The sequence below is a fragment of the Gordonia sp. 'Campus' genome, from assembly GCF_022206305.1.
Lineage (GTDB): Bacteria > Actinomycetota > Actinomycetes > Mycobacteriales > Mycobacteriaceae > Gordonia.
This window is the reverse complement of the sequence record NZ_JAKOIW010000013.1, coordinates 1-57,671: the sequence shown is the minus strand read 5'-3', so window position 1 is coordinate 57,671 and position 57,671 is coordinate 1. Positions and strand designations below refer to the sequence as shown.

Genomic DNA, 57,671 nt, shown 5'->3' with positions numbered 1-57,671 from the left:
CGGAGTCGGTGTGGCCGGCGAGATGATGCGACGACGGCGGGACCGACGACCGCACGGGTTCTGCTTGCGGCGGCTCAGGAGTCGCGGACCGGACGTCTGTGGGATAGGCCTCGTCGTCGATCCCGTCGAGCGATCGGTTCAGGAGGTCGAGAATCCCGGCGATGCCGCGGGCGGTGGCGTCGGCGGCGGTGGTGAACAGTTCCACCCTCGATCGGATGTCCTCGATCGCCACCGCTGCGGGAACGCGCCCGGTCAGCACGGCCTGGGGTAGCTCGGCGGGGGGCACACCCGCGACCGACGGAACCGAGAGCCGGGCCACCGTGAGATAGAACGTGCGGAGCAACCTGTCGATCCCGGACGCCGCCGCCGAGGCCGCGTCGGTGAGCGTCCGCAACATGTGCAGGTCGGACTCCGCGCGGCGCTGGTGGTCGATGACCGCACCGATCGCCACGACCGCGGCATCGCTGTTCCATCCGTCGTCGAGGCGGACCTGCTGTTCAGGGAGATGGTGAAGCTGCTCGGACACCGTACGATGCGCCGCCACCAGGGCCCGGCTGTCGGCGGACAGTGCGGCGACGTCGAACCGATCGATGGCGCCCAGACCGTGCCGGAGAGCGTCGGCGGTGGGCGCCGCGACACCCATGAGACGGCCGGCGGCGACCAGGTCGATCAGCGACTCCACACCTGTGCCCGCGTCCTGGCGCAGCACTGTCAGGGAGTCCTCGCCGCGCCTCATCCGAAGTCCGTTCGGGCAGCGGGTAGCGCCCGCGTGATCTCGCCTGCGACGTGGTCGTCACCGTCGGACATCAGGATCGCGCTGTTGCGAAGAGTGTCGGCGAGTTCTCCCGCTGCGCCGGCCTGCTCCCGAAGTCGTTGCGCCAGAGTCGCACTCAGCTTCCGGTACGTCGTAGCCAGTTCGTCGAACGTCGTCGCGGCTCCGATCGACGCGCCACCGGATGACTCGGGACGCGTCCGCGCCCACCCACCGAAGTCGTGCGCCGCCAGGTCGTCGGCGACCGCGCTCAGGACGAGAGACGATCTCCGGTAGAAACCCGCGACCGCGGACACCTGCGCGGTGTCCATGGCGATCGGGCGCCGATCGATGTCGTCCACGCCACCCCTCCCCGCCGCTCCGACTCGTGGGTCCACCCGGTTGTCCTCCGGAACCGACCCTGCTCTGCAGTCTTGGACCCTGCTCTGCATTCTTTGACGCAGCGTAGTGCGGTCGGGTTCCCTACGGGGCGAGAAGACCGTGCGCGGTGACCGCGTCGAGGAGCGCGGTGGGGCGATCGCCGGCCGGGACGTCGTGCACCAGCGCGAACGAGCAGCCCAGGTCGCGGGCGCCGCCGTCGGCGGTCTCGCTGTCGCCGACCATGAGCACCTCGGTCGGCGGCACGCCGAGCGGATCGAGCGCGGCACGGAAGATCTGGGGATCCGGCTTGATCGCGCCGACCTCGTACGACAGCGCGCATGCGCCGACCAGGTCCTCCACCCCGTGCAGGGCGAGGACCTTACGCAGATCGAAGGCGATGTTGCTGACGATGCCGATCGGGACGTCGGAGGCGGCCAGCTTCTGGAGCACGGCGACGGTGTCGTGGAACGGTACCCACGACGACGGGTCGAGCACCCGGTTGTAGAGCGACGAGGCGTGGGCGGTGTTGCCCATCCCCGCCTCGCGCAGCAGTGCCAGGTAGCCGGCCCGGTGGAGTTCGGGATCGAGGTCGCGCCGTTCCCAGGCGATGCGATCGTCGCCGAAGATCCCGTCGGGGATGCCCACGGGCGCAACCATTCGTCGGATGATCTCGGATTGGCGGGCCGCGTCGAACGGCGCGCCGGAATCGTCGCGCAGCTCCGCGAACCACTCGTCACGAGCCTCGAAGCGGAACAGCGTGCCGGAGAAGTCGAACAGGACGCCCCGCGGGGGCGTCGGGCCGGTCATCCGCCGGCGCTCTCGACGACGCCGGCCAGGCGGCCCGCGACCTCCAGTGCGACCTCGGGTGTCGCGGCCTCCACCATGACGCGTACGAGCTGCTCGGTTCCGGAGGGTCGCAGCAGGACGCGGCCGGTCTCCCCCAGTTCGGCTTCGGCGGCGGTAACCGCCTGTTTGACCGAGTCCGAGTGCGCGACAGCATGTTTGTCACCGACCCGCACGTTGATCAGTTCCTGCGGCAGCACCGTGACGATGCCGGCGAGGTCGGCCAGTCGCGAGGAGGTGGCCGCCATGCGGGCCATGATCATGAGGCCGGTGAGGATGCCGTCGCCGGTCGTCCCCGACCCCGGGACGACGATGTGCCCGGATTGCTCGCCACCCAGCGAGTAACCACCGCGGCGGAGTTCCTCGACCACGTAACGATCGCCGACCGCGGTGGTGTGGACGGTGATACCCGCCTCGCGCATGGCGATGTGGAGTCCGAGATTGCTCATGACCGTGGCGACGAGCACGTTCTCACGGAGCTTGCCCTGATCACGCAACGAGGTCGCAAGGACCGCCATGATGGCGTCGCCGTCGACGATCTGACCGGTGGAATCGACTGCGAGACAACGGTCCGCGTCACCGTCGTGCGCCAGTCCCAGGTCGGCTCCGTGTTCGAGCACAGCCGCCTGCAGCTTGTCCATGTGCGTGGAGCCGCAGTCGGCGTTGATGTTCAGGCCGTCGGGCTCGGCGTGGATGGCGATGACCGTCGCGCCTGCGTCGGCGTAGGCCTGCGGTCCAAGCTGCGATGCCGAGCCGTGCGCGCAATCGACGACGACGGTCAGCCCGTCGAGCCGCGTGTCGATCGCCTGCGCGAGGTGCTTGCGATAGCGCTCGCCCGCGTCGGGGGCGTCGAGGACACGTCCCACCGCGGCACCGATGGGGCGCACGATGTCGTCCTCCATGGCCGCCTCGATGCGGTCCTCGACCTCGTCCTCGAGTTTGTGGCCCCCGGCCGAGAAGAACTTGATCCCGTTGTCGGGCATGGGGTTGTGGGATGCGGAGATCATCACCCCGAAGTCGGCGTGGTAGTCCGCGGTCAGGAACGCCACCGCCGGGGTCGGCACGACGCCGATGCAGATCGCGTCGACACCGGTCGCCGCGAGACCGGCGCACACCGCGGCCTCGAGCATCTCGCCCGAGGCGCGTGGATCGCGGCCCACGACGGCACGCGGCCGACGCGTGCTCGCGCCGGGATCCGAGGCTGGCAGTTCCTGGAAAACGACCGCGGCGGCCGAGGCCAGGCGCAACGCGAGCTCTGGGGTGAGCTCGGCGTTGGCCAGGCCTCGGACGCCGTCGGTTCCGAAAAGGCGTGCCAAGATCAGCGCTTGGAGTACTGCGACGCCTTGCGGGCCTTCTTGAGGCCGTACTTCTTGCGCTCGACCGCACGCGGGTCACGGGTGAGGAAGCCGGCCTTCTTCAGGGCAGGACGATCCTCAGGGGTGACATCGATGAGTGCGCGGGCGATGGCGAGGCGCAGCGCGCCGGCCTGGCCGGAGGGGCCGCCGCCGACGAGCTTGGCGAAGATGTCGAACGACTCGGTGCGCTCGACGAGCACCAGCGGCGCCTTGATGAGCTGCTGGTGCACCTTGTTGGGGAAGTACTCCTCCAGCGAGCGGCCGTTGAGGGTGAACCCACCGGTGCCCGGCATCATGCGGACGCGGACGATGGCTTCCTTGCGGCGACCGACGGTCTGGATCGGACGGTCGATGACGATCGGCTCCCGAACGTCTTCGGCAGCGGCGACGGCCTCGTAGTCGTCGGCGGCGTCTTCAACGGCCTCCACGACCTCGACCGGGTCCACGGCTTCCACGTCTTCGATGACCTCGACGACCTCTTCGACGGCGTCGTTGATGTTCTCGTTGCTCACTGGGCCACCTGCTTGATCTCGAAGGGGACGGGGCGCTGGGCCGCGTGCGGATGATTCGGGCCTGCGTAGACCTTCAGCTTCGAGGCCATGGCGTTGCCGAGCTTGGTCGACGGGAGCATGCCCTTGACGGCCTTCTCGATGACGCGCTCAGGGTAGGTCGCGAGCAGTTCGGTGGTGGTGCGGGACTTGAGCCCACCGGGGTGCCCCGAGTGGGTGTAGTTCAGCTTGCGGTCGGCCTTGTTGCTGGTCAGCGCAACCTTCTCCGCGTTGATGATGACGACGAAGTCGCCGCCGTCCATGTGCGGGGCGTAGGTCGGCTTGTGCTTGCCGCGGAGCAGGTTCGCGACCTGCACGGCCAGCCGGCCGAGCACCACGTTCTCGGCGTCGATGACATGCCACGTACGCGTGATGTCACCGGCCTTCGGGGTGTAGGTAGGCACAGTTGTCCTCAACTCTTGTCTTGTGGGTGCTGGTCGGATGCGCGGCAGAGGTTGTTCCCGGCGACCAGTGGGGACCCGGGCCTCCGGCTGCCTGGACGCACGAACGTGCACCAGGCGCCGAGCACCAGCGACCCAGGTTACGCGACCGCGCAGGTCAGGGTCAAAACGCTCATCGGGGCGCCACGCGCGCGGTGCGGACCGCCTGTTCGCACTCCGGGTCGACGGTTTCGGCGGCGCCTCCCGCCTGACAGCCGATGGAGACCTGCAGTCCGTCGTCGACGATGACATACCACCGGATCGCACTCCCGGAGGCGGGCGCCTCCCGGTAACCGATGACGTCGCGGCCGGCGAACCTGGTGTCGGCCGAGAACTCGGTCACCACATCGTCACCCCGCTGGTCGATGCGGTTGCGCAGGCTGGTCGCCACCGAGTCGCGGGTCGACCCCGCCCGCACCTCGGTCAGCACGACGATGATGCGTCGTCCGTCGGATTCGTCGACGAACACCGCGCGCGACGTGCTGGGGTCGTCGACCGTACCGCTCGGGGTGTCCTGACCGGAGTGTCGCCACCCGCCCGGCACCGACAGCTGCGCGCGTCCCACCTGGACATCGGCCACCGAGGAGGGCGGTGCGCCGTCGCGCTGCCACCACCCCACCGCGAACGCCCCGGCGACGACGAGTACCGCGATGACTGCCGCCCCGGCCAGGAGCGGGCGCGACCGCCACCCGGGGCCGTCGCGGGGTTCGGGGTCCACCACCGGCTGCTTGACCCCGGGCCCGGCATCGGCTGCGCCGGTTCGATGCCCCAGACGCACCACGAGAGCCCGATCCACCGCGACGACGCGTCCGGCGACCGCATGCGCGGCGACGAGATCGATCGCCGAGGCCACCTCCCCCGCATCGTCGCCGTCGACGAACACCGCCTCCACCGAATCGTCGATGAGTGCGAGGCCCGCCTCGGGAGCGGATGCGGGGATCACACCGCAACGTTCGATGACCCAGCCGTCCGGACGCCGGCTCACGATCTGCACATCCCACATCGCCGGACGCGGATGGGCGGGATCGACGGGACGCGCCGGCAGGTGGGTGGTCTCGACGACGGCGCAGCGTCGGACGGTGAGGTCGGCGTGGCTGCGTGCGATCAGCACGGCCCGCGGCACGAGCATCACCGTCGACCCGGGACCCGCGGCATCGGCCAGCGCGGACGCCCGACGCGGACCCCACGTGCTGGGATGCCCGACGAGAACCGTCCGGCCCGTGAACCCCGATCCGCCGATCCCCATCGCGCCGAAGGCTTGCTGCCAGGCCTGACGTAGATGGTGGCGACGACCGTCGAGCACGATGCTCATCTCGTCGACGCCCTGTAGCAGAGCACGCACATCGCAGCCGGTGTCGCGCAGGCCGGCTCCGGGCTCCCAGATCCGCGGCGTCCCGAAGGCGAGGTCCACGACCGTGGGCCGGTCCGACCCCGTCACGCGCGCCGAACGGCGTGGGCCACCACCGGCATCCCGTGGCGAGGTCATGCGGGCTAGTCGCCGAGCGGGAGGTGGGCGACCTGGATCATCTCCTGGGGCCGGGTCCGCGACACCAGCTCGCCACGGCCGGGGACCAGACTCTGCATCCGCGACCGGCCGGTGATGAAGCCCTCGTCGCGGTCTCCGCTCATGAGCAGGATGTCCGACGACAGGTCCTTCAACCGGGCTATCAGTGGATCGAACATCGCGCGTCCGAGCCCGCCAGAGCGGCGGGCCAGCACGATGTGCAGGCCGATGTCCCGTGCGTGCGAGGCGAGTTCGACGATCGGGGCCATCGGATTGCCGGTGGACGTGGCGACCATGTCGTAGTCGTCGACCACGACGTAGACCTCGGGCTGACCGGCCAGCCACGTGCGGTCCCGTAGCTGCTGCACCGTCACGTCCTCCGGGGGCATCCGACTCTTCAGGTACGCCGCGAGCTCGGTCATCATCGACGCGGCGCGATCGGGTGAGCTCGCGTACCCGGCCAAATGGTCGCCGTCGATGATGCCCAGCATGGTGCGGCGGTAGTCGATGAACACGATCCGCACCTCGTCCGGCGTCGCGTTCGCGACCAACCCGGTCACGATCGTCCGGAGGAGGTTCGTCTTGCCGTGTTCGACGTCGGCGAAGGCCATGACATGCGGCTGGGTGGTGAAGTCGAGGATCACCGGGGCGAGTTCGAGTTCCCCGACCCCGATGGCGACCTGGTTGGGAGCGAGCGTGAGTCCGGCCTCGGTGACCGCGCGCTGAACGGACGTGAAGTCGATCTCGGTGCTCAGCTTGCGGACCGCCATCGCCGACCGGCCCGGATAGGCGCTCGCGATCTGCTCGACCGACTGCGCGACTCCCGCGGGCAGCGACTCGGCGCTGCTGACCGGGTCGAGCCGCGGCAGTGCGATGAGCATGTGCAGTTCCTGACCGGTGAGACCGCGGCCCGGACGGTTCTGCGGGACCAGTGCGGCCGCACGGCGTCCCATGTCGGAATCCATCGGGTCGCCGAGGCGGAGCTCGATGCGGGTACCCATCAGGTCGCGGACGGCCGGACGGACCTCGGCCCAGCGGGACGCGCTGACCACGACGTGGACGCCGAAGCTCAGGCCCTGCGACACGATCGAGGTGATCTGTTCCTCGAGGGACTCCAGCTCGGAGCGCAGCACAGTGATGCCGTCGAGGACGAGAAACACATCTCCGAAGCGGTCGGCCGCCAGTGGGTCGGCCGGGGCGAGCGGGTCCTCGGGTCCGACGTCGCCGGTGGCGAACCATGTCGCACGCCGGGCCCGGTAGTCGCGCATCGACTCGATGCCGAGCCGGGCGAACAGCGATTCGCGGGCCCGGACGACGGCCGCGACCTCGGCGACGGTGCGGCGCACGGCGTCCATGTCGCCACGTGAAGCGACCGAACCCACGTGGGGCAGCCCGGCGAGGCCCGCCAGGCTGCCACCGCCGAAGTCCAGGCAGTAGAACTGGACCTGCTCCGGGGTGTGCGATGCCGCGGCCGCCATGATGAACGTGCGCAGCGTCGTGGACTTTCCCGATTGGGGTCCGCCCACCACCGCCACGTTGCCTGCCGCGCCGGACAGGTCGATCACGAGCGGATCGCGCCGCTGATCATAGGGACGGTCGACGACCCCGATCGGTATCGCGAGATTGCCGGGGACCGCCGGCTGCGTCCAATCCCGTTGCCCGAGTAAATGTTCCACCGTGGGGGATTCGTCGAGGGGCGGCAACCACACCCGGTGCGCGGGCGGTCCGGCGTTCTCCATGCGTTCGACGATCGTCTGCATGAGCGTCGGCACAGGCGCCGAGATCGGCTCGAAGTCGGGCGTCGACTCGGGTGCGGGCGGCTCCTCGTCGAGGAGGCTCTCGGCCTGGTCGAGCAGCGACCGCGGGGCCCCCTCGTCGAGCGGCACCGGCAAGGCGGTGAACACCTTGAGGTTTCCGCGCCGCATCGACGACGCGGTGGTCTGGTCCGACACCTCGGGGACCGTCGGTGAGTGGTATGGACCGGACACGTAGGAGGTGTTGAACCGGATCGGGTCGGCCGAATCGCACTTCAGATAGGCCGATCCCGGGACACTCGGCAGATGGTAGGCGTCGGGCACACCGAGGACCGAACGGGACTCGTTGGCGGAGAACGTCTTCAGGCCGATGCGGTAGGACAGGTGGGAGTCCAGTCCGCGGAGCTTGCCCTCCTCGAGTCGTTGCGAGGCCAGCAGCAGGTGGATGTGCAACGACCTGCCCAGTCGACCGATCGCGACGAACAGCTCGGCGAAATCCGGCTTCTGCGAGAGCAGTTCGGAGAACTCGTCGACGACGATGAAGAGCGCCGGGAGAGGATCGAGGCGCACGCCCGACGCGCGTGCCCGTTCGTAGTCGGCGACGTTGGCGTAGTTGCCCGCCGCCCGCAGGACCTCCTGGCGGCGGTTCATCTCCCCCGACAACGCATCCTTCATACGGTCGACCATCGACAGCTCTTGCTCGAGGTTGGTGATGATCGCCGCGACGTGAGGTGCCGATTCCAGACCGAGGAAGGTGGCACCGCCCTTGAAGTCCACCAGGACGAGATTCAGCTCGGACGGCGAATGCGTGGCGAGCATCGCCAGGACCAGCGTCCGCAGGAACTCGGATTTTCCCGAACCCGTTGCGCCGATGCAGAGTCCGTGTGGCCCCATGCCGCCGTGCGCGCTCTCCTTGATGTCGAGCTCGACCGGCGCGCCGGACGGCGTGTACCCGATCGGCACGCGGAGCCGTTCACGTCCGGTGCGCCCCCGCCATGCGGTCGAGGGGTCGAACCGGGCGGCGTCCTCGATGCCCAGGAGCGCGGGCAGACCGGGATCGGCCGAGGTCGCCTCGGATTCGAGATTGGCCAAGGTGGCCGCGGTGGCCAGCCGATAGCGGGCCATCCGGCGCGCTATCGCCTCGGCCTCGGCGATCGTCAGGGAGTCCATGTCGGCGAACTCCTCGACGCCGGCGGCGCTGCGCGCGGACACCTTGCCGCCGCGGACGACGAGTTGCAGACCGCGCCGGACCGCGAGCCCGTCCGGCGGGGCGGTGAGGTCGAGGACGGTGACGCCCTCCATTCCGGCGTCGTTGATGATGCGCTCGTCGCCGGCGACGTACCCGTCGTCGATGATGACCACCAGGTGCGCGCGGTTGCCGCTCGGGGGCGCCGACCTGCTGAACCGGCCGCGCTCGAGAAGGTCTGCGGCCATGGAGTTCTCGAGATCGGCCAGCGTCGGGTAGATCATCCGCATCGCGCCCACGCCGTCGCGCAGCGTCGGATGGCCCACGTGCGGCAGCCATTTGGCCCAGTCCCAGGCCTCCCCCGCCGGGTCGCCGGTGACGATGCCGATGTGGAGGTGGTCGGGACCGTGGAACGCGCACAGCTCCACGATCATCGACCGGATGAGTTCACGGGTCTCCTGCCGTGCGCCCTCGATGTTGATGGCGGGGAACCCGCGCAGCGAGATCGACGTCGGAAGCCGGTAGACGGCCGAATGTGTGCGGACGAAGCGGCGCAGGGCGACCATCGACACCGGTTCGATGTCCTCGAGCGGCCCGGTCTCGGGCGGCATCAGGCGCGTCGCCAGCCGCTGGACGCCGACGCCCACACGCACATGCGCGAAGTCGGTGTCGCTGGGACGTCGTTCCCACATACGTCTGCTGCCCACGACGTCGAGCAGGGCGTGGGGGTCGGGATGACTCCATGTGCGCGCGGCGCGCTGGTTGGCGACGGTCTCGACCACCTGCCCGCGGAGCTGACCGAGATAGCGGAAGTAGTCCTTGCGCTCCTCGTTGAGTTCGCCCGCGCGCTTGCCGCCCCCGCGGCCGCCGGCCGCGAACATGCCGAACATCGACATCAGCATCATCAGCGGGAACATCATGAACAGCGGGTTGGTCAGGATGTTGCGGCCCCCGGTGACCACCATCAGCGAGACCATGCCGATGACGGCCACGACCATGACCACCGGCAGCAGCTTCATCAGTAGATTTCCGGGTACGACCCGGGGGACGTCGGGCGGGGCCTGGATGTTGACCTCACCGCCGGGAGTGCGCGGCGGCGTGATGCGCGGTCGGCGCACAAACCCCTCGGTCGTCGTGACCACGCGTCCCCCCTGACGTGTCGCGCTGTGTATCCCCGGGCGGTCGAACCCGCCGCGGTTGGCTATGTTAGCCGGTGAAACCAGGGGGAGGATTGACGTGATGTCGTCTGTGGACGGATTCGCACCGGGGTACCCGATCGGCGCTGCGGACGGGAACGGCGGGCCGCGCCGGGGCGCCGAGGCGACGATCGAGCCGCAACTCGTCCGGGTGTCGGTACTCGGCGGCAACACCCAACTCGACGTCGGACTGCCGGCCGGCGTCCCGATCGCGGCCCTCATCGGTGACCTTGTCGCACAGATCGAATCGCGCAATCCGACGCGTCACGACCCCGACGATCCCGATGCCGACGCCCGCAACCCGGGACGCCCCCACGACCGGCAGAACAAATGGACCCTCGCCCTCGTCGGGCAAGAACCTCTCCCCTTGCACCGGTCGCTGTCGGAATCCGGGATCCGTGACGGCGACCTGCTCCTGCTCACGTCCACGCGGACCGGGGAGTCGCCGGTCCTGTTCGACGACGTGGTCGACGCTGTCGCCCGATTGAACGAATCCCAGTTCGTCGGCTGGACGGCGACCGCCGCCCGGCGCGTGGGTTATGCACTCGCCCCCGTGGCGGCGGTCGCGGCCGCCGCGTCGCTGGCCGCCGTCCGGTCCGACACCGGCGCCCTCTGGTACGCCGGACTCTCCGGCCTGGCGGTCCTGGGTCTGGTGACGGCCTCGACGATCGTCTCCCGCTACTACCGGGACGAGTCGACCTCCACGTTCCTGTCGCTGTGCGCCGCGCCGATGGCCTTCGTGACCGGGATGATCCTCACCCCCGGGTCGTTCGGTGCTGCCCACCTCACTCTCGGTTTCGCACTCACGCTCGTCGCCGCCGTCCTCACCTATCGGATGACCGCCGTCGGCGCGACCGCGCACAGTGCGGTGACCAGCGCCGCTCTGCTGGGCGCACTCGGGTGCGGAGCCCGCTTGCTCGTCGACGCCCCCGTCCCCGACGTCGCGGCCGTCGTCGCCGCGGTCGGACTCCTGATGATCGGCCTCGCGCCCCGCGCGACGATTTTGCTCGCGAAGTTGCCGCTGCCCCCCGTCCCGACCGCAGGTGCGGCCATCGACGTCAAGGACATCGAACCGCGTCCGGCCATCGAGGGAATCGGCGCGATCGGGGCCACGGCTCTGCCCAAAGCCGATGCGCTGGAACGCCGCTCGTACATCGCCAATGCCTACCTCACCGGCATCGTCGGCGGACTCACGGCGGTCACCGCGGTCGCCGCCGTACTCACCGCGGCCCCGCTCGCCGGTTTCGAGTGGCGCAACGCGGTGTTCGCGGCGATCATCGGCATCGTGCTGTGCCTGCGCGGGCGCTCGCACAGCGACCTGTTCCAGGCGGGCACCCTCATCACGGGCGGGTCCCTCGTGGTCATCGCGTTGCTCGTCGGGCTCGCGTTCGGCGACGACCGCTGGCCGGTCATCGGTTTCGCGCTCGGCATCCTGTTCGCCATCGCCGCCTTCGTGTTCGGTGTCCTCGCGCCGGAGCAGGATTTCTCCCCCGTCATGCGGCGGTGGGCCGAGATCGGCGAGTACATCCTCGTCGCGTTGATCGTCCCCCTGCTCCTGTGGTTGCTGGATCTGTACCGAATCGTTCGTGAGATCTGATGCGCGGCAAGCGCACCGGAGGCATCGGGGTGCTCGCGATGGCACTCGTCTCGACGCTGATCGGCGTCTGTGCGGCCCCGGCGGCCGCCGTCGGCCCCCCGCGCGTGGACCCCGGTGCGCTCATCCGCTCGGCACCGGTCGCGCCGCCGGAACCCACCGAGCAGAGCCATCTGTGCAACACCACCGAACTCACCCGTAGTGTCGCGAAACCCACCGCCGCACAGTCGATGATGAACCTCCCCGAGGCGTGGCGCTTCAGTCGCGGCCAGGGGCAACGGGTCGCCGTCATCGACACCGGCGTGACCCCCCATCCCCGGCTCGGTCGTGTCATCGCAGGTGGCGACTACGTCTCGAACGGCACCGGACTCGACGACTGTGACGCGCACGGCACCCTCGTGGCGGGGATCATCGCGGCACGGCCAAGTGCCACCGACGCGTTCGCCGGCGTGGCCCCCGCGGCGTCGATCATCGCGATCCGGCAGTCCAGCAGCGCATTCGGCAAGAAGGACGACAGACGTCGCGACGACCCGGCACCCGTGGTGGGTTCCGGTTACGGTTCGGTGCGGACGCTGGCACATGCGATCGTCCGTGCGGTCGACCTGGGCGCGACCGTCATCAACGTCTCGGAGGTCGCATGTGCGTCGGCGTCGGACTCCGTCGACGACCGGGCGCTCGGAGCCGCCATCCGCTACGCCTACGACCGCAACGTCGTGGTGGTCGTCGCCGCGGGCAACCTGACACGGGACGGCGCCTGTCAGAACCAGAATCCCGCGCCAGCACCGGACGACCCCGACGGTTGGCGTTCGGTCTCGACCGTTGCCAGCCCCGCCTGGTACTCGCCCTACGTGTTGACCGTGGGCTCGGTCGATTCCGACACCGGTGTCCCGAGCGATTTCAGCCTGCACGGCCCATGGGTGGGCGTCGCCGCACCGGGTACCGGGATCGTGAGCCTCGACAGCAAGCGCGGGTCCACACGTCTGGCCTCGGCACAAGAGAGTGACGAGGGGCCGGTGCCGTTGATCGGCACCAGCTTCGCCGCACCCTACGTCGCCGGGACCGCCGCACTGATCCGCGCCAGATTTCCCCACCTGTCGGCACGAGAGGTGATGGATCGCATCATCGCGACCGCACACTCACCCGGTACGGGACGCGATCAGCGAATCGGGCACGGTGTCGTCGACCCGGTGGCCGCACTCACCGCGAAGGTGCCCGCCGAGCAGTCACAGCGGGTGCAGTCCGCGCCCATCGCCGCGCCGCCGGAGCCACCGACGCCCGACAACTCCGCCCGCAACGTCGCGATCGCCGGCACCGGGATCGCCGTGGCGGTCATCGCCGCGGTGCTCGCGATCGCGCTACCTCATCGGCGAGTGCGCACACTCGATCCCGAGGAGTTCTGACCCCCGACGAGACGCGGACGATCGGAGTTCGATCGGGGGCGTCAGCTCGTTCGCGCGGGACGCAGCTCGCGCGGCAGGGCGAACGTGAGGGTCTCGTTGGCGGTGTTGACCGTCTCGACGGTGCCGTACCCGCGCTCGGCGAGATAGTCGAGCACCCCGCGGACGAGGACCTCCGGCACCGAGGCACCGGAGGTGACACCGACGGTGCTGACACCCTCCAGCCAGGTCTCGTCGATCTCGCGGGCGTAATCCACCAGGTGGCCCGCCTTGGCGCCCGCCTGCAGGGCGACCTCGACGAGACGGACCGAGTTCGACGAGTTCTGCGAACCGACGACGATCACCAGATCGCACTCGGGCGCCATCGCCTTGACCGCCACCTGACGGTTCTGGGTGGCGTAGCAGATGTCGTCGCTCGGCGGATCGTTGAGCAGCGGGAACTTCTCCCGCAGGCGTCGGACGGTCTCCATGGTCTCGTCGACCGACAGCGTCGTCTGCGACAGCCAGACCAGCTTCGACTCGTCGCGGACGGTCACCGCGTCGACGCTGTCGGGGCCGTCTACGAGCTGGATGTGCTCGGGGGCCTCGCCTGCGGTGCCCTCGACCTCCTCGTGGCCCTCGTGGCCGATCAGCAGGATGTCGTAGTCGTCGCGGGCGAACCGCTTGGCCTCCTGGTGGACCTTCGTGACCAGCGGACACGTCGCGTCGATGGTCTTGAGGTTGCGCTGCGCGGCGGTCTGGTGCACCAGTGGGGACACCCCGTGCGCGGAGAACACGACGATCGCACCCTCGGGCACCTCGTCGGTCTCACCGACGAAGATCGCCCCGCGCTCGGCGAGGGTCTCCACCACATGGCGGTTGTGCACGATCTCCTTGCGGACGTAGACGGGAGCGCCGTGCTTGTCGAGGGCACGCTCGACCGTCTCCACCGCGCGGTCGACCCCGGCGCAGTAGCCGCGCGGTTCGGCGAGCAGGACACGCTTGGTCTCAGACATGCTTCCCAGGGTACGGGTTACGCGGCGTTGCCCGTGATGGCAGAGTATTGGCATGGATCGCGCACCCTACCCGGCCCGGATCGCCGCAGGTCTGATCGTCACCGCCCTCGAGGAGACGCGCAAACTCCCCGCGCTGCTCATCACCCTTCCGATGACCGCGGTCAGCCAGACGCTGCAGGCGGGGATGCGGGCGCAGCAGAACATCGCCGAACTGGCGATCAAGGGCGACGCCGCACTGGAGATGCTGTTCGACCGGCCCGACGAGCAACCGGAATGGGCCCGCTTCGACGACGACGAACCGCTCGATCCCACGACCGATGATCACCCGGCCGAGGACGTCCCGGTCGAGAACGCCTCACGCGTCCCCACGTCCATCGACGACGAGGTCGGCGAGGCGGCGTCCGAGACCGCCGACGACGAGCGCCCGTCCCCCACCCCCGCGACAGCGACTCCGAAAGCCGCCGCCGCCAGAGCAGCTGCGGACAAGGCCGCCTCCGACGCGGCGCTCGCGGCCCCGCCGAGGTCAGACGCGGGCCGTTTCGCCCTGTACAGCTCCGCACCCGACGAGGTCGTGGCCGCGGAGGTGCCGGGCAGCGGTCCCGCCGCCAAGGCCGGGTCGGGCCCGGAGATCGTCGAACTCATCGAGTACGACACCCTGACCCTCGCGCAGCTGCGTGCCCGCCTCCGTTCGGTGAGCACCGACGACCTGTCGGCCCTCGTGACCTACGAGAAGGCCGGCCGCAACCGCGCGCCGTTCGTGACGATGCTCGAGAACCGGATCGCCTCCCAGAACAAGCGGTCCGCCGAATCGTGACCGAGAGCGTGACGGGCGCGTGAGCGGTCCCGACACGAGCGATCCATCCCGCCGTTCCACCTCGCCGAATTCGGCCGAACACCCGTGGCCGGTGCGGACGGTCAACACCAAGATCGCCGACTGGATACATCGGCTCGGTCAGATCTGGGTCGAGGGGCAGGTCACCCAGATCAGCCGTCGGCCGGGTACCCGGACGGCGTTTTTGACCCTGCGCGACCCCGCCGCCGACATCTCGATCTCGGTGACATGCAGTCCGGATCTGTTGGCGCGCACCGAGGTTCCGCTGACCGACGGCAGTCACGTGGTGGTCCTGGGCCGACCGAGTTACTACACCGGCCGCGGCACGGTGTCCCTGCGCGTCAGCGACATCCGACCCGTGGGCATCGGCGAACTGCTGCTGCGGATCGAACGACTTCGCCAGTTGCTCACCGCGGAGGGCCTCTTCGACCCACGACTGAAACGTCCGCTGCCGTTCCTGCCCCGCGGCGTCGGGCTGATCAGCGGCCGGGCGAGCGCGGCCCAGCATGATGTGGTGAGCGTGGCCACCGAACGCTGGGCGGCCGTGCGCTTCGACGTCCGCGAGGCGCCCGTACAGGGACCGACCGCGGTGACCCGCATCCTGACCCACCTCGCCGACCTGGACGCCGACCCCGATGTCGAGGTCATCATCATCGCCCGCGGCGGTGGCAGCGTCGAGGACCTCCTGCCCTTCTCCGACGAGGCGCTGCTGCGCGCTGTCGCGCGGTGCCGCACCCCGGTGGTCAGCGCGATCGGCCACGAACCGGACAATCCGCTTCTCGACCTCGTCGCCGACCTGCGCGCCGCCACCCCGACCGACGCCGCCAAGCGCGTCGTCCCCGACGTCGAGGCAGAGCTGGCGGGCGTCAACGACCTCCGGCGTCGCAGCGCACAGGCGTTGCGCAGCTGGGTGCGCCGGGAATCGGGCGTCGTCGCCGGCCTTCGCGCCCGGCCGGTCCTGTCGCGTCCCGAGGTCATCGTCGACTCCGAGGCGCGCCGGGTCGTCGAACTCGTGCGCGCGCTGCGTCGTGACGTCCTGCGGCACATCGACGCCGAGGAGCGCACACGCGACCACCTCGCCGCCCGACTCTCCACGCTGGGGCCCGCACAGACACTCGCCCGTGGATACGCGGTGGTGCAGCGGACCGACGTCGACCCACCGCACGTGGTCGGCACCCTCGCCGACCTGCCGCCCGGCGCGGCACTGCGCATCCGCGTCGCGGACGGTTCCGCGACCGCCCAGGTCACCGACACCACCCGGAAACGAGCCCCCCGGCGGACCCGGAAACCACCGACTGCGCAGAAGAACGGAGACGACACGTGAGCACCGACGAGACCGACGAGACCTACGGCCCGGTCGAGGAACTCGGATACGAGGAGGCCCGCGACCAGCTCGCCGACATCGTCACCACCCTCGAGCACGGCGGACTCGACCTCGACGCGTCGCTGGCGCTGTGGGAGCGCGGTGAGGCCCTGGCGACCCGGTGTGAGGAGCATCTCCGTGGCGCGCGCGAACGGATCGAGACCGTCATCAGCCAGAAGGCCGGCACCGCCGACCCAGACGGTGACGACTGAAGACAGGGACGACTGACGACAGGGACGACTGACGACGGGGCCGCGGGTTCGACGAGCCGGCGTCAGCTGCGCAGCGGCGGCTGGGCGACGACCGACGACGCGATGGTGTCCAAGTCCGCGTCGGGACCCCGCGAGAGCACCGCGATCCGCACGTTCCCCATGTCGGTGATCCAGAACTTCTTGCCCTCGGACGTCTCGTACGTCACCCACTGGCGACCACCGGACTGTCGGGTCCCGGTGCCCACGACATCGTCGAAGTCGCTTCCGCCCAGATAGGGCACGAGCAGGTCCTCAGGGGCATCGGACTGGCTGAGCTGGACATAGGCGCCACCGCTGCTGAGCCAGCCGACGGTGCTGACCCGATGCCCCTCGATCGCATCCGAGGTGCCGGAGTTCGGCCGCCACCCGTCCGGCGTCGGCGGGCGCCGGATCGGGAACGGGAGTTCGCGGGCGTCGGCCTGCAGCGCGGTCACCACGTCGAACGCGGGAACCTTGCTGTCGGACGGATCCTTCTGCACGCCCACCGAGCAGTTCCCCGACGCGATCGCCACCAGCGCGCACAGCGCCAGCAACGGCACCAACGACCAGAACATGTCCTTGCCGTTGATCAGAATGCGCGGTTTATCTGCCATGAGGGCGAGTATTCCACCAGCAGGGCCACTGACCGAATGGCCGGTGTGACATGCAAGGATGGTTCCTGAGACCACCGCCACAGTACTGAGATCAGTGCCACACTCGAGGAGTCGATCGCCCATGACCGAAAGCACCCATCAAGCCCCCGATCGCAACCTCGCGATGGAACTGGTCCGTGTGACCGAGTCGGCCGCCCTCGCGGCCGGCCGCTGGGTCGGGCGCGGCGACAAGAACGGTGGCGACGGTGCGGCGGTCGACGCGATGCGCGAACTCCTGTCGTCGGTGTCCATGCGCGGCGTCGTGGTGATCGGTGAGGGCGAGAAGGACGAGGCGCCCATGCTCTACAACGGTGAAGAGGTGGGCAACGGCGAAGGCCCCGACTGCGACGTCGCGGTCGATCCCATCGACGGCACCACCCTGATGGCCGAGGGCCGCCCCAACTCGATCTCGGTGCTCGCGGTCAGCGAGCGCGGCACCATGTACGACCCGTCAGCCGTGTTCTACATGGACAAGATCGCCGTCGGACCGGACGCCAAGGGCGCCATCAACATCAACGAGTCGGTCGAGTGGAACATCAACTCGGTCGCGAAGGCCAAGGGCATCGACGTCGCCGACCTCACGGTCATCGTCCTCGACCGTCCCCGTCACGCCGACCTCATCGGTGAGATCCGCCAGGCCGGCGCCAAGATCCGCCTCATCTCCGACGGCGACGTCGCGGGCGCGGTCGCGGCTGCCGACGACTACTCGACGGTCGACATGCTGATGGGCGTCGGCGGCACCCCCGAGGGCATCATCACCGCGGTCGCGATGAAGTGCATGGGCGGCGAGATCCAGGGCAAGCTGTGGCCCCAGACCGACGAGGAGCGTCAGAAGGCGCTCGACGCGGGTCACGACCTCGACCGCGTCCTGACCAACGACATCCTGGTCAGCGGCGAGAACGCCTTCTTCTGTGCCACCGGCGTCACCAACGGCGACATGCTGCGCGGGGTCACCTACCGCCCCAACGGTGCGACGACCCGCTCGCTGGTGATGCGGTCGAAGTCCGGCACAGTCCGTCGAATCGAGGCCGTGCACAAGCCGGCCAAGCTCCGCGGATACTCGCGTCTCGATCTCTGAGATCGCACCGGGTGCGGTGACTTCCGATCCCGGGCCCGGAACCGGCCCCATGTCCACGAGGCTCGACGACGAGCGAACCTCTGGCGTGGGGCCGTTCTCATCGGGCGATACGATGCGGTCCGTGAGTAAACCAGCCTCAGCCCCCGAGTTTCTCTACTCAGATCTGCTCCCGACCGGCGCCGATGACACCCCGTACCGGTTGATCACCACCGAGGGTGTCTCCACGTTCACCGCCGGCGATCAGACTTTCCTGAAGGTCGAGCCGGAGGCCATCCGGGCGCTCACCGCCGAGGCCATGCACGACATCAGCCATTACCTGCGCCCGGCCCATCTCGCACAGCTGCGCAAGATCATCGACGACCCGGAGGCGTCGGGCAACGACCGTTTCGTCGCCCTCGACCTGCTCAAGAACGTCAACATCTCCGCCGGCGGTGTCCTGCCCATGTGTCAGGACACCGGCACCGCGATCGTGATGGGCAAGAAGAGCGAGGGCGTCCTCACCGGCGCCGACGACGCCGAGGCGATCTCGCGGGGCGTGTACGACGCGTACACCCAGCTCAACCTCCGCTACTCCCAGCTGGCGCCGCTGACCACCTACGACGAGAAGAACACGGGCACCAATCTGCCCGCGCAGGTGGAGATCTACGCGACCGAGCAGGGCCCCAAGGGGCCGGAGTACAAGTTCCTCTTCATGGCCAAGGGCGGCGGAAGCGCCAACAAGTCCTTCCTGTTCCAGGAGACCAAGGCGATCCTGAACCCCAAGGGCATCCTGAGGTTCCTGGACGAGAAGATCCGCTCGCTGGGCACCGCGGCGTGCCCGCCTTACCACCTGGCCGTCGTGATCGGTGGCACCTCAGCCGAATTCGCGCTCAAGACCGCGAAATACGCGTCCGCACACTATCTCGACAACCTCCCGACGCAAGGGTCGATGTCGGCCCATGGTTTCCGTGACCTGGAGCTCGAGGACGAGGTCTTCAAGCTGACCCAGTCCTTCGGTATCGGTGCCCAGTTCGGCGGCAAGTACTTCTGCCACGACGTACGCGTCGTCCGCCTGCCGCGCCACGGGGCGTCGTGCCCCGTGGCGATCGCGGTGTCGTGCTCGGCGGACCGTCAGGCCCTAGGCAAGATCACCGCCGACGGCGTCTTCCTCGAGCAACTCGAAACCGATCCCGCCAGGTACATGCCGGCAGCCGGTGTGGCCGAGGACATCTCGGGCGGTGAGGTGGTCGAGGTCGACCTCAACCGACCGATGGCGGAGATCCTGTCGCAGCTCTCGCAGTACCCGGTGAAGACGCGGTTGTCGCTGACGGGCCCGCTGGTCGTCGCCCGCGACATCGCGCACGCGAAGATCAAGGAACGCCTCGACGCCGGCGAGCCCATGCCCGACTACCTCCGGGACCATCCCGTCTACTACGCGGGCCCGGCGAAGACGCCGGAGGGAATGGCATCGGGGTCGTTCGGCCCGACGACCGCCGGCCGCATGGACAGCTACGTCGAGCAGTTCCAGGCAGCCGGCGGCTCGATGGTGATGCTGGCCAAGGGAAATCGATCCAAACAGGTCACCGAGGCGTGCGGCTCCCACGGCGGTTTCTACCTGGGTTCGATCGGCGGCCCCGCCGCGCGACTCGCGCTCGACTGCATCAAGAGCCAGGAGATCATCGAGTACCCCGAACTCGGCATGGAGGCCGTGTGGAAGATCGAGGTCGAGAATTTTCCCGCGTTCATCGTTGTTGACGACAAGGGCAACGACTTTTTCACCGACCCGAGCGGGACCGTCGACGTCCCGCTGAACGGGATAAGGATCCGATCGAAGGAGTAGCGACACCCATGACCGAGGTACAGGACGGAACATCGGGCGGGCAGGAATACCGCATCGAGCGCGACACCATGGGCGAGGTCCGGGTGCCTGCCGACGCCCTGTGGCGTGCGCAGACCCAACGGGCGGTGGAGAACTTCCCCATCAGCGGACGCCCCCTCGAGCGGACGCAGATCCGCGCCATGGGGCTGCTGAAAGCCGCCTGTGCCACGGTCAACAGAGAATTCGGCCTCCTCGACGCGGAGAAGGCCGACGCGATCGTCGCGGCGGCGACGGAGATCGCCGACGGACGCCACGACGACCAGTTCCCGATCGACGTGTTCCAGACCGGTTCGGGCACGAGTTCGAACATGAACGCCAACGAGGTCATCGCGTCGATCGCGAAGGCGCGGGGTGTGGACGTCCACCCCAACGATCACGTCAACATGTCGCAGTCGTCGAACGACACCTTCCCCACCGCCACCCATGTGGCGGCCACCGAAGCCGCCGTCACCGACCTCATCCCCGCCCTGCAGCACCTGCAGAAGGCGTTGAGCGACAAGGCATCCGAGTGGCGTGAAGTGGTCAAGAGCGGTCGCACACACCTGATGGACGCCGTCCCGGTCACGCTCGGACAGGAGTTCGGCGGCTACGCCCGGCAGGTCGAGGCGGGCATCGAGCGCATCTCCGCGACGCTGCCCCGCGTCGGTGAACTGCCGATCGGCGGCACCGCCGTGGGCACCGGGCTGAACGCCCCCGAGCGTTTCGGCACCGAGGTGGTCGCCGAACTGATCCGGCTCACCGGAGTGGAGTCACTCGCCCTGGCCGAGGACAACTTCGAGGCCCAGGCGGCCCGTGACGGGCTCGTCGAACTGTCGGGACAGCTCAAGACGGTCGCCGTGTCGCTCACCAAGATCGCCAACGACGTCCGCTGGATGGGTTCGGGCCCGCTGACCGGCCTCGGCGAGATCCTCCTCCCGGATCTCCAGCCGGGCAGTTCGATCATGCCGGGCAAGGTGAATCCGGTTCTGCCCGAAGCGGTCACGCAGGTGGCGGCGCAGGTGATCGGCAACGACGCCGCGGTGACGTGGGGTGGCGGCAACGGTGCGTTCGAACTCAACGTCTACATCCCGATGATGGCGCGCAACGTGCTCGAGTCGCTCAAGCTGCTCGCCAACGTGTCCCGCCTGTTCGCCGACCGGTGCATCGCCGGGCTGCAGGCCAACACCGACCGGTTGCGCACCCTCGCGGAGAGTTCGCCGTCGATCGTGACACCGCTCAACAGTGCCATCGGGTACGAGGAGGCGGCGGCCGTCGCCAAGGCCGCACTCAAGGAGGGCAAGACGATTCGCCAGACGGTCATCGACCGTGGGCTCGTCGGCGAATCACTGACCGAGGCCGAACTCGACGCGCGCCTCGACGTGCTCGCGATGGCGAATCTCGACCGGGAGCGGTGATTCCGGTGGCGGCGAAACCCGAGTCATTTCCATCGGACTGGCAGACCGCGCTCGTCCTCGTCGCCCACCCCGACGATCCGGAGTACGGGATGGCCGCGGCCGTCGCACGCTGGACCGGCGAGGGCAAGCGTGTCGTGTACGCGCTGGCCTCGAGCGGAGAACGCGGCATCGAGGGCATGCCGCCCACCGAATGCGGGCCGTTGCGGGAAGCGGAGCAACGGGCGTCCGCATCGATCGTCGGCGTCGACGAGGTGGAGTTCTGGGGCTTTCCCGACAGCGACATCCGCAACACGCCGGAGCTTCGGGCGAAGATCGTCGAGACCATCGAACGTGTTGCGCCGGAGGTGATCCTGTCGTTGTACGGCGGCCCGGAATGGGCGCCGGGGATGCCCAATCAGCGCGACCACATGGAGTTCGCCGCAGCGGTACTCGACGCGTACGACTCCCTCGGTTCGCCACCGGTGTACCTGTTCGAGAACGGACCGGCGGCCACCCACTGGGTCGAGGTCGACGATCAGGTCGACATCGCCGTGCGCTCGCTGGCCGCGCACGATCGCTATCTGTCGGTGCTCGACCCCGACACCCCGGTCACCGAACAGGCACGCCTGCAGATCGAGCGGGCCACCGCTGCACCGGAGGGTGCCACGTCCGGGCACGCCGCCGGGTTCGAACTCAAGCGGAGTCGGTGACCAGAGAACACGCCACCGCGGTGGACGGTGCCGGTCGCGGCTAGAGCGGCACCGCCCATCGCACCCGAAGTCCTCGGCCCTCCTCCGGTGTGGACAACTCGAGATCTCCGCCTGCCTTCTCCGCGCGGAGCCGGAGGTTTCGCAGACCGCTCGGCGTGATGTCGTCGGGCAGCCCCACCCCGTCGTCGGTGATCTCCACGACCATGTGGTCGCCGACGGCGAGGGACACCGTCACCGTCGACGCGTGGGCGTATCGCACCACATTGCTCAGCCCTTCCCGCACCACGGCGACGACCTGGTCGGCGAGCCGTGGCTCGATCACCGACAGCGGGCCCGCCATGCGCACGTGGATCTGGATCGGCAGGTCGTCGATCTGCTGATCGATGACCTCCTGCACTCGCTGACGCAGGCGCGTGGTCACCATGTCCTCGGCCTGCAGGTCGAAGATCGTCGTCCGCACCTCCTGGACGATGTCCTGCAGGTTGTTGATCGAGCGGGTCAGCCGGGTCCGGACCTCGGGTGAGGAAGTGCGTTGCAGCGTCGCCTGCAGACTGAGACCTTCGGCGAAGATGCGCTGGATCACGTGGTCGTGCAGGTCGCGGGCGATCCGTTCGCGGTCCTCGAGGACTTCCATCTGATGTGTCTGCAGTGTCGCCGTGGCGAGTTGCAGCGCGATGGCGGCCTGGTCGGCGAAGTCCGCGGTCAGCCCCAGCAGATCCTTGGCGAAGGGCTCACGCCCCTCGGATCGCATCGCGATCAACACCCCGCGCGTGGAGTCCATGGTGCGCAACGGGGCTGCCATGACAGATCCGTACCGCGTCGACGAATCACCGGAGACGTCGTATTCGAGATGGTTGCGCAGCACGGGTCGGCGCCGCACGAACGCGGTGCCCGAGGTCGACCCCTCGATCGGGATGGCCTGGCCGCGGAACACCTCCGCATCGCCACCCTCGGCGACGGTGACGACCAGTTCGTCGACCATGTCGACCGGCTCGTCGGGGTCGTGCGGTTCGGCGATGAAGACCAGATCGGCCGCCGAGAGGTTCAGCACCTTCCGCGCGATCACCTCGAGGACCTCGAGGTGATCAGCGCCGGTCAGCAGTTCGGTCATGACATCGCGATTGGCCTCGATCCACGTGAGCTGTGTCTGCGCCTGCGCGTAGAGCCGGGCGTTGTCGATCGCGATCCCGGCGGCCGCGGCGAGGGCCTGGATGACGATCTCGTCGTCCTCGGTGAACACGCCGCCGTGCTTCTTCTCGGTGAGGTAGAGATTTCCGAAGATCTCGTCGCGAACTCGGATCGGTGTGCCCAGGAAGCTCGTCATCGGCGGGTGGTTGGCCGGGAACCCCACGGACTCCGGGTGAACGGAGAGATCTTCCAGACGCAGGAGTTCGGGCTGTTCGATGAGGAGGCCGAGCACGCCGCGGCCCGTCGGCAGCGGTCCGATGTCGGCACGCATCTCCTCGTCGATGCCCTGGGAGAGGAAGGCCGACAGATCGTGGCCGCCGCCCAGGACCCCCAACGCGCCGTATTCGGCGTCGACCAGGCGGATGGCCGAGGCCACGATCGATTCGAGTGTGGTCTCCAGGTCGAGGCCCGAGCTCACCACGAGCATCGCCTGCAACAGTCCGTCGGTGCGGTCACGGACGTCGCCGATCTGAGTGATCCGGTCCCGGACCTCATCGAGCAACTCGCGCAAACGCAGCTGCGACAATGCATCCTGCAATTCACGCGATCGCGGACCCAGTTCCGAGAATTCGGAAACCATGGAACGGATCATAGTCAGTCTCCGATGAGGTCGGGACACTTCGCCGCTCGAATTCCTGCCTGCGAAACGCCACGGCAAGGGCCAGACGGTACAAAGATGGAAAAATCTGTGACGTGAAGTCCTACAATTCGCTGCAGGCGTCTATGCCGAAGGGAGTCGGCATGATCACGGTATTTCTGGTGGACGATCACGAAATCGTTCGGCGCGGTCTCGTCGAACTGCTCGACGCCGATCCCGACCTACGTGTCGTCGGCGAGGCTGCGACCTGCTCTCAGGCACTCGCGAGAATTCCGACCGTCAAGCCCGATGTGGCCGTTCTCGATGTCCGACTGCCCGACGGGAACGGCATCGAGCTCTGCCGCGACCTGCTCGACAGGGTTGACGGCCTGCGTTGCCTGATGCTCACCTCGCTCACCGACGACCAGGCGATGATGGATGCGATCCTGGCCGGCGCCAGCGGGTATGTCATCAAGGACATCACCGGGATGGAACTCGCCCGCGCCATCGCAGACGTCGGCGCAGGCCGGTCGCTGCTGGACAACCGTGCGGCGGCAGCACTGATGGATCGACTCCGAGCACGGCAGGACACCGAGGAACAACCCCACGACGGCCTCACCGAGCAGGACCGGACCCTGCTCGAGCTACTCGGCGAGGGCCTGACGAACAGGCAGATCGCCGCACGGATGCACCTCGCGGAGAAGACCGTCAAGAACTACGTGTCCCGCCTCCTGGGCAAGCTGGGCATGGAGCGGCGCACACAAGCCGCGGTGTATGCGGCCAAGACCGCCGACCGGGCCCGACGCCGCTGACGCGATCGTGATCCCGTCGTGGTCGACTCGTCACCACCCTGGATGTCATTGGACACTTGAGATCTATCTCACATACGGTGACACTGGAATGGTCGTTCGTCCGAGTCGACGAACGCCGTCCGGCGGCCCCGTACCGACACCGACTCTCGTACCGACACCCAGGGATAGAAGGTCCATCGACATGACGCTTGTGTCCGCCACACGTGTGGAAGCAGAGGGTTCGCCGTTCGATCGGCTGTGCGCCAGTTGCGGACGCAGCTTCACCGTGGGCGCCCATCTCGGCAGACATGCACTCGACGAGTTGGCCCGGGTCAACGGCTGGCACATCGGTCCTGACGCAACGCTGTGCCCGGGATGCCGCGGCGCCAGACTGAGTCTGTCCGGGAGGTAAATCCGCAGGATCGCATCCGGAAGGACGAGATCCGGAATGACGAGATCCGGCGGGACGAGACACGACACCGACCACAGATCGGGCGGGCACTGGTCAGTGCCCGCCCGATCTGTGGTTCATCCCGCCTGGGACGTGCCGAGTCCGAACAGAGCCGGCACGACGCCGACCAGCTGGGTCAGCAGGCCGGTGAGCACGTCCGCTCCCATCCCGGACGTGGCCGGCGGCGCCGACGGCGGAGTGGAGCCCGGAGGGGTCGTGCCCGGAGCGGTCTGAGGGGTCGCTCCGGGCGCGTCGCCTGAGGGCGCGCCCTGATTCACCCCGATCGTGATCTTCGGATTCTTCGCCGGGTCCAGCCAGACCAGGATCTGCTTCATCAGATCCCGCTCGATCGCCACGCAGCCCATGGTGGGCTCACCGTTGGTGACATGGAGGAACATCGCCGACGCCCGGCCCGGAGTCCGTTGGGGGTTGTGCGCGATGTTGACCGCGTAGTCATAGACCGGTCCGGAGTTGTACAAATTCTCGCTGTCGCCGCCGGGACTCTGCGGCTGACGCACGTGCGTGTTGTACGTCGGCGACTTCATGTTCGAGTCCCACCAGTCCTGCTGGTCGACCTTGATGTACGGCAACTTGGTGCCGGGATTGGCCTCACGGCCGAACGCCTGGTCGAGCGGGAAGGTGCCCTGGGGCGTCCGGTGGACATTGTCCTTCGGTTCGCCCATGCCGAGCGACCCGAGGAACGCCTTCGTCGGACCGATGACCGGCTTCCAGCTACCCCCCGCGCCGCGCTCGAACGCGGTCAGCGTTGCGGTGGTGTCGGACGCTTTCGGGGCGGTGACGACGATCATCTGGTTCGTCGGCCCACTCGTCCCGGGTACGTCTCCGGCACCGTCCGACGATCCGGATCCGCCCGCGAGTTGATCGAGGATCCCGTCGACCAACGGGATTCCCGACTCGGGAATGGCCGCGCCCGGCGTCGTCGGTGTGGTCGGAGTCGTGGTTCCGGGTGTGGTCGGTGTAGATGTCTCCGGAGCGGCAAGCGCATGACCGGCCCCACCAGCGCACGCGGCGAGAACCGCGATGACCAACAGTCCCAATAGTCTCATTCGCCTCATCAGTAACTTCTGCACCACACCAGTGTGACAGCGCGCAAGGGTCGATGAGTCACGTCCTGGTCACGGTGCCGTTCTGATCGGGTGTCGACAGATGGCGGCCCCATTGCTCGTTCGCGTTTGTTTTTCGATCGACAATGGCCGCCTTGAGGTTTCTCGAACCGCAGGCCAGCCAATTAGTCGCTATTTCTGATGGAATACGCAGAACGCATTCGCAGATGATAATTTGCGCAATTGTTATTGCATCATTACCCTCGCTTACGACGGCGCCGAGCCACGGCGATCGTTATCCGGACAGCCATTCGACCAAGGGAGAGAAATGACTTCTCTGGAGAACGTTGAACTGCTCACCGCCATCGTCGATCTTCTCAATGCGCTCGGCGATTTCAGCCCGATCGAGCCGCCGACCACCTGATTTCGGCGGTCATTGCAGGTGATCGGCTTCTGATGGTCTGATCACCGCAATGAATTGACACCGCGAAGGCCGCGCCGACTCCCTCCCCTCGGTGAGTCGACGCGGCCTTCGTGTTGTCGTGGTTACCGTCTTGCTCGCGAAGACGGGATTCCATTCCCCCTAAAGCAGAGAACTACGGCGCGAATTCCTCGAGCATTTCCGTCACCAGCGCGGCAATCGGCGACCGCTCGCTCCGGGTGAGGGTGATGTGCGCGAACAGCGGGTGCCCTTTGAGCTTCTCGATGACCGCGGCCACGCCGTCGTGTCGGCCGACCCGGAGATTGTCGCGCTGCGCCACGTCGTGGGTCAGCACCACCCGCGAACCCGAACCCAGGCGGGACAGCACCGTCAGCAGGACGTTGCGTTCCAGCGACTGCGCCTCGTCGACGATGACGAAGGAGTCGTGCAGCGACCGCCCACGAATGTGGGTCAACGGCAGGACCTCCAGCATTCCGCGGCTGAGCACCTCGTCGATGACCTCCGGCGACGCGAGACCCTCGAGGGTGTCGAACACCGCCTGCGCCCACGGCCCCATCTTGTCGGACTCGCTGCCGGGCAGGTAGCCCAGTTGCTGGCCGCCCACGGCGTACAGCGGGCGGAACACCACGACCTTGCGCTGGGTGCGCCGTTCGAGAACGGCCTCCAGTCCCGCGCACAAGGCCAGCGCCGACTTGCCGGTACCCGCCTTGCCGCCGAGTGAGACGATGCCGACGCTGTCGTCGAGGAGCAGATCCAGTGCCACCCGCTGCTCGGCGGATCGTCCATGGAGGCCGAATGCCTCACGATCGCCACGCACGAGCTGGACCCGCTTGTCGGCGTTGACCCGGCCGAGCGCACTCGATGACGTGCCGAGCATCCGAACGCCGGTGTGGCACGGCAGTTCCCGGGCTTCGTCGATATCGACCACACCATCGGAGAACAGGGTGTCGATCGCCGTGGTCTCGACGTCGAGCTGGGTCATGCCCGACCATCCGGACACCACCACGTCCTGCGCGTGGTACTCGTCCGCGTCGAGGCCGACGGCGCCGGCCTTGACCCGTAGCGGCGTGTCCTTGGACACCAGGGTGACGTTTTTGCCCTCGGCCCGCAGGTTGAGGGCGCACGCCAGGATGCGCGAGTCGTTGCTGTCGGTGCGAAAGCCGGCGGGCAACACGGTGGGATCGGTGTGATTGAGCTCCACCTGTAGCGTGCCGCCGTCCTCCCCGATCTCCAGGGGCAGGTCCAGTCGGCCGTGTTCCAGGCGCATGTCGTCGAGCATGCGCAACGCCTCACGCGCGAACCAGCCGAGTTCGTGGTGGTGACGTTTGCCCTCGAGTTCGCTGATGACCACGAGCGGGAGGACGACGTGGTGTTCGGCGAATCGCATGACCGCCCAGGGATCGGACAGCAGCACGGAGGTATCGAGGACGTAGGTGCGTGTGGTCACGTGGGGCTCCTACGTTCATGCGGCTCCCGCACAAACCAGTGTTGGTCGACCGGCCGGTCCAAGTTGTCCGTTGCCCTCGGCGTCAACCGAGGTGGACGAGGACCGGGGCCGGCCCCCTCGCGTTGCTTCTACAAGCCACGAATTGAACCTCCCGGACGAACCGCTTCCCCGCGGTCCGTCACTCGTCAACGTACGCGCGAAATCCGATGGGGGCCCTTCGGAATCGGGTGTGTCGGCGTGAATTGTAGGTAAACCGACGTATTGTCGGAGACGGAGACGCAACACGGCGCCACCAGGTATTTTGTCGTCCTGGTGGCGCCGTGTTCGTGAATGTGACACCGCACGTGCACCCCTACGGGGGCGCGGGTTCGGTCAGCCTCGGGCGCGCTCGAGGATCCGCTGGCGCGCGGCCTCGGCCTCATCGGAGAGCCCGGCGACGGATTCGAGTTTGACGGCCTCGGCGAGGGCCGCGGCGATCGCCGTCTTGGTCCCGGCGTCCTCGTAGTGGGCGATGAGTGCGCGCTCGGCGTCGAAGTCGTCGACGTCGTGACCGATGGGCTCGTCGATGGCCAGGGCCCGGTCGATCGCGAGGACTGTGGCGTCCTGATCGGCGACGAGACCGGCGTTGAGGAATGCACCGAAGGTGACCGCCTGCTGCTGGTCGTCCGCGGCGATCTTGGTGAGGATCTCCTCGAGGACTTCGTCGTTGGCGACGGCCTTCAGGTTCGCGATGAAGTGCACGCACTGGTTCTCGTGCACTGCCATGAGAGCCAGCACGTCAAGCGGACTGAGGGGCTCGACCTGCTCGGGGGTCTGCCGGTAGCCCTGCGTGACGTGGATGCGCCGCCGCTCCTCCGCGTCCACGGGATCGATCGCGCGCCGGACGACCAGGTAGTCGCGCAACACGATCGCATGGCGGTTGTCCTCGGCGGTCCACACGCCCACGAGTTGCCGCCAGTCGGAGAACGCCGGGAAGTGCTTGGCGAGCACCCGGTGATACGACGGCAGGTTGTCTTTGGTCAGCAGCAGCGCCAGCAACCCCGCACGCGCCTCATCGGACAGCGTCGCCTGCGACGGGTCGAAATCGTCGCCGCCGAGGAACGCGAAGTTGCGTCCGTCGTCCCACGGCACCCAGTCGTGCGGATTCCACGGAGTTGCGGCCGCCTGGTGGTCTTCCGCGATCTCGGGAAGAGCCTTTTCGAGCGCGATGATCAGGTCGTCTTCAGTGAGGGCGTTCATCGCTGCAAGGATACGGACGCGGCGCCGACGCGGGCAATCCAGGTCAGATCCGGCTCATCAGTCCCCAGTCCTCGAGCCCCTCGTAGAGCGGGAAGTCGAGGGCCAGCTTGGACACGCGTCCGCGCAGGGCGGTGACGTCGGCGGACTCACCGGCGGCCAGGGCGGTCGCGATGATGTCGGCGACCTCGGTGAACTGCTCGTCGCCGAAGCCGCGCGTGGCCAGCGCGGGAGTACCGATGCGCAGACCGGACGTGACCATGGGCGGACGCGGGTCGAAGGGCACCGCGTTGCGGTTGACCGTGATGCCGACCTGGTGGAGCAGGTCCTCGGCCTGCTGACCGTCGAGCGCGCTGTCGCGCAGGTCGACGAGGACGAGGTGGACGTCGGTGCCACCGGTCAGCACCGACACCCCGGCCTTGGCGACGTCGGAGCCGGTGAGCCGCTCGGCGAGAGCCCGGGCGCCGGACAGGGTGCGTCGCTGGCGTTCGGCGAACTCCTCGGTGCCGGCGATCTTCAGGGCGACGGCCTTGCCCGCGATGGCGTGCATGAGCGGACCGCCCTGCTGCCCGGGGAAGACCGCGGAGTTCAGCTTCTTGGCCCATTCCTGCTTGGCGAGGATGATTCCCGAACGGGGACCGCCGAGGGTCTTGTGCACCGTGGACGAGACCACATCGGCGTGCGGGACGGGCGACGGGTGCACGCCGGCTGCGACCAGTCCGGCGAAGTGGGCCATGTCCACCCAGAGATATGCGCCGACCTCGTCGGCGATGGACCGGAACGCCTCGAAGTCGAGGGTCCGCGGGTAGGCCGACCAACCGGCGACGATGACCTTCGGCTTGACGTCGAGGGCGATCTTGCGCACCTCGTCCATGTCGATGCGGAAGTCTTCTTTGCTCACGCCGTAGAAGGCGTTCTCGTAGAGCTTGCCGGAGAAGTTGAGTCGCATCCCGTGGGTGAGGTGGCCACCGTGGGCGAGGTCGAGACCGAGCATGGTCTCGCCCGGCTCCATCAGGGCCTGCAGCACGGCGGCGTTGGCCTGGGCACCCGAATGCGGCTGCACGTTCGCGAAGTCGGCACCGAAGAGTTCCTTCGCACGGTTGCGCGCGATGTCCTCGACGACGTCGACGTACTCACAGCCGCCGTAGTAGCGGCGACCCGGATATCCCTCCGCGTACTTGTTGGTGAGCACGCTGCCCTGCGCCTGCAGCACGGCGCGCGGCACGAAGTTCTCCGAGGCGATCATCTCGAGGGTGTCCCGCTGGCGGCTGAGTTCGCCGTTCATGGCGGCGGCGACGTCGGGGTCGACCTCAGCCAGGGACATCGAGTTCACGGATGACGAGTTCGCGGTCATGACGTCAAGTCTAGGGACGGCGCCGGGAGCGAAGCGAGCGGGCCGATTTAGGACCGGCGCCGGGAGCGAAGCGAGCGGGCCGATTGATCACCGAGTTCGCGTCGCAGGCTCTCGGGGATGAGCGGCTCGTCGAGCAGCCGACCGAAGGCGGCGGCGCGGTCGGCGGCGGTGTCGAGCCACCGGTCGAGCAGCTGATACCCCTCGACGTAGGTGCTGATGTAGGCGCGCCACAGCGGTGAGGTGAGAAACCGGAGCATCTGGGTGGCGCGTTCGCGCGGCGCGAGCAGCCATTGCTGCAGGAATGCGGCGACGGTGTCGTTGTCGGCGTGCCGGTCGTGCAGCATCAGGGCGGCATCCTGACGGACGGTGAGCAGTCCACCGGTGGCGCGACCTATCCGCATCGCGCGGTCGGCGTCGAACCGGAGTCCGAGGTCGGCGTAGATCTCCTGGGCCCAGCTGCCCCAGTCCTTGCCGACGATCGCATCGAGGGCGTGGTCGGCGAGACCCTCCGCCATGAGGCACTGGGGTGTGTTGACGAGGAAGATCGACTGCTCGTCGTGTCCCGCTCCGACGAGCAGTTGCTCTTTCCGGCAGTGTTCGGTGTGGTGTCCCGGGTAGGCCTCGTGGGCGATCAGGGACGGCAGCGACGACATGTACTGGGTGAGGTCGGCGTTGATGGCGACGCGGGAGCGGTAGTTGCCGAGGTAGTAGTTGAAGCCCGACCACGGCTTGTCGGTGACGACCTCGAATTCGACGATCTCGTTGTCGGGCAACGGATATGCGTTTCGGACGCGCTCGCGCAGGGCGCCGCTGAAAGCTCGGACGCAGTCGTCGACGCGTTCCGGCGGGATCTCGTCGGAACGGCGATGCGCGGCGTAGGCGTCGCGCAGAGCGTCGGCGGTCGTATCGGGGATGTCGAGGGCGTCGGCGAGTTCGGTGTGCGCCTGTCGGTAGCGCTCGGGGTCGGCGGCGGTGATGTCGACGTCGAAGTAGGCGCGCACCTCGTCGACGAATCCGATGTCGTCGCCGGCGAACTTGCGCGCGGAGCACTCGAGTGCTCGCAGGTGGGAGCCGATGAACTCCGCACGCGCGGCATCCAGCGTTCCGGGGAGTTCCGCGAGCAGCGTTCTGGCACGTTCGGCGAGCCGCGCGGGTTCGGGGGCCGGCGCGCTCTCCACCTCGGCTCGCAGCGACGGGTCGCCGGTGTAGGCGTCGACGAAGCCGCGTTCGAGACGGTCGAACGCCAGCCCGAGGCGCAGATACTCGATGACCTGCGGGTCGGCGGCACGGGCGGCGGCGGGCTCGGTCGGGGTCGGGACGGACGGGTCAGCATCCGGGGCGGGCACCGATGACATATCGGCAGGCTACCGAGTGCCGTCCGCACACGTCGCCCTAAGCTGTACGCATGATCACTCCGGGAGCGGTGGTATCGACGTCGGCGGAGCTGCCCTGATGGCCCGCAACGCCACCGATCGGGATCCGAGTCTCTATCTCGAACTCGACCGGAGGCAGTGGCGCGAACTGCGCGAATCGATGCCGCTGGTCCTCACCGAGGACGAACTGGCAGAGCTCGTCGGCCTGGGTGAGCAGATCGATCTCGACGAGGTCGCCGACGTCTATCTCCCGCTGTCACGTCTCATCCATCTGCAAGTGGCTGCGCGACAACGTTTGTTCGCGGCGACCTCGACCTTCCTCGGCGAGCGCCAGACCAACCGCCAGGTGCCGTTCGTGATCGGTATCGCGGGCAGTGTCGCCGTCGGGAAGTCGACCACCGCCCGAGTGTTGGCGGCACTGCTGGCACGGTGGGAGTCCCATCCCAAGGTCGACCTGGTGACCACCGACGGCTTCTTGTTGCGGACCGACGAGATGCAACGCCGGGGCATCTTGCATCGCAAGGGATTTCCCGAGTCCTACGACCGGCGTGCGCTGTTGCGTTTCGTCACCGAGGTCAAATCGGGTGCGCGGGAGGTCGCGGCGCCGGTGTATTCGCATCTGGCCTACGACATCGTTCCCAACGTGTACCACTACGTCCGGCAGCCCGACATCCTGATCCTCGAGGGTCTCAACGTGCTCCAGACCGGGCCGACGCTGATGGTCTCGGATCTGTTCGACTTCTCGATCTACGTCGACGCGAAGATCGACGACATCGAGGAGTGGTACATCTCGCGATTCCTGCAGATGCGGACCACGTCATTCGCCAACCCCGACTCCCACTTTCACGCTTATGCCTCGCTGACCGACAACCAGGCGACGGCCGCGGCGCGGGATCTGTGGACCTCCATCAACCGCCCGAACCTGATGGAGAACATCCTGCCCACCCGGCCGCGGGCGTCGCTGGTGCTGCGCAAGGACTACGACCATTCCATCAACCGGGTGCGCCTGCGGAAGCTCTGAGCGTCGCACGACGCTCGTCGAGTCCGGCCGGATAGGCACCCGCGAGGGCGATTCTGTTCCAGGCGTTGATCATCACGATCGACGCGACGAGCTGTCCCGTCTCGACGGGGTCGAAATGGTCACGCACCGAATCGAACACGTCCTGCGGGACACCGTGGTCGCCGATCCTCGTGACGGATTCGGTGAGGGCGAGCACAGCACGTTCGACGGCGGTGAACACCGGACCGGCTTCGCGCCATGCAGCGATGAGCATGAGCTTGTGCGGATCGATCTCCTTGGCCAGGGCGTCGGAGGTGTGCATGTGCAGGCAGTACGCACAGCCGTTGAGTTGCGACGCGCGGATCACGATGAGCTCGGCGAGCTCCGGGTCGACGCCCGTCGACGACGCCCGCTGCAGTGCCACCAACGCCTTGTAGACCGCCGGATTGTCGTGCGGCATCCACATTCTCGTGTCGGGGCGTGCTCCGCCGGTCATCGGTTCTCACCCACCTGGGCGCGTTCTCGGCCGGCCAGCCACCCGCCGAGTGTCGTCGTCGTGACCACATCGGGCGCTGCGGGGACCAGTCCGCCGTGGCGGATCGCACGCCCGCCGACCGGCACGCCCACCACCCAGCGCGGCGTGCCGGTCTGTGCGGCAAGAGCTTTCGCGACGTCGACCAGGTCCATGCGATCGGGTCCGGCGATTTCCACCGTGGCCTTGTCCTGGGGGCCGGCCGTGACCACATCGGCCAGCGCGACCGCCACGTCCGACACAGCCGCCGGGGCGCACTGCATCCTCGGGACGGCCGCGACGGGACCGAAGCTCATCGAGCCCATCATCTGTTCGGCGAGTTCGAACCACTGCACCGAGGCGAAGACGGTCAGGATGTCCGGGCCGAGAACCTTTCGATAGGCCGCTTCCTGGGCGGCTTTACCCTGGTAGTAACCGAATTTCGCGTTCACCGCCGGGTCGCCGGCGTTCACGATCGACACGACGATCACGTGGGCGACGCCGGCCTGGGCGGCGGCTCGAGCGATGTTCGTCGCCGTCGATTCGAAGAAGTCGATCGCCTCCTCCGCCTTCAGTGTCTGCAGACTCAGCGAGTCCACCACGGCGTCGGCGCCGGCGAAGGCCTCGGCGAGACCTGTTCCGGCGTAGGCGTCGACGCCGGTCGCGCGGCTCGCGCGGACCACCTCGTCCCCTCGCGCGACGAGCAGGTCGGCGAGCCTGCTCCCCAGGGCACCGCTCGCTCCCACGATCACGACCTTCATCTTGTTCCTCCTCCAACGGACATCACTGGTGTACTGCGTTTAGGCTAGAACGGGATTAGCGCAAGAAAGTGGTCCAATCCGATGACAGAAAAGCGGGTCAATTCCACGCCGGAGGTGTCGCCTCCACCGTCGGCATCCACAGACCCGTGGGACGAGGTCGCCCAGCGGCTCGGCGCGGACCTGTTCCTGGACCTACAACCGGACCCCGGGGTCAGCGCCCGCGGGCGCGGTGCGACCCGACGCCGGGCGCTGACCGAAGCTCTACGCGCGGCCATCCTCGACGGCCGCCTACCCCCGGGCACGGCGCTACCGCCCTACCGCTCGCTTGCCGCGGATCTCGGGCTCGCACGGGGCACGGTGTCGACGGTCTATCAGGAACTGATCGCCGAGGGCTGGCTGATCGCACGACAGGGCTCGGCCACGCGTGTCGCCGAGGGTGCGGCGCGCGGGCCGATCTCGTCCAGCATCAGGGCCACCGCACTCCCCCACACCATCCGGCACGACTTCTCCCTCGGACAGCCCTGCGCCGGACTGTTCCCCCGCGCCGACTGGGTCCGCGCCACTCGCCGCGTCCTCACCGAGACGCCGGATGACACTTTCTCTCCGGCGCACCCGCAGGGACGTCCCGAACTGCGCCACGCCCTGACCACCTACCTGAGCCGCACGCGTGGGGTACGCACGGCCGCCGACCACATCGTGCTCGGCACCTCGGTGATGGCTGCTCTGGAGCTGTTGTCCCGCAGCGTGTTCGGAGATGTCGTCGCTGTCGAGAGTCATGGCCTCCCCTTCCACCGGCAGGCGTTGGAGCGAGGTGGCACACGCGTCGTGCCGGTTGCGGTCGACGACGCCGGGATGGTGATCGACGATCTGGAACGCACCTGCGCCTCCGCAGTGCTGCTGACGCCGAGCCACCAGTTCCCCACCGGCGTCGCCTTGTCACCGGCCCGGCGGATGCAGGTCGTCGACTGGGCACGGCGCACCGGGGCGATCATCGTCGAGGACGACTACGACGGCGAGTTCCGTTACGACCGTGACCCGGTCGGCGCGCTGCAGGCGCTGGGTCCAGATGTGGTGATCCACGCGGGTTCGATGAGCAAGAGCCTGTCACCCGCGGTCCGCGCCGGGTGGCTGGCGATGCCTCCCGAGCTCGTCGGACGAGTTCTGAACGCGAAGGGGATCCGCGAACCCGACGCCGGCATCATCGATCAGCTCGTGCTCGCGGACATGATCACCTCCGGCGCCTACGACCGGCACATCAGGCGCAGTCGGCAGGTCTACCGGCAGCGGCGCGACGATCTGGTCGACGTCGTCTCCGAGATCGGCCTCGAACTCCCCGGCATCGCGGCCGGGTTGCACGCCCTGATACCGGTCGACCACGCCGTCGAGGGCTCGCTCGTCCACCGTGCCTACGAACGGGGCATCGCGGTCGTCGGCCAGTCGTTGTTCCGGCATCCCGAGGCGGAACCGATGCCCCGCGGCGGTGTCGCCGTCGGTTTCGGGACACCCGCCGCGTCGACCTTCACCGCCGACCTCGCGGCACTCGCCGACCTGCTCGCCGGCGTTCCTCACCCATGACCGCCCCCGACGAGAGACGCCCCGGCGTGCGAGGCCGCGCCGTCGTGGTCACTTGCCGAAGCGTCGGCTCCGCGCGGAGTAATCACGCAGGGCGCGAAGGAAATCGACACGACGGAACTCCGGCCAGTACGCGTCGGTGAACCAGATCTCGGAATAGGCGCTCTGCCACAACAGGAATCCGGACAGGCGTTGCTCCCCCGAGGTCCGGATCACGAGGTCCGGGTCGGGCTGCCCCTTGGTGTAGAGGTTGGCGTCGATCGCCTCGACGGTCACCGCGTCGATCATCTCGGCGGGAGTGGCTCCCTGCGCGAGCTTCTCGTCGAGCAGCGCCCGGACGGCGTCGACGATCTCCTGTCGTCCGCCGTACCCGACGGCGACGTTCACGTTCATCCCGTCCCGCTCGCAGGTGCGTTCCGCTGCGGCGCGGAGTCGCTGGGCGACGGGGTCGGGCAGCGAGTCGAGGGTGCCGACGATCCGGATCCGCCAGCCGCCCGCGGGTGAGGAGATCTCGTCGACGATGTCGGGCACGATCTCGAGCAGCGCGTCGAGCTCATCGGACGCGCGTGAGAGATTCTCGGTGGACAGCAGATAGATGGTGACGGCCTCGATGCCGAGTCCGGCACACCAACCGAGCATGTCCGCGATGCGCTGCGCGCCCACCCGATGACCGTGACTCACATCGTCGAAGCCTGCCTCACGTGCCCACCGGCGATTGCCGTCACAGATGATCGCCACATGTCGCGGTAGGCGCTCGGGGTCGAGCAACTGGATGAGCCTGCGCTCGTAGACGGACAGAACGGGTCGACGCAACCGGTCCGGCAACAATTTCATCGACGCCCCGACCCGGCGTCAGCGTGTTCGCGGCCTCGTGTCACGTCCGACACCTTACGCGCCACGATGCGAGCCAACCGACTCCGACGCAGCGGAACGATCCAACTGCTGAACCCAGAAGTTACGGTACCGTAGGTTGTGTGAACACGTCGTTGAATCTCCCGGTGGACGACCGCCCTCGCCTGCGCGGCGTCATCCATCACTACTCGGCGTATGTGGCCGCCCTGGCCGGTCTCGCGCTGGTCATCGGTGCGGCCCTCACCGCGGGCGCAGTGGCCGTGATCACCTGTGCGATCTACGCACTCACCGTCGTCGGCCTGTTCTCCGTCAGCGCCGCCTATCACCGCATCGCGTGGCAGACGACGCGCGCGAGGTTGCGGATGAAGCGCGCCGATCACGCGATGATCTTCGTGTTCATCGCCGGCAGTTACACGCCGTTCTGCGCCCTGGGCCTGCCCTCACCGACCAGCTGGTGGGTGCTGGGCATCGTCTGGACCGGCGCGATCGCGGGGGCGACGCTGAAGATCGCGTGGCCGGCCGCGCCGCGCTGGCTCGGCGTCACCCTCTACATCGCACTCGGCTGGGTCATCGTCGGCGTCGCGCCCGCGCTCGTCGACCGGACCGGTGTCGGGGTGATGGTCCTGCTCGCCCTCGGTGGCATCTTCTACAGTGTCGGCGGCGTGCTCTACGCGGCGCGGTGGCCCGACCCGTGGCCGGCCACCTTCGGTCATCACGAGGTGTTCCACGTCTGCACCGCCATCGCCGCGCTGCTCCACTACATCGCGGCCTGGTCACTGCTGCTCGGCTAGACATCCCGGCCCGACGTCTCGGGCAGGTCAGGCGGCCGATCGGGCCGGGGCCGGCGTCGCTATGCTCCATGGCGTGACCCCGGACCAGCGCGCCGTCCACCGCCTGCGCGGTGGTGTCGTCGGCGCGCTCTCCGCGAGCACCGCGGTGACCGCGCACGGCATGGCATCCGGAGCTCTACCGGCGCCCACATCACTCCTGCTCATGACCGCGGCCTGTGCGGTGTTCGGCTGGACCATCGCCTCGATGTCGCGGCGCGGGCCCGGCTGGGTTTCCAGTCTCGGGATGCTCGCCGCCGGACAGGCACTGGCACACTTCTCGCTCGGCGCGCTGGACGCCTCGTCCGCGCATCACGACATGGGTGCCCACTCCCCCAGTCAGGCGATGCTGCTCGTACACGCGGTCGCGACCCTGGTCACCGCTGTTGCGATCCGCGTCGTCGAACCCGCCCTGACGAGCATCCTCACCGCGGTCGTCGCGCTGCTACACGTGGTGGTCGACCCGCTCTCCGACGACACGCGGGCACACGTTCCCGCCGTCCCGGACGCCGACGCCCGGCCCGGTCTGCGCGCCATCGCCGCGCTCGACAACCGCGGCCCGCCGATCCTCTCGTACTGACATCTCCTTCCTCGCCGACCCGTCTTTCCCGACGGGCCGGTCGGTGCGCGTATGCCGTTCGTTCTGTGCGCGTGCCACTTTCGCCACGAGAGGCCCTTTCACGTGACCCTGCCCGACCTTTCCCATCCCGGTGACACCACCGGATCCCCGCCCACCACCGACCCGCCGACATCGCCGCACAGCTGGCAGCCACTCCTCCGGCGCCTGCACTTCTACGCGGGCGTCCTCGTGGCGCCCTTCCTCGTCGTCGCCGCCGTGACCGGCGGCCTGTACGCCATCGCCCCGTCACTCGAACAACTCGTCTACCGCGACCAACTGCACACCGACAGCGCGGGCGACGCCCGCCCCCTCGCCGAACAGGTCGGCGCCGCGACGCGTCTGCGACCCGACCTCACGGTGTCGGCAGTCCGCCCGGGCGCCCGGGCAGGCGACACCACCCGCGTGCTGTTCGACGACCCATCCCTCGGTGAGTCACAGCGTCTGGCGGTGTTCATCGACCCGGTCACGCTCGAGTCGAGAGGCGAGCTGACGTCATACGGAAGCAGCGCATCACTGCCTCTGCGGACGTGGCTGAGCGTCGCGCACCGCAACCTCCATCTCGGCGAGCCGGGCCGGGTCTACAGCGAACTCGCCGCGTCGTGGCTGTGGGTGATCGCGCTGGGTGGTCTGGCGCTGTGGATCTCCGCGTATCGCGCGCGCAAGAAGCGGCGCATCGCCGACCTGGCGGCCTTCGACCGGACCGCCACCGGGCGCACACGCACACGAAACCGCCACGGCGTCATCGGGATATGGATCGCCCTCGGGCTCGTGTTCCTGTCCGCCACCGGACTCACCTGGTCGAAGTTCGCGGGTGACAACGTGTCCGACCTCCGGACAGCACTGAACTGGACGACGCCCGCGGTCGACACCGCGTTGACGGGATCCTCGTCGGCGCCCGCCGGACACGGGGACCACAGTGCACACGGGGGCCAGGGCGACCACGGGGACCACGGTGCGCGCGGGGATAACGATCCGGACGTCCCGATGTCGCCCACGGCGTCCGTGGCGCAACTCGATCGGGTGGTCGACACCGCCCGGGAGGCCGGCGTGGACGGTAATGTCGAGGTGTCGATTCCCGCCGCGCCCGGCACGGCGTTCACCGTGGCCCAGACCCGGCAGCCGTGGCAGTTCGCCCAGGATTCGGTCGCCGTGGACGGGACCACCGGCCGGGTCGTCGACGAATCCCGGTTCGCGGACTGGCCTCTCGCGGCGAAGCTCAGCACCTGGGGCATCGCGCTGCACATGGGCATCCTGTTCGGCTGGGTCAACCAGGTCGCGCTCCTGCTGTTGGCCGTGGCCCTGGTGGTGCTGATCGTTCGCGGTTACCAGATGTGGTGGCAACGACGGCCGCGACGAACGGGCCGCCGGGCTGTCGGTCGTCCGCCCGTCCGTGGGGCACTGCGCCGACTCCCGGCGCCGGCGGTCGTCGCGGTAGCAGTGATCGCCCTGGCCGTGGGCTATGTCGTTCCGCTGCTCGGCGTCAGCCTGCTGGTCTTCCTTATCATCGACGCCGGGCTCGGGCTTCGGGCGCGCCGTCGGGTGGCAAGCGCGGCGGGCAGAACCGTTCGAGCCCCGGGGCCCGACCGGTAGTCGTCCTGGGCGGGCACGTGGCGTGGTGGGCGAGTATTCACGCACACATCACGTGCCCGCAGCCCGAAGGTGGTGGCGAGGTCAGCTGCCACTGGTCGGGTGAGGTCATGCCGGGACTCCCGGCCGGTGGACTTCCGGCCTCTCTCCGTTGCGACCCCGACCTCACCCTCCGCGCAGGCACCTCCCGACGACGATTCCTCACCTGGTCGGCACTCGTCGGCGGTCTGGCGTTCACCCCCGGGTTGCTCGACGGGGCCACGCCGTCCGCCCCGGCCGCAGCGGCGTCCACGGGTGTCTTCGCGCTCGGCGTCGCGTCCGGGGACCCGCTCCCCGACGGATTGGTCCTCTGGACTCGCCTGTCCCGCAACCCCTTCGCACCCGCCGGCGGCATGGGATCGGCCGTGGTCGCGGTCGAATGGGAGATCGGCCCCGACGAGACGATGGCCCGCGTCCTGCGTCGCGGCGTCGCCCACGCGACACCCGAATGGGGACACAGCGTGCACGTCGACGTACGCGGTCTGGCGCCTGGCACGGACTACTTTTACCGATTCCGCGCACTGGGTGAGATCTCCGCGATCGGGCGGGCCCGCACCGCGCCGGCCCCGGGCGCCCACGTGTCGACGATGTCCATCGCCGTCGCGTCCTGCCAGAACTGGGCAGACGGTTACTATCACGCGTTCGCCGACATGGCCGCCCACGCACCCGATCTGGTGCTCCACCTGGGCGACTACATCTACGAGAAGCCCGTCCCGAAGCACGGTGGCGCGAGACGCGGTGCGTCGCTGCCGATCTCGGCGACCCGGGAAGCCGCCGACCTCGACGACTACCGCGAACGGTACGCCCTCTACAAGTCCGATCCCGATCTCCAGCTCGCTCACGCGATGGCACCCTTCGTGATCACCTTCGACGATCATGAGGTCGACAACAACTGGGCCGCAGACGTTCCCGAGGACGACACGTCGCGGGCCGCGTTCGCCGTCCGCCGCGCGCAAGCTCTCCGCGCGTGGTGGGAGAACACGCCGGTGCGGACGGTCGCACGGCCGGACGGGACAGTGGTCCGCGCGCAGCGTCGTCTCGCATTCGGTGATCTCGCCGAGATCAACCTGCTCGACACGCGCAGTCACCGCAGCGATCAGGTCAACGGCGACAACGACACCGGCCAGAACGCGCGGACCGCCGACCCGTCACGGACGATCCTCGGCCGCGCACAGGAGCGCTGGCTCCTCGACGGTCTCGCCGCGTCGCGCCACCGGTGGGACGTGATCGCCCAACAGGTGCCGATGGCCGATCTGGCGCGGTCGGCGGGGTCGACCCGCGCGGTCAGCATGGACGGCTGGAGCGGATACGAGGAGTCCCGGCGGCGAGTGCTCGACGGCGCCGCCGAGCGCGGCGTGCGCAATCTGGTGTCGCTCGCGGGAGACATCCATCGCAGCGTCGTGAGCGATCTGCGCACGCGCTACACCGATGAATCCCCCACCCGTGGAGTGGAACTCGCGGTCACCTCGGTGACCTCCGGCGGTGACGGCGAGGACAGCGACGAGGGTGACCGCCGGCTGAAGGCCGCGTCCCCGCACGTCCGATTCGGCAACTCGCAGCGCGGCTACCTCCTGAACCGGATTCACGCCGATCGATGGGAGGCTGAGTTCCGGGTGGCCCCGGCGGTGCAGTCACCTCGCGGATCGCTGCACCGCCGGGCTCTGATCACGATCCCGGACGCCACTGCCGAGGTCGACGTCGTCTGACGGCGACGCTCCCCGGGGAACACCGGCGTGGTGCCGAGCCGGCACGGAGTTCTGCGTTGGCGTGCTACCCCCGGGCGAGCGCCGCGAGAACCTGCGCGCTGGCCTCCCAGCCCATGCACTTGTCGGTGACCGACTTGCCGTACACCAGCGGCGTGGCCTCGGTCGACTGTGCACCCGGCTCGAGGAAGCTCTCCAGCATGACGCCACTGATCGTCGACGGTTCGCCCGCCTCACGCGCCGCGCGGAGCCGAGCGGCGATCTCGCTCGCGACCTCGGCCTGGCGGACGTGGTCCTTCCCCGAATTGGCGTGCGAGCAGTCGATCATCACGCGTGCGGGCAGACCTGCCTTCGACAGGGCCTCGGTCGCGGCGGCCACCGACTCCGCATCGAAGTTCGGGCCCCGGGTGCCACCGCGCAGGATGACGTGGCAGTCCTCGTTGCCCGCGGTCTCCACCACGGCGCCGTTCCCGAAGTCGTCGACTCCGAAGAAGACGTGTTCTGCGGCAGCGGCATTCACGCCGTCGATCGCGACCTGCACGTTGCCGTCGGTGCCGTTCTTGAACCCGATCGGCATGGACAGGCCCGAGGCGAGCTGCCGGTGGACCTGGGATTCCGTCGTCCGTGCGCCGATGGCACCCCAGGCGACCGCGTCAGCGATGTACTGCGGGCTCGTCGGTTCGAGGAACTCACAGCCGACCGGCAGCCCGAGGTCGATGATGTCGAGCAGCAACGACCGGGCGGTCCGCAGTCCGCGCTCGACGTCGAAGGTGTTGTCCATCCCGGGGTCGTTGATGAGCCCCTTCCACCCGACGGTGGTGCGCGGCTTCTCGAAGTACACGCGCATCACGATCTTGAGGCGCTCGGCGTAGGCGTCGGCCAGCGGCGCCAGACGGCGTGCGTAGTCGATGGCGGCGATCGGATCGTGCACCGAGCACGGGCCGACGATCACCAGCAGTCGGTCGTCGCGGCCCGCGAGGATGTCGGCGATCTCGTCGCGGTCGCGCTGGACCGCGACGGCACGGCGCGCGGTCAGCGGCAGCTCGCTGCGCACGGTGTCGGGAGACGGGATCGAACGGAACGCCCTGATCCGGCGGTCGGAGGTGGACTCGGTGGAGTCGGCTGCTCGGGTCGGGAGGTCCGGGAGTGTGGTCACGGTGAGTGCCTTTCGAGGTCATGCCCTGTCGGTGGCGAGGCATGCCCTGGGTGTGGTCGGAGCCCCGCTCAAATGACAAGAGCAGCGACCGTCTTGGTCGCTGCTCGGGCTCCGGGTGTACGTGCGCGCGTCAGATCAACGCTTCATCTCGGCCCCACCCGGAGCCTCGATAAAGCGCCAATACGCGCGCACGGTGCTGATCACGGCGACCACAGTAGCACGAGCCGTTCGAGGCCAGGATCCGTCAGGTGTCCGCGGGACGTCGCTCGTCGGTCCCCGACGACTTCGTCATGTCGGGAGCATCGGAGGCCGGGTCGACGGCACCGGGGATGTCGGTGCCCTCGTCGAAGGCCTGATCGGCCTCGGGGTGCTCGGTGTCGAACGACGCAGGCAGCTTCTTGAGCTGCCGGCTCATCGACCAGATGAGGAACGCGGTGCCGACGAGCAGCAGCAGGATCACGAGCAGTCCGAGCGGGGACGCCTTGCCGAACTCCGGCCCCTGGGGCTCCTCGGCGGCGAGCAACATCACGGTGTCGACGACGGTGGCGGTGGTCATCACGCCTCGATTCCGGCGAACAGATCGGTCTCGGGAAGCGCGGTCTTGACCCGGGTCCTCGCCAGCTCGAACTCCTCGGTCGGCCAGAGCCGCTGCTGCCACTCCTGGGGCACCGCGAAGAACACGCCGTTCGGATCGATCTGCGTCGCATGCGCGCGGAGGGCGTCGTCCCGCTGCGGGAAGTACTTGGAGCACTCGACCTGCGTCGTGACGCGGCCCATCAGATCACCACGGCTCGGATCCCACTTGCTGAGCCATTCGGCGAACGGGCTCTCCTGGCCGTGCCGCGCGAACTCGTCGGAGAACAGGACCATCCGGTCCCGGATGAAGCCGTGCGTGTAGTACAGCTTCGACACCGTCCACGGTTCACCAGCGTCGGGGAAGGCCTCCGGGTCGCCGGACTGCTCGTACGCGGCCACCGACACCTCGTGGCATCGGATGTGGTCCGGATGCGGATATCCGCCGTGCTCGTCGTAGGTGATGATCACGTGCGGACGGAACTCGCGCACCACTCGAACCAGCGCCTCGGTGGCCTCATCGAGCGGCACCGTCGCGAACGACCCTTCGGGCAGCGGCGGTGGCGGGTCGCCTTCCGGCAGTCCGGAGTCGACGAAGCCGAGCCACGTCTGCTGCACACCGAGTGCCGCGGCGGCCGCGGCCATCTCCTCGCGGCGGACCTCGGTCATGCGTTCCTTGATGCCCGGGCGGTCCATCGCCGGATTCAGGATGTCGCCGCGCTCACCGCCGGTCAGTGTGACGATGAGCACTTCGTTGCCCTCGGCCGCATATTTAGCGGTCGTGGCTGCACCCTTGCTCGACTCATCGTCCGGGTGCGCATGCACCGCCATCAGCCGGAACGCCCCCGACTTCGGGTCGCCGGCGTGGGATTCGATCACAGTTCCTCACCTTCGGATCGTTACTGGTCCCATGGTAGGTATTGACGCGTGAACAGTTCGGACGGGGGCGCCGCAGACGCGGGCGACACCCCGCGCTCGACCGGTGACACGGGTCGGCCGCGCAGTGGTCCGCGCGCCACCTACCCCGAGAGGTCGGAGACCGCGCAGAGTCGTCGACGGTGGTTCATCGCATTGTCGGTGCTGGTCGTGGGGGCCGGTGTCGCACTCGCTGCCATCGGCTACACCAAGTTCTCCACGGCCGACGTCACCGGCGAGGTGACCGGTTACGAGATCATCGACGATTCGACCGTGGCCGTGCAGTTCACCGTCGAACGTTCCGATCCGGGCAAGGCCGCCGCGTGCGTCGTCCGCGGGCGTTCCCGTGACGGTGGCGAGACCGGACGCCGCGAGATCCTCATCCCCGCCGATTCGGCGGAGCGGATCGGTGTCCGTACCGAGGTCACGACGTCGAGGCCGCCGGTGATCGGTGAGGTGTTCGGCTGCACCACCGATGTACCCGCCTATCTCCGGCCGTCGGTCCGATGACCGCGCCTACGCCCGGCGACACGCACGCCCCGCGCGCCGCGTTCGCCTCCATCGGGAGCCGCTACTTCCCCATCCTGGTCGCGCTGTTCGTCGGCGTGATGTTGATCAGCAACATCACCGGCACCAAGGGTGTCATCCTGTTCAGTGACTGGCTGCAGGTCGACCTCGGGCCCATCCAGATGGACGGACTGGTCACCGACGGCGCCTTCTTCCTGTTCCCGCTCGCCTATGTACTGGGCGATGTGATCAGCGAGGTCTACGGGTTCCGCGCCATGCGCCGGACCATCTTCGCCGGGTTCGCGGTGCTGATCCTCGCGTCATTGTGTTTCTGGTTGACCATTCATCTTCCGGTCGCCGAATTCTACGAAGGCCAGCAGGCTTTCGAGACGGTCGCGGGTGTTGTCCCACAATTCCTGCTCGCCGGATTGGCCGGATATGTCGTCGGCGAATTCCTGAATTCCTTCGTTCTGGTCAAAATGAAGGAACGCGCAGGCGAACGCCACCTGTGGGCACGGCTGCTGGGTTCGACGATTGTCGGCGAATTCGCCGACACGATCGTGTTCTGCTCCATCGCGGCAACCGCCCTGGGCATCTCCACCTGGGGAGACTTCGTGAACTACACGATCGTCGGGTTCGTCTGGAAGACGCTCGTCGAGATCGTGATCATGCCGCTGACGTATTTCGTTGTGGGATGGCTGAAACGGGCCGAACCCACCTATCAGCAGGCTCTCGAGTCGGCCCCGGGCAGCGCAACCGATGTGCCATAGGTCTCACCACCTGGTACCCTGAACGGATACACGGCTCCGCGAGGGGTCGTGTTGCTGCATTTTTAGCAGTCCATATGCCCCCTGGTGTAAACGGTCGCCGGGGGCGCGGACAACACAAAGGAGTGACCGATGACCGACACCCAGGTGACCTGGCTGACCCAAGAGTCGCACGACCGCCTCAAGAGCGAACTCGACTCGTTGATCGCCAACCGTCCGGTCATTGCCGCCGAGATCAACGAGCGTCGCGAAGAGGGCGATCTCAAGGAGAACGGTGGCTACCACGCCGCCCGCGAAGAGCAGGGCCAGCAGGAAGCGCGCATCCGCCAGCTGCAGGAACTGTTGAACAACGCGAAGGTCGGCGAAGCCCCCACGCAGTCCGGTGTCGCCCTGCCGGGCTCCGTCGTGACCGTCTACTACGACGGCGACGAGAAGGACACCGAGACCTTCCTCATCGCGACCCGCGAGGAGAGCGGCCAGGGCGGCATGGAGACCTACTCCCCCAGTTCGCCGCTCGGCGCAGCGCTCATCGACGCCAAGGTCGGCGAGACCCGTGAGTACTCCGTGCCCAGCGGCGCCACCATCAAGGTGACCCTCGTCAGCGCAGAGCCCTACCACGGCTGACCACACTCTCGATCGAAACCCGGGGCGCCCTCCGCGTCCCGGGTTTCGTGTCGTTCGGGCCTTTGGCGCCGCGACCGCCGGACGTCAACTCGACCGGCAGACTTCGATCGAGGTCTGGGGGTCGGGTTGGGGTCTGGCGGTCAGGCGGCGGCGAGCTTGTCCATCCACGGCCGCAGCAGGCCCGCGAGCTCGCCTCGTTCGAGCGTGCCCCATGTCCATCGGATCACCAGAACGCCCTGCGCACGAAGCGCGTCCTCTCGACGCTTCTCCCGGATCAGCGCGTCGCGCGGGGACTCGCCTGCACGTAACAGGCGTCCATACTTCTGCAGGCCGTCGAACTCTCCGACAAGTATTGCGTCCCAGTCGAAGTCGGTCCGCGCGACACCGTCCGCGGTCTGAAAGGTGTGCTGTAGCCGAGGGACCGGGAACCCCGCTTCGATGATCTGCGCCCGACTCCACGACTCGCCGACACTCTCCGACGCGGCATCGGCATACGACAACGCACGTCGAGCGATCCCCGCACCCCGCCACCGAGTGCGCGAGTCCAGAGCTCTGTCATCGTGGCCGCGTCAGCACCTGCGACGAGCGCGTGGTCGAAAACGACCAGCGCCTGGGCGAAGTCACCACCCATCGCCACGTCGACCGCGGTCCGCTCGAGACTCGTGACCTTGAGTCCGTCGAGGTCGACCAGGTCGTCGGGCCTGACGGGCCCGGCGTGCACCACCCGCAGACCGTGCCCGAACCCGCCCACCTCAGCCACTTTGGTGAGGTGCACGACCCGGCGTTCAGGGTGAAGCAGCGGGAGCGCGTGCACCGCCGCAGCCGAGTCATGGCTCAATGCCGACGCGTCCTGATCACGGGCCGACGTCGCCACCGCAATGGATCTGAGTCGATAGATCCGCTCCCCGGGCTCCTCAGGTGACGACTCGTCGACCGAGACCGCGCACACCCCCGGAGCAAGTCGGATCAGTTCGCCGCGCTTCACGGCGGCAGCGATCACATCGTCGTTGATCCCCAGACGTAGGGTCGCGCTGCGTCGGATGAGTCCGTATCGGTCGGTCGGAAAGCTGGCCATGACGCTTAGACGGATCACACCCGCCTACGGATCCATCTCGCGCGGAACCGCAACGACCGCGCCGTGACCGGCGAACCTCATTTCGACTCCTGGACTTCGATCGAAGTCCATCGGTCGAAATGAGGTTCGCCGGTCAGAGCGGGCAGGCACCGTCCGGGCCGCGAGCCCGGGTCGGCCCGTGCTTCAATGTGACCCATGGCACGTTCCCACACGCTGGAAACCTTCGACATCGACTTCTTCGACGACGCCCCGATCCGTCACGTCATCGACGTCCGCCTGCCGGTCTCGCCGCAGCGCGCCTGGGCGGAGTTCACCCGGCAGAACACCCTGGACTGGTGTCGCGCGATCAAGAAGATCGAGTTCGTGTCACCCGCCCCGTACGGACCGGGCACCGCGCGCAAGGCCGTGCTCGGCCCCGGATACGTGACGCTCGAGGAAGACTTCTTCGACTGGACCGAGAACCCGGAAGATGGCATCTACCGCAACGGTTTCCGCGTTGTCCGTGCCAACGTGCCGGGTATCCGACGCTTCGGGGAGGCCACCGAGATCACACCGGCGGAGGTGGGGTGCCGCCTCAAGTGGACCTTCGCCCTCGAACTGCCCACCTCGTCGCGCGCCGTGACCGCACTGTCCGGTCCCGCATCGTCGACGGTGTACAAGACCATCGAGGCCGACACCCTCAAGCACTTCGCGAATCTCGAACCCGCCCGGTAAGCCGCGACGGTCCTCACGAGCCGGCGTAAGCCGGTGCAAGCCCCACGACAGCGGTCGGGCCCAGAGTGGTCGCATGACAACGACCACTCCCCATCCCGCATTCGGGCCGGCGGTACCTGCGGGTACCGACCTCGCCATCGATGCACGCGGACTCGTGAAACACTTCGGATCGACCCGCGCCGTCAACGGCGTCGACCTGGCCGTACCGACCGGATCGGTCTACGGCGTGCTCGGCCCCAACGGAGCCGGGAAAACCACCACGGTGAGCATGCTCGCCACTCTCCTGCGCCCCGACGCCGGCGAGGCGAATATCTTCGGTTACGACGTCGTCGACGACGCGGTCGCCGTTCGGTCGCTCGTCGGGGTCACCGGGCAGTACGCCTCGGTCGACGAAGATCTCACCGCCACCCAGAACCTCGTGCTGTTCGCACGGCTGCTCGGCTTCTCGAGGGTGGCCGCGAAGTCACGCGCCGACGAACTCCTGCAGGAGTTCTCGCTCACCGACGCCGCGGCACGGCCCTTGAAGAATTTCTCGGGCGGCATGCGCAGGCGACTCGATCTCGCCGCCAGCCTCATCGACACCCCGCCGCTGCTCTTCCTCGACGAGCCGACCACCGGCCTCGATCCGCGGACCCGCGCCCAGATGTGGGAGACCATCCGCCGGCTGGTCGCGGGCGGCTCGACGGTACTGCTCACCACCCAGTACCTCGACGAGGCAGACCAACTCGCCGACCGGATCGCGGTCATCGACCACGGCCTGGTGATCGCCGACGGCACCGCCGACGAACTGAAACACTCGATCGGCGCCAGCACCCTGCAGCTCGTCCCGGTGGGCCGAGACGACGCGTCGCGGGTGTGCGACATCGCGGGGAGAATCCTCGGCCAGCCGGCCGCGCTGAGTCCGGAGGCAGCCCGTGTGACCGTCCCGCTGAGCTCCTCCGAACTCGTGCCCGACGTCTTGATCGCTCTGCGCGAGAACCAGATCGGGATCGAAGAGATCACCGTGCAGAAGCCGAGCCTCGACGAGGTGTTCCTCACCATCACCGGCCGGCCCGCCGAGTCCGACACCGACCCGGAGTCCGACGCCGCGACGAACCCCCAGACCCCCCAGGAGGCCCGAGCATGACCACCACCATCGACAACCCCCCCGGCCGCATCGATCACYACCAGAGCGACCCGTCCGCGCGTCAAGACCTCGATCAGCCTCACCGAATCGTTCCGGCAGTCCTTCAGCATGGCCTACCGCGGTGTGCTGAAGATCAGGCACAACCCTGAACAGCTCTTCGACGTCACCTTCCAGCCGATCATCTTCACGTTGATGTTCACCTACATCTTCGGCGGCGCGATCAGCGGAAACGTGAATTCCTATCTACCCGTGATCATCCCGGGCATCCTCGTGCAGACCGTCATCATGACCTCCATCGTCACCGGCACCCAGTTGCGCGAGGACATGGACAAAGGCGTGTTCGATCGATTCCGCTCGTTACCGATCGCACGCATCAGCCCCCTCGCGGGTGCGCTGCTCGCCGACGTCATCCGCTACTCGATCGCGACGGTCCTCACCGTGGTCATGGGCCTGCTGATGGGCTGGCGCCCGGACGCCCTCGGAGTGGTCGCCTCGGCCGCGCTGATCCTCGTCTGCAGCTTCTCGGTCTCCTGGATTTTCGCGCTGATGGGCTGCCTCGTGCGCAAAGCCTCAGCCGTACAGGGGATCTCGATGATGATCATGTTCCCCCTGACCTTCATGTCCAACGCCTTCGTCCCGGTCGACACCATGCCGGGATGGCTGCAGGCCTTCGTGAACGTCAACCCGGTCAGTCATCTGGTCACCGCCGTCCGCGAACTGACCAACGCGGGCCACGCCGGCATCCACGTCGTGTGGGCGCTGGCCGGCGCCGCGATCATCACAGCGGTGTTCGCGCCTCTGGCCGTGAAGGCCTACATGCGCAACGCCTGATCGTGCAGCAGACGGTTCAGCGTCTGCACCGCCCCGTGACGCGACGCCCGCCGGTGCCGCGTCACGGGGACATCGCCGGCGGCGGCCCGCGCACGCACTGTCTCGAAAGCCCACCGCAACGACGGATAGTCCTGTCGCCCCGGCAGCCTCAGAGCCAGTTCGACGAGCTGTCGGCCGACGCCGTCGTCCGGCCGGCCGGCAGCCCACAGGACCGCGAACGCGAGCGCAACGGTGCCGGCTTGCGGCAGGTCCTCCCAACCCGGACCGATCGTCATGTCGTCGAGACCTTTCACCAGCTGCGGCACCATCTCCCACGCGGCCTCGAGGTCTCCGGACCGGACGAGCCCGATCACACTGCCGCTGACCACCATGAGCACCGACGGGTCGGCGACGCCGAGCGGATGGTCGCGCACGATCACCCGCGCCGCACGGGCGAATGCCGCGGCCGCCGCGTCGCGCGTGCCCTCGGCCAGCAGCAGCTCGGCGCTACAGAGCAGTGCCGGACCGGTCACCTCGGGATTGCCCGGCGGGTCCTCGTGGTCCAGGTCCCACTCGTCGGTGATGATCGCCAGTTCGCGGCGCGCGTCATCGGGGCGATCGTCGGCGAGCAGGGTGAGCGCGAGGAAGACCCGGATCTGCCGCGCGTCCTCGACGGCGCCCAGTCGATCCAGGAGGTCGATCCCGATCCGATAGGTGCGCGCCGCCTCGCCGTACCGTCCCTGCTGTCCGTAGAGGCTCGCCGTGCTCGCCTGCCACATGCCCTGGAACCACGGCGCATAACGACTGGATTCCATCGTCGTGGCGGCCGCCATCGAATCGCGCAGCGCCGGACCCACCAGCCCGCGGTTCTCCCGCAGGTGCGCCCGCAGAGTGAGCGCGAGGCCGCGGACCTCGTCGTCCACAGCGTTCCCGGCGGCCATGCAGATGACCCGGTAGGCCCGAGAACCGTTGTCCGAGAGGGCGACATCGGACACGAACTCGGGCACCCGGTCGAGAGCGAGGTGAGCGCGGTGCAGGCGTCGGAGGATGAACCGGGCCTTGGCCGCCACGCGTCGTTCGCCCGTCATCATCCCGTGGCCCGCCCCGACGATGGCGGTCATCTGCCAGTTCTGCCGCGTCGCGTCGTCCGGCCGCACCGGTGGGCGGGGCAGTGCCATGACCACCCTCGCACCCCAGGTGCGCGTCTCGCCGTGCAGTCCACGCACAGTCCAGTGGTAGGCCAGCGCCGGGTACACCGTGGTCATCACTCCGACGACGTCGTCAGCCGGTTCGACCGTCGCGAGCTCACAGGCCGACCGCAGAATCCAGGTCAGGTTGTCGGCCTCGACGGCGATCCCACCCGCGCCGGCGGCGTGTTGCCCGTTCTCGGCCAGGTCGCGCATGCGCACGACGAAGTCGCGCGCCCACCACCTCATCCGTGCGTCGATGTGGGCGGCCGCCTCGGCACCCATCCGGGTCTCGCCGAACTCGCGGACCATCTCCAGCATGCGGAACCGGGCCGCGCCGTCGCGGTCGTTCACCGACAGCAGCGATTGATTGACCAGGCTCTCGAGCGTGTCGTCGAGCACCGCGCCGGAGGTACCCGTCACCGCCTCGGCAGCAGACCGCCGGAATCCGCCGGGGAAACGGCACAATCGAACAAGCGCGTCGCGGCCCGGCTCGTCGAGCAGCTCCCAACTCCACTCGATGACCGCGTAGAGGGTGCGATGCCGGTCCGGCGTCGTCCGATCCGCGGACCGGAGCAGGGCGAACTTCTCCCCCAGCCGGTTCGCGATCTCGTCGACGGTCATGGTTCGGATCCGGGCGGCCGCGAGTTCGATCGCGAGGGGCAGTCCATCGAGGTGACGGCAGAGTTCGACGATGCGCTCCCGCGGCAGGTCCGCCGACGGCCGAACCGCCTGCGCTCGGGTGCGGAACAGTTGCACGGCTGCGGAATCCACGCCTGACGTGTCCAGAACCGGCAGTGGCCGGACCTGTTCGCCCGCGACGGCGAGAGGCGTGCGGCTGGTGGCGAGGATGCGGAGCACGGGGACCGCGGCGGTGAGTTCGGCGACCACGCGAGCACAACCGTCGACGATCTGCTCGCAGTTGTCCAGGATCACCAGCGCCGGATGGCCGCGCAGGACGTCCTCGAGTCGCGCCGTCAGATCGCCCGGGGCCATCCGCGGCCGTCCCGACGGGGAGAGCTCCGATTCTCCGACGCCCAGGGTCGCCGCGATGGCCGGGACCACGTCGTCGTCGGAGCGCACCGACGCCAGCGCGACGAAGTACACCGGTACACCGTCGGCGTGGAAGCGGTGTCCGATCTCGGTGGCCACGCGTGTCTTCCCCACCCCGCCCGGCCCGAGTACGGTGACCACGCGACCGTCGCGGAGCATGCCCGCGATGGCATCGATGTCGGCCTCGCGGCCGAGCAGTTCGGTGGCCGACGAGCGCAATCCGACGGCGCGGGCCGATCGCGTTCCGGCGGTTCGGCTTCCACCGATCGGCGGAGACACCACGACCCCATCCGCGCCCTGCCCGTCCGTCGCCAGCAGCTCGGCGTACACGAGACGCACCTCCGCACCGGGATCGACACCCAGCTCGGACGACAATCGGCGACGAAGACGATCGAACACCGCGAGCGCTCCCGCGGTACGCCCATCCCCCGCCAGCGCCCGCATGAGACCCGCATGGGCCGACTCGTCCAGGGGGTCTCGCGCGCAACGACGTTCGGCGACCCGCCGGGCGGTCTGGTGGTCGCCGCGGGCGAGCGCGGCGGTCAGCTGTGCCGCGTCGACCGCCTCCTCGAGGCTGCGGACGCGTTCGCGCAGCGCCGTTCCGACCGACGAGTCCTCGCCGAGGTCGTCGCCGGGCTCGCCGCGCCACCATTCCCGCGCGCGATCGAACGATGTCGGATCGGCGTCGGAGAGCATGGTCGAAACCAGGTCGATGTCGGTGCGGCAGTGCGACAGCCGGTATCCGTTCTCATTGCCGGCGAGGGTTCCGGGAGGCAGGATCTTGCGCAGGCGCGACACCTGGGTGTGCAAGGCGCCGTGCGGTGATCGGGGCGGTGTGTCGCCCCAGATGTCGGTGATGAGCCGGTCCGCGGAGCGGGTGCGTCCGCCGGCCAGCGCGAGTGACACCAGCAAGCGCTTGGCACGTACCCCCGGGACCTCGACGAGACGGTCGGGACGTTCGGCGTCGTCGGAACTGCCGGCCACCGCGATCGGCCCCAGCAGTCCGATCAGGACGGAACCGTCGGAAACCACCAGGACAGGTTAGCGCCGGGTCGGTCTCGGCTCGCCCCGATGGTCAGTCCCGCAGGAAGCCCGCATCGGCGAGCGCCCGCCGCACGATGTGCTGATGGTCGTGACCCCGCGTCTCCACACTCACCGTCACCTCCACCTCGCCGAGGTACAGGTCGTCGGCGACGCGCGAATGCACCACGTCGAGCACGCTCGCTCCCTGATCGCGCAGGAGTTCCAGCAGCGCGACGAGACCGCCGGGACGGTCGGAGACGGTTGCCGTCACCGTCAGGAAGCGTCCGGCCGCCGTCAGGCCGTGTGTCGTCACATGCCGGAGCAGCAGGGGGTCGATGTTGCCGCCGGACAACACGACGCAGACCGTGCCGGACAACCCGAGCCGTCCGCTCGCCGCGGCGGCTACGGCCGCGGCCCCGGCGGGTTCGACCACCAGCTTCGCCCGCTCCAGCATCAGCAGCAGCGCGGTGCTGAGCTCTTCTTCGCTGACCGTGACGATCTCGTCGACGAACTCGGTGACGTGAGCGAACGGCACGGCCCCCGGTGTCGCCACGGCGATCCCGTCGGCCATCGTGTTCATCGACGCCACCGGGACCGGATGCCGTCGGTCGAGCGACGCGGGCCAGGCGGCGGCCTCGGCGGCCTGAACGCCGATGACCCGGACGTCTGGACGTCGAAGCCGGACGGCCGCGGCGACACCGGCCAGCAGACCGCCCCCGCCGAGCGGCACGATGATCGCCGACACGTCCGGGATCTGTTCCAGGATCTCGACGCCGACCGTCGACTGTCCGGCCACGATGTCGAGGTGATCGAACGGGTGGATCAGGACCGCGCCGGTCTCGTCGGCATACCGCTGGGCGTGGACAAGCGCCTCGTCCACGGTTGCGCCCGCGGACATCACCTCGGCGCCATAGGCTTTCGTCGCCGCGATCTTCGGCAACGCCGCACCGACGGGCATGTACACGCGCGATTCGATCCCCAGATCCGACGCCGCCCATGCGACACCCTGGGCATGGTTGCCGGCGCTGGCGGCGACCACACCGCGGGCGCGCTCGTCAGCCGTCAGGCGCGAGATCCGCAGGTATGCACCACGGGGCTTGAACGATCCGGTGCGCTGCAGGTTCTCGCACTTGAGCCAGACGTCGGCGCCACTGCGCTCGGACAGGACCCGCGAGGCGATCGACGGGGTCCGCCGGATCACACCCGAGAGTTCGCGTGTCGCGTCGTCGATGTCGGCAGCGGTGAGCAGCATGGCACCCATCATCCGCTCCCCGCCGCCGGTCCGCGATCAGCTCAGTGCGTTCTCCAGGTCGCCGAGGATGTCGTCGATGTCCTCGATGCCGACCGACAGCCGGACCAGGTTGGCGGGGACCTCGAGCAACGACCCCGCGGTCGACGCATGGGTCATCGCTCCCGGATGTTCGATGAGCGACTCGATGCCGCCGAGTGATTCGGCGAGGGTGAAGACCTCGGTGCGCGCGCAGAGCTGCTTGGCTTCCTCGATGCCGCCCTTCACGAGCACCGACACCATGCCGCCGTAACGCTTCATCTGCTTGCCCGCGACCTCGTGACCGGGGTGGTTCTCCAGGCCCGGGTACAGGACCGCGTCGATCTTGTCGTGCGAGTTCAAGAACTCGACGACCTTCTCCGCGTTGTCGCAGTGCCGGTCCATCCGCACGCCGAGCGTCTTGATGCCACGCAGGGTGAGGAAGCCGTCGAACGGTCCGGGAACCGCACCGGCGCCGTTCTGCAGGAACGCGAACGCCTCGTCGAGTTCCTCGCTGTCGGTGACCAGTGCGCCACCGACGACGTCGGAGTGGCCGCCCAGGTACTTGGTCGTCGAATGCAGGACGACGTCGGCACCGAGGGTCAGGGGCTGCTGCAGGTACGGCGAGGCGAAGGTGTTGTCGACGACCAGCTGGGCGCCGGCCTCGTGCGCGATCGCGGCCAGGGTCTCGATGTCACCGACGTTGAGCAGCGGGTTGGTCGGCGTCTCGGTCCAGACGAGCTTGGTCTCCGGCCGGATGGCGTCACGGACCGCGGCGACGTCGGACACCGGGGCGACCGAGTAGGTGATTCCCCACTGGGTGAACACCTTGTCGATGAGCCGGAAGGTGCCGCCGTATGCGTCGTTGGGGATGACGAGGTGGTCTCCGGGGCGCAGCGTCGACCGCAGGAGGCAGTCGGTGGCCGCCATACCGGAGGCGAAAGCCCTTCCGTACGTACCGCGTTCGAGGGCGGCGAGGTTGGCCTCCAGGGCACGGCGGGTGGGATTGCCGGTGCGGGCGTATTCGAAACCGTCACGGAGTCCGCCGACGCCGTCCTGCGCGAAGGTCGAGCTCGCGTAGATCGGCACGTTCACCGCGCCGGTCTGCGGGTCCGGCTCGTAACCGGCGTGGATGGCGCGGGTCGAGAAGCCCTGCCAGCGAACCGAATCCGCGGCACTGCGTCGTTCACTCACGATGTTTCTCCTATCCGACGATGGGGTGGCTCGACACGAAGGCGAGCAGGTCGTGGCGCGTGATCACGCCGATGGGCTTGCCGTCCTCGACGACCATGAGCGCATCGCAGTCGCCGAGCGCCTTGGTCGCGGCCGACACCGGTTCACCGGAACCGATGAGCGGGAACGGATCCCCCATGTGGGCCGACACCGGATCGGCGAGGCTGGCACGGCCCTCGAAGACGGCACTGAGCAGATCGCGCTCGGTGACCGCACCGGCGACCTCACCGGCCATCACGGGCGGCTCGGCGCCGACGACCGGCATCTGGGAGACGCCGTACTCACGCAGGATCTCGATGGCGTCGCGCAGGGTCTCCTGCGGATGCGTGTGGACCAGGTCGGGAAGCGCGCCGGTCTTGCCGCGCAGTACATCTCCGACGAGCGATTCCTTGGTGTTGGCATCGAGGGGGGTCCGCAGGAAGCCGTAGCTGCTCATCCACTGGTCGTTGAAGATCTTCGCCATGTATCCGCGCCCGCCATCGGGCAGCAGCACGACGACCACCGCGTCGGGTCCCTCGCGTTCGGCGACCTGTAGAGCAGCGACGACGGCCATACCGCATGATCCGCCGACCAGCAGACCTTCCTCGCGGGCGAGGCGGCGCGTCATGTCGAACGAGTCCGCATCGGACACGGCGATGATCTCGTCGGGGATGTCGGGGTCATAGGCTGCGGGCCAGAAGTCCTCGCCCACACCCTCGACGAGGTAGGGACGACCGGTTCCGCCGGAGTACACCGAACCCTCGGGGTCGACGCCGACGACCTTCACCGCGCCGCCGGACACCTCTTTGAGGTAGCGGCCCGTACCGGTGATCGTTCCGCCGGTCCCGACGCCCGCGACGAAATGCGTGATCTTGCCGTCGGTGTCGGCCCAGATCTCGGGACCCGTGGTCTCGTAGTGGCTCTGCGGGCCGGCCGGGTTGGCGTACTGGTTGGGCTTCCACGCCCCCTCGATCTCGGTGACGAGCCGGTCCGAGACGTTGTAGTAGCTGTCGGGGTGCGACGGCTCGACCGCGGTCGGGCACACGACGACCTCGGCACCGTACGCGCGCAGGACGTTGCGCTTGTCCTCGCCGACCTTGTCCGGGCAGACGAACACACACTTGTAACCGCGCTGCTGGGCCACCAGCGCGAGGCCCACACCGGTGTTGCCGGACGTCGGCTCGACGATGGTCCCGCCGGGCTTGAGCTCGCCGGACGCCTCTGCGGCGTCGATCATCCGGACGGCGATGCGATCCTTGCTGCTGCCGCCGGGGTTGAGGTACTCCACTTTGGCCGCGACCAGCCCCGATCCGGGTGAGGTCACCGAGTTCAGCTTGACCAGCGGGGTGTTGCCCACCAGGTCCACGACGTGATTCGCGATGCGCATGTGTCCATGGTCCCAGAGTCGTCGCGAACCCCGACACCCGGCCGACGAGCGAGCGAGGAGCCCATGTCCCCGACGAGCGAGCGAGGAGCCCATGTCCCCGACGAGCGAGCGAGGAGCCCATGTCCCCGACGAGCGAGCGGGGCGGCCTCGTCGAAGCCTCTAAACTGGCACCCGTGTCCGGTTCGAGTCGCAAGCTGATCGCCGAGAGAATCATCCGGGACGTGGGAGCCACCGCTGCTGCCACCGCGGCCGGAGCCGGCGCGGGGTGGGCGGCGTACAACCTGCTCACCAGCCAGGCGGCCGAAGCCCGCGTGGTGATCCCCCACCGCACCGACAACGCCCCCGATGGCGACGGCATCTACCACCCCGACGGCACCGTCGTCCGCCATACCCGGGAGACCACGTACGACCTGTTCCTGGTGGTTTTCGGCGACTCGACGGCCGCGGGTCTCGGCGCGGAGACCGCCGACGAGACTCCCGGGGTGCAGATCGTCCGCCGGGTGGCCGCCGAGACGGGTCAGACGATCCGCTACGCGAACAAGGCCATCGTCGGCGCGACATCGAAGGGCCTCGCGGCCCAGATCGAGGCGATGTTCGTCTCCCATGAACGTCCCGACGTGGCGGTGATCCTGGTCGGGGCGAACGACGTCACGGCCCGCAACGAGCCGTTCGCGTCCGCGCAGCGGCTCGGCGAGGCGGTGCGGGCACTGAAAGCCGAGGGAGCACAGGTGATCGTCGGCACGTGCCCGGATTTCGGTGTGGTGACCGCGATCCCGCAACCGTTGCGCTCGGTGCTGCGCCGCTGGGGCCTCGTGCTCGCGTCCGCGCAGCGGGCGGCGG

General features: G+C 68.5%; 48 protein-coding genes and 2 pseudogenes (1 of these 50 running past the window's edge). 23 read left to right on the top strand and 27 right to left on the bottom strand.

The window, feature by feature from the left end; genetic code table 11:
* From MAY35_RS14890 to eccCa, 8 genes are all read right to left on the bottom strand, one after another.
* Positions 1–736 carry the 5' portion of a hypothetical protein gene (locus MAY35_RS14890; protein ID WP_238422079.1) on the bottom strand. Its footprint begins 443 nt before the window's first position, so only the first 736 of its 1,179 coding nucleotides appear in the window; its start codon is at positions 734–736; its stop codon lies off the left edge, out of view.
* Positions 733–1,113, bottom strand: coding sequence for a hypothetical protein (locus MAY35_RS14885; protein WP_238422078.1), 381 nt, complete (start codon positions 1,111–1,113; stop codon positions 733–735). The genes MAY35_RS14890 and MAY35_RS14885 overlap by 4 nt, the downstream gene beginning before the upstream one ends.
* A 121-nt stretch (positions 1,114–1,234) precedes the next feature.
* Positions 1,235–1,939, bottom strand: coding sequence for an HAD family hydrolase (locus tag MAY35_RS14880; RefSeq protein ID WP_238422077.1), 705 nt, complete (start codon positions 1,937–1,939; stop codon positions 1,235–1,237).
* Complete coding sequence (gene glmM, locus MAY35_RS14875) at positions 1,936–3,291, bottom strand: phosphoglucosamine mutase (RefSeq protein WP_238422076.1); 1,356 nt, start codon at positions 3,289–3,291, stop codon at positions 1,936–1,938. The genes MAY35_RS14880 and glmM overlap by 4 nt, the downstream gene beginning before the upstream one ends.
* A gap of 2 nt (positions 3,292–3,293) precedes the next feature.
* Positions 3,294–3,842: a 30S ribosomal protein S9 gene (gene rpsI, locus MAY35_RS14870; protein WP_238422075.1), complete on the bottom strand. Its 549-nt coding sequence runs from the start codon at positions 3,840–3,842 to the stop codon at positions 3,294–3,296.
* Positions 3,839–4,282, bottom strand: coding sequence for a 50S ribosomal protein L13 (gene rplM, locus MAY35_RS14865; RefSeq protein WP_238422074.1), 444 nt, complete (start codon positions 4,280–4,282; stop codon positions 3,839–3,841). Before rplM ends, rpsI begins: the two co-directional genes overlap by 4 nt.
* A gap of 169 nt (positions 4,283–4,451) precedes the next feature.
* The gene (locus MAY35_RS14860) at positions 4,452–5,804 is read right to left on the bottom strand and encodes a type VII secretion-associated protein (RefSeq protein ID WP_238422073.1); all 1,353 of its coding nucleotides are present in this window, start codon (positions 5,802–5,804) and stop codon (positions 4,452–4,454) included.
* Between the two features lie 5 nt (positions 5,805–5,809).
* The gene (gene eccCa / locus MAY35_RS14855; RefSeq protein WP_238422072.1) at positions 5,810–9,904 is read right to left on the bottom strand and encodes a type VII secretion protein EccCa; all 4,095 of its coding nucleotides are present in this window, start codon (positions 9,902–9,904) and stop codon (positions 5,810–5,812) included.
* Positions 9,905–10,001: 97 nt separating this feature from the next.
* Between eccCa and eccD the strand changes: the two genes are divergently transcribed.
* Positions 10,002–11,555 (top strand): type VII secretion integral membrane protein EccD, encoded by a 1,554-nt coding sequence (gene eccD, locus MAY35_RS14850; protein ID WP_238422071.1) that lies wholly within the window; start codon positions 10,002–10,004, stop codon positions 11,553–11,555.
* Entirely contained in the window at positions 11,555–12,952 is a 1,398-nt protein-coding gene (gene mycP, locus MAY35_RS14845; protein WP_238422070.1) for a type VII secretion-associated serine protease mycosin, read from the top strand. Before eccD ends, mycP begins: the two co-directional genes overlap by 1 nt.
* A gap of 41 nt (positions 12,953–12,993) precedes the next feature.
* Here the strand turns inward: mycP and MAY35_RS14840 are convergent, their stop codons facing one another.
* Positions 12,994–13,944 carry a 4-hydroxy-3-methylbut-2-enyl diphosphate reductase gene (locus tag MAY35_RS14840; RefSeq protein ID WP_238422069.1) on the bottom strand — a complete coding sequence of 317 codons (951 nt, stop codon included), beginning with the start codon at positions 13,942–13,944 and terminating at the stop codon, positions 12,994–12,996.
* A gap of 52 nt (positions 13,945–13,996) precedes the next feature.
* Here MAY35_RS14840 and MAY35_RS14835 point away from each other — a divergent pair, with 52 nt between their 5' ends.
* Genes MAY35_RS14835 through MAY35_RS14825 form a run of 3 tightly spaced genes read left to right on the top strand, consistent with a single transcriptional unit; the run spans position 13,997 to position 16,351 of the window.
* Positions 13,997–14,758: a lipid droplet-associated protein gene (locus MAY35_RS14835; protein ID WP_238422068.1), complete on the top strand. Its 762-nt coding sequence runs from the start codon at positions 13,997–13,999 to the stop codon at positions 14,756–14,758.
* A 19-nt stretch (positions 14,759–14,777) separates the two neighbouring features.
* Entirely contained in the window at positions 14,778–16,100 is a 1,323-nt protein-coding gene (xseA, locus tag MAY35_RS14830) for an exodeoxyribonuclease VII large subunit (protein WP_238422067.1), read from the top strand.
* Positions 16,097–16,351 carry an exodeoxyribonuclease VII small subunit gene (locus MAY35_RS14825; protein ID WP_238422066.1) on the top strand — a complete coding sequence of 85 codons (255 nt, stop codon included), beginning with the start codon at positions 16,097–16,099 and terminating at the stop codon, positions 16,349–16,351. The genes xseA and MAY35_RS14825 overlap by 4 nt, the downstream gene beginning before the upstream one ends.
* A 62-nt stretch (positions 16,352–16,413) precedes the next feature.
* Here the strand turns inward: MAY35_RS14825 and MAY35_RS14820 are convergent, their stop codons facing one another.
* The gene (locus MAY35_RS14820) at positions 16,414–16,983 is read right to left on the bottom strand and encodes a DUF4245 domain-containing protein (RefSeq protein WP_238422065.1); all 570 of its coding nucleotides are present in this window, start codon (positions 16,981–16,983) and stop codon (positions 16,414–16,416) included.
* Between the two features lie 121 nt (positions 16,984–17,104).
* Here MAY35_RS14820 and glpX point away from each other — a divergent pair, with 121 nt between their 5' ends.
* The 4 genes from glpX to MAY35_RS14800 all read left to right on the top strand — a co-directional run bounded on the left by glpX (position 17,105) and on the right by MAY35_RS14800 (position 22,041).
* Entirely contained in the window at positions 17,105–18,100 is a 996-nt protein-coding gene (glpX, locus tag MAY35_RS14815) for a class II fructose-bisphosphatase (RefSeq protein ID WP_238422064.1), read from the top strand.
* Between the two features lie 121 nt (positions 18,101–18,221).
* The gene (locus MAY35_RS14810; RefSeq protein ID WP_308192461.1) at positions 18,222–19,919 is read left to right on the top strand and encodes a fumarate hydratase; all 1,698 of its coding nucleotides are present in this window, start codon (positions 18,222–18,224) and stop codon (positions 19,917–19,919) included.
* An 8-nt stretch (positions 19,920–19,927) separates the two neighbouring features.
* Complete coding sequence (locus tag MAY35_RS14805) at positions 19,928–21,352, top strand: class II fumarate hydratase (RefSeq protein ID WP_238422062.1); 1,425 nt, start codon at positions 19,928–19,930, stop codon at positions 21,350–21,352.
* Between the two features lie 5 nt (positions 21,353–21,357).
* Complete coding sequence (locus tag MAY35_RS14800) at positions 21,358–22,041, top strand: PIG-L deacetylase family protein (protein ID WP_238422061.1); 684 nt, start codon at positions 21,358–21,360, stop codon at positions 22,039–22,041.
* Between the two features lie 40 nt (positions 22,042–22,081).
* Here MAY35_RS14800 and MAY35_RS14795 read toward each other — a convergent pair whose 3' ends face one another.
* Positions 22,082–23,809 (bottom strand): GAF domain-containing protein, encoded by a 1,728-nt coding sequence (locus tag MAY35_RS14795; protein ID WP_238422060.1) that lies wholly within the window; start codon positions 23,807–23,809, stop codon positions 22,082–22,084.
* A gap of 161 nt (positions 23,810–23,970) precedes the next feature.
* On the opposite strand from MAY35_RS14795, the gene MAY35_RS14790 reads away from it, so the two are divergent.
* Positions 23,971–24,618, top strand: coding sequence for a response regulator transcription factor (locus tag MAY35_RS14790; protein ID WP_238422152.1), 648 nt, complete (start codon positions 23,971–23,973; stop codon positions 24,616–24,618).
* Between the two features lie 507 nt (positions 24,619–25,125).
* On the opposite strand, the gene MAY35_RS14785 is transcribed toward MAY35_RS14790, so the two are convergent.
* From MAY35_RS14785 to MAY35_RS14765, 5 genes are all read right to left on the bottom strand, one after another.
* On the bottom strand, positions 25,126–26,115 hold the full coding sequence (locus tag MAY35_RS14785; RefSeq protein ID WP_238422151.1) for a L,D-transpeptidase: 990 nt from the start codon (positions 26,113–26,115) through the stop codon (positions 25,126–25,128).
* A 593-nt stretch (positions 26,116–26,708) separates the two neighbouring features.
* Positions 26,709–28,001, bottom strand: a complete 1,293-nt coding sequence (locus MAY35_RS14780; protein WP_238422059.1) for a PhoH family protein — start codon at positions 27,999–28,001, stop codon at positions 26,709–26,711.
* 372 nt (positions 28,002–28,373) lie between these two features.
* Positions 28,374–29,240, bottom strand: coding sequence for an acyl-ACP desaturase (locus tag MAY35_RS14775; protein ID WP_238422058.1), 867 nt, complete (start codon positions 29,238–29,240; stop codon positions 28,374–28,376).
* Positions 29,241–29,283: 43 nt separating this feature from the next.
* Positions 29,284–30,591, bottom strand: coding sequence for a serine hydroxymethyltransferase (gene glyA / locus MAY35_RS14770; protein ID WP_281063139.1), 1,308 nt, complete (start codon positions 30,589–30,591; stop codon positions 29,284–29,286).
* A gap of 47 nt (positions 30,592–30,638) precedes the next feature.
* Positions 30,639–31,946 (bottom strand): DUF2268 domain-containing protein, encoded by a 1,308-nt coding sequence (locus tag MAY35_RS14765; RefSeq protein WP_238422057.1) that lies wholly within the window; start codon positions 31,944–31,946, stop codon positions 30,639–30,641.
* 97 nt (positions 31,947–32,043) lie between these two features.
* Here MAY35_RS14765 and coaA point away from each other — a divergent pair, with 97 nt between their 5' ends.
* Entirely contained in the window at positions 32,044–32,985 is a 942-nt protein-coding gene (coaA, locus tag MAY35_RS14760; protein ID WP_238422056.1) for a type I pantothenate kinase, read from the top strand.
* Here coaA and MAY35_RS14755 read toward each other — a convergent pair.
* Together MAY35_RS14755 and MAY35_RS14750 are read right to left on the bottom strand one after the other, a co-directional pair.
* Entirely contained in the window at positions 32,957–33,460 is a 504-nt protein-coding gene (locus MAY35_RS14755; protein WP_238422055.1) for a carboxymuconolactone decarboxylase family protein, read from the bottom strand. The genes coaA and MAY35_RS14755 overlap by 29 nt on opposite strands.
* Positions 33,457–34,236, bottom strand: a complete 780-nt coding sequence (locus MAY35_RS14750; protein WP_238422054.1) for an SDR family oxidoreductase — start codon at positions 34,234–34,236, stop codon at positions 33,457–33,459. Before MAY35_RS14750 ends, MAY35_RS14755 begins: the two co-directional genes overlap by 4 nt.
* A gap of 81 nt (positions 34,237–34,317) precedes the next feature.
* Between MAY35_RS14750 and MAY35_RS14745 the strand changes: the two genes are divergently transcribed.
* The gene (locus MAY35_RS14745; RefSeq protein ID WP_238422053.1) at positions 34,318–35,811 is read left to right on the top strand and encodes a PLP-dependent aminotransferase family protein; all 1,494 of its coding nucleotides are present in this window, start codon (positions 34,318–34,320) and stop codon (positions 35,809–35,811) included.
* Between the two features lie 48 nt (positions 35,812–35,859).
* On the opposite strand, the gene MAY35_RS14740 is transcribed toward MAY35_RS14745, so the two are convergent.
* The gene (locus MAY35_RS14740) at positions 35,860–36,642 is read right to left on the bottom strand and encodes an isoprenyl transferase (protein ID WP_238422052.1); all 783 of its coding nucleotides are present in this window, start codon (positions 36,640–36,642) and stop codon (positions 35,860–35,862) included.
* 140 nt (positions 36,643–36,782) lie between these two features.
* Here MAY35_RS14740 and MAY35_RS14735 point away from each other — a divergent pair, with 140 nt between their 5' ends.
* The 4 genes from MAY35_RS14735 (at position 36,783) to MAY35_RS14720 (ending at position 41,438) form a co-directional block, all read left to right on the top strand.
* The gene (locus MAY35_RS14735; protein ID WP_238422051.1) at positions 36,783–37,451 is read left to right on the top strand and encodes a hemolysin III family protein; all 669 of its coding nucleotides are present in this window, start codon (positions 36,783–36,785) and stop codon (positions 37,449–37,451) included.
* 73 nt (positions 37,452–37,524) lie between these two features.
* Entirely contained in the window at positions 37,525–38,067 is a 543-nt protein-coding gene (locus MAY35_RS14730; protein ID WP_238422050.1) for a hypothetical protein, read from the top strand.
* Between the two features lie 51 nt (positions 38,068–38,118).
* Positions 38,119–39,696, top strand: coding sequence for a PepSY domain-containing protein (locus tag MAY35_RS14725; protein ID WP_245404105.1), 1,578 nt, complete (start codon positions 38,119–38,121; stop codon positions 39,694–39,696).
* A gap of 107 nt (positions 39,697–39,803) precedes the next feature.
* The gene (locus MAY35_RS14720) at positions 39,804–41,438 is read left to right on the top strand and encodes an alkaline phosphatase (protein WP_238422048.1); all 1,635 of its coding nucleotides are present in this window, start codon (positions 39,804–39,806) and stop codon (positions 41,436–41,438) included.
* A gap of 64 nt (positions 41,439–41,502) precedes the next feature.
* On the opposite strand, the gene MAY35_RS14715 is transcribed toward MAY35_RS14720, so the two are convergent.
* The 3 genes from MAY35_RS14715 to mca all read right to left on the bottom strand — a co-directional run bounded on the left by MAY35_RS14715 (position 41,503) and on the right by mca (position 44,043).
* The gene (locus MAY35_RS14715) at positions 41,503–42,591 is read right to left on the bottom strand and encodes a 3-deoxy-7-phosphoheptulonate synthase (RefSeq protein ID WP_238422047.1); all 1,089 of its coding nucleotides are present in this window, start codon (positions 42,589–42,591) and stop codon (positions 41,503–41,505) included.
* 244 nt (positions 42,592–42,835) lie between these two features.
* Positions 42,836–43,147 (bottom strand): hypothetical protein, encoded by a 312-nt coding sequence (locus tag MAY35_RS14710; protein WP_238422046.1) that lies wholly within the window; start codon positions 43,145–43,147, stop codon positions 42,836–42,838.
* Positions 43,147–44,043 (bottom strand): mycothiol conjugate amidase Mca, encoded by an 897-nt coding sequence (gene mca / locus MAY35_RS14705; RefSeq protein WP_238422045.1) that lies wholly within the window; start codon positions 44,041–44,043, stop codon positions 43,147–43,149. The genes MAY35_RS14710 and mca overlap by 1 nt, the downstream gene beginning before the upstream one ends.
* Before the next feature lie 48 nt (positions 44,044–44,091).
* Here mca and MAY35_RS14700 point away from each other — a divergent pair, with 48 nt between their 5' ends.
* The 3 genes from MAY35_RS14700 to greA all read left to right on the top strand — a co-directional run bounded on the left by MAY35_RS14700 (position 44,092) and on the right by greA (position 45,977).
* The gene (locus MAY35_RS14700; RefSeq protein ID WP_238422044.1) at positions 44,092–44,589 is read left to right on the top strand and encodes a DUF4307 domain-containing protein; all 498 of its coding nucleotides are present in this window, start codon (positions 44,092–44,094) and stop codon (positions 44,587–44,589) included.
* Positions 44,586–45,356: a queuosine precursor transporter gene (locus MAY35_RS14695; protein WP_238422043.1), complete on the top strand. Its 771-nt coding sequence runs from the start codon at positions 44,586–44,588 to the stop codon at positions 45,354–45,356. The genes MAY35_RS14700 and MAY35_RS14695 overlap by 4 nt, the downstream gene beginning before the upstream one ends.
* Before the next feature lie 129 nt (positions 45,357–45,485).
* Positions 45,486–45,977, top strand: a complete 492-nt coding sequence (greA, locus tag MAY35_RS14690; RefSeq protein ID WP_238422042.1) for a transcription elongation factor GreA — start codon at positions 45,486–45,488, stop codon at positions 45,975–45,977.
* Positions 45,978–46,117: 140 nt separating this feature from the next.
* On the opposite strand, the pseudogene MAY35_RS14685 reads toward greA, so the two are convergent.
* Positions 46,118–47,052: pseudogene (locus MAY35_RS14685) on the bottom strand (hypothetical protein).
* Positions 47,053–47,247: 195 nt separating this feature from the next.
* Here MAY35_RS14685 and MAY35_RS14680 point away from each other — a divergent pair.
* From MAY35_RS14680 to MAY35_RS14670, 3 genes and pseudogenes are all read left to right on the top strand, one after another.
* The gene (locus MAY35_RS14680) at positions 47,248–47,766 is read left to right on the top strand and encodes an SRPBCC family protein (protein WP_238422041.1); all 519 of its coding nucleotides are present in this window, start codon (positions 47,248–47,250) and stop codon (positions 47,764–47,766) included.
* Between the two features lie 73 nt (positions 47,767–47,839).
* Positions 47,840–48,892 carry an ATP-binding cassette domain-containing protein gene (locus MAY35_RS14675; RefSeq protein WP_238422040.1) on the top strand — a complete coding sequence of 351 codons (1,053 nt, stop codon included), beginning with the start codon at positions 47,840–47,842 and terminating at the stop codon, positions 48,890–48,892.
* Positions 48,889–49,723 (top strand): annotated as a pseudogene (locus MAY35_RS14670) (ABC transporter permease). The gene MAY35_RS14675 and the pseudogene MAY35_RS14670 overlap by 4 nt, the downstream one beginning before the upstream one ends.
* On the opposite strand, the gene MAY35_RS14665 reads toward MAY35_RS14670, so the two are convergent.
* The 4 genes from MAY35_RS14665 to MAY35_RS14650 are packed head-to-tail and all read right to left on the bottom strand — an operon-like array spanning position 49,705 to position 56,831.
* The gene (locus MAY35_RS14665; protein WP_238422039.1) at positions 49,705–52,974 is read right to left on the bottom strand and encodes a BTAD domain-containing putative transcriptional regulator; all 3,270 of its coding nucleotides are present in this window, start codon (positions 52,972–52,974) and stop codon (positions 49,705–49,707) included. The pseudogene MAY35_RS14670 and the gene MAY35_RS14665 sit on opposite strands and share 19 nt — an antisense overlap.
* Positions 52,975–53,017: 43 nt before the next feature.
* Positions 53,018–54,217, bottom strand: a complete 1,200-nt coding sequence (gene ilvA / locus MAY35_RS14660; RefSeq protein ID WP_238422038.1) for a threonine ammonia-lyase — start codon at positions 54,215–54,217, stop codon at positions 53,018–53,020.
* A gap of 36 nt (positions 54,218–54,253) precedes the next feature.
* Complete coding sequence (locus tag MAY35_RS14655) at positions 54,254–55,426, bottom strand: cystathionine gamma-synthase (RefSeq protein ID WP_238422037.1); 1,173 nt, start codon at positions 55,424–55,426, stop codon at positions 54,254–54,256.
* Positions 55,427–55,436: 10 nt separating this feature from the next.
* Positions 55,437–56,831: a cystathionine beta-synthase gene (locus tag MAY35_RS14650; protein WP_238422036.1), complete on the bottom strand. Its 1,395-nt coding sequence runs from the start codon at positions 56,829–56,831 to the stop codon at positions 55,437–55,439.
* A gap of 212 nt (positions 56,832–57,043) precedes the next feature.
* Here MAY35_RS14650 and MAY35_RS14645 point away from each other — a divergent pair.
* Positions 57,044–57,671: SGNH/GDSL hydrolase family protein (locus MAY35_RS14645; protein WP_374237962.1), on the top strand; the 628-nt coding region annotated here is incomplete at its 3' end.

What these genes read in the sequence shown, in the direction of transcription:
- MAY35_RS14880 (WP_238422077.1), bottom strand. Translation starts at nt 1,939, where the DNA reads ATGACCGGCCCGACGCCCCCGCGGGGCGTCCTGTTCGACTTCTCCGGC.
- MAY35_RS14860 (WP_238422073.1), bottom strand. Translation starts at nt 5,804, where the DNA reads ATGACCTCGCCACGGGATGCCGGTGGTGGCCCACGCCGTTCGGCGCGC.
- eccD (WP_238422071.1), top strand. Translation starts at nt 10,002, where the DNA reads ATGTCGTCTGTGGACGGATTCGCACCGGGGTACCCGATCGGCGCTGCG.
- mycP (WP_238422070.1), top strand. Translation starts at nt 11,555, where the DNA reads ATGCGCGGCAAGCGCACCGGAGGCATCGGGGTGCTCGCGATGGCACTC.
- MAY35_RS14840 (WP_238422069.1), bottom strand. Translation starts at nt 13,944, where the DNA reads ATGTCTGAGACCAAGCGTGTCCTGCTCGCCGAACCGCGCGGCTACTGC.
- MAY35_RS14835 (WP_238422068.1), top strand. Translation starts at nt 13,997, where the DNA reads ATGGATCGCGCACCCTACCCGGCCCGGATCGCCGCAGGTCTGATCGTC.
- MAY35_RS14820 (WP_238422065.1), bottom strand. Translation starts at nt 16,983, where the DNA reads ATGGCAGATAAACCGCGCATTCTGATCAACGGCAAGGACATGTTCTGG.
- glpX (WP_238422064.1), top strand. Translation starts at nt 17,105, where the DNA reads ATGACCGAAAGCACCCATCAAGCCCCCGATCGCAACCTCGCGATGGAA.
- MAY35_RS14805 (WP_238422062.1), top strand. Translation starts at nt 19,928, where the DNA reads ATGACCGAGGTACAGGACGGAACATCGGGCGGGCAGGAATACCGCATC.
- MAY35_RS14795 (WP_238422060.1), bottom strand. Translation starts at nt 23,809, where the DNA reads ATGGTTTCCGAATTCTCGGAACTGGGTCCGCGATCGCGTGAATTGCAG.
- MAY35_RS14790 (WP_238422152.1), top strand. Translation starts at nt 23,971, where the DNA reads ATGATCACGGTATTTCTGGTGGACGATCACGAAATCGTTCGGCGCGGT.
- MAY35_RS14785 (WP_238422151.1), bottom strand. Translation starts at nt 26,115, where the DNA reads ATGAGACTATTGGGACTGTTGGTCATCGCGGTTCTCGCCGCGTGCGCT.
- MAY35_RS14775 (WP_238422058.1), bottom strand. Translation starts at nt 29,240, where the DNA reads ATGAACGCCCTCACTGAAGACGACCTGATCATCGCGCTCGAAAAGGCT.
- glyA (WP_281063139.1), bottom strand. Translation starts at nt 30,591, where the DNA reads ATGACCGCGAACTCGTCATCCGTGAACTCGATGTCCCTGGCTGAGGTC.
- MAY35_RS14765 (WP_238422057.1), bottom strand. Translation starts at nt 31,946, where the DNA reads ATGTCATCGGTGCCCGCCCCGGATGCTGACCCGTCCGTCCCGACCCCG.
- coaA (WP_238422056.1), top strand. Translation starts at nt 32,044, where the DNA reads ATGGCCCGCAACGCCACCGATCGGGATCCGAGTCTCTATCTCGAACTC.
- MAY35_RS14755 (WP_238422055.1), bottom strand. Translation starts at nt 33,460, where the DNA reads ATGACCGGCGGAGCACGCCCCGACACGAGAATGTGGATGCCGCACGAC.
- MAY35_RS14750 (WP_238422054.1), bottom strand. Translation starts at nt 34,236, where the DNA reads ATGAAGGTCGTGATCGTGGGAGCGAGCGGTGCCCTGGGGAGCAGGCTC.
- MAY35_RS14745 (WP_238422053.1), top strand. Translation starts at nt 34,318, where the DNA reads ATGACAGAAAAGCGGGTCAATTCCACGCCGGAGGTGTCGCCTCCACCG.
- MAY35_RS14740 (WP_238422052.1), bottom strand. Translation starts at nt 36,642, where the DNA reads ATGAAATTGTTGCCGGACCGGTTGCGTCGACCCGTTCTGTCCGTCTAC.
- MAY35_RS14725 (WP_245404105.1), top strand. Translation starts at nt 38,119, where the DNA reads ATGCCGTTCGTTCTGTGCGCGTGCCACTTTCGCCACGAGAGGCCCTTT.
- MAY35_RS14720 (WP_238422048.1), top strand. Translation starts at nt 39,804, where the DNA reads ATGCCGGGACTCCCGGCCGGTGGACTTCCGGCCTCTCTCCGTTGCGAC.
- MAY35_RS14710 (WP_238422046.1), bottom strand. Translation starts at nt 43,147, where the DNA reads ATGACCACCGCCACCGTCGTCGACACCGTGATGTTGCTCGCCGCCGAG.
- MAY35_RS14695 (WP_238422043.1), top strand. Translation starts at nt 44,586, where the DNA reads ATGACCGCGCCTACGCCCGGCGACACGCACGCCCCGCGCGCCGCGTTC.
- greA (WP_238422042.1), top strand. Translation starts at nt 45,486, where the DNA reads ATGACCGACACCCAGGTGACCTGGCTGACCCAAGAGTCGCACGACCGC.
- MAY35_RS14680 (WP_238422041.1), top strand. Translation starts at nt 47,248, where the DNA reads ATGGCACGTTCCCACACGCTGGAAACCTTCGACATCGACTTCTTCGAC.
- MAY35_RS14675 (WP_238422040.1), top strand. Translation starts at nt 47,840, where the DNA reads ATGACAACGACCACTCCCCATCCCGCATTCGGGCCGGCGGTACCTGCG.
- ilvA (WP_238422038.1), bottom strand. Translation starts at nt 54,217, where the DNA reads ATGCTGCTCACCGCTGCCGACATCGACGACGCGACACGCGAACTCTCG.
- MAY35_RS14650 (WP_238422036.1), bottom strand. Translation starts at nt 56,831, where the DNA reads ATGCGCATCGCGAATCACGTCGTGGACCTGGTGGGCAACACCCCGCTG.